This is a genomic window from Ruminococcoides sp. (assembly GCF_057037865.1).
This window is the reverse complement of record NZ_DBLZMS010000004.1, coordinates 57672-115342: the sequence shown is the minus strand read 5'-3', so window position 1 is coordinate 115342 and position 57671 is coordinate 57672. Positions and strand designations below refer to the sequence as shown.

General features: G+C 41.1%; 61 protein-coding genes and 2 pseudogenes (2 of these 63 cut by a window edge). 2 read left to right on the top strand and 61 right to left on the bottom strand.

Annotation, left to right across the window (positions count from 1 at the left end; genetic code table 11):
- The 49 genes and pseudogenes from AC2HW8_RS05075 to AC2HW8_RS04835 form a co-directional block, all read right to left on the bottom strand.
- Positions 1-1257, bottom strand: partial view of a DNA polymerase III subunit alpha gene (locus AC2HW8_RS05075; RefSeq protein WP_484327229.1) — the start only. The gene continues 2268 nt to the left of window position 1, outside the view; 1257 of the gene's 3525 nt are visible here — the first part of the coding sequence; it begins with the start codon at positions 1255-1257; its stop codon lies beyond the left edge, outside the window.
- Between the two features lies 1 nt (position 1258).
- The gene (xseA, locus tag AC2HW8_RS05070) at positions 1259-2473 is read right to left on the bottom strand and encodes an exodeoxyribonuclease VII large subunit (RefSeq protein WP_484327228.1); all 1215 of its coding nucleotides are present in this window, start codon (positions 2471-2473) and stop codon (positions 1259-1261) included.
- On the bottom strand, positions 2454-3404 hold the full coding sequence (locus tag AC2HW8_RS05065) for a tRNA (adenosine(37)-N6)-threonylcarbamoyltransferase complex transferase subunit TsaD (protein WP_118101988.1): 951 nt from the start codon (positions 3402-3404) through the stop codon (positions 2454-2456). Before AC2HW8_RS05065 ends, xseA begins: the two co-directional genes overlap by 20 nt.
- Position 3405: 1 nt before the next feature.
- A complete protein-coding gene (gene nusB / locus AC2HW8_RS05060) occupies positions 3406-3885 on the bottom strand; it encodes a transcription antitermination factor NusB (RefSeq protein WP_117967456.1) in 480 nt (159 codons plus the stop codon).
- A gap of 113 nt (positions 3886-3998) precedes the next feature.
- Complete coding sequence (locus AC2HW8_RS05055) at positions 3999-5306, bottom strand: cytidylate kinase family protein (protein WP_117519584.1); 1308 nt, start codon at positions 5304-5306, stop codon at positions 3999-4001.
- Positions 5306-5743, bottom strand: coding sequence for a MarR family winged helix-turn-helix transcriptional regulator (locus AC2HW8_RS05050; RefSeq protein ID WP_046432206.1), 438 nt, complete (start codon positions 5741-5743; stop codon positions 5306-5308). Before AC2HW8_RS05050 ends, AC2HW8_RS05055 begins: the two co-directional genes overlap by 1 nt.
- A 176-nt stretch (positions 5744-5919) precedes the next feature.
- Positions 5920-6462 (bottom strand): SpoIIIAH-like family protein, encoded by a 543-nt coding sequence (locus AC2HW8_RS05045; protein WP_046432207.1) that lies wholly within the window; start codon positions 6460-6462, stop codon positions 5920-5922.
- A gap of 14 nt (positions 6463-6476) precedes the next feature.
- A complete protein-coding gene (locus tag AC2HW8_RS05040; protein WP_484327227.1) occupies positions 6477-6926 on the bottom strand; it encodes a hypothetical protein in 450 nt (149 codons plus the stop codon).
- A 3-nt stretch (positions 6927-6929) separates the two neighbouring features.
- Positions 6930-7403: a stage III sporulation protein AF gene (locus tag AC2HW8_RS05035; protein ID WP_118101989.1), complete on the bottom strand. Its 474-nt coding sequence runs from the start codon at positions 7401-7403 to the stop codon at positions 6930-6932.
- Positions 7400-8518, bottom strand: coding sequence for a stage III sporulation protein AE (locus tag AC2HW8_RS05030; protein ID WP_303786449.1), 1119 nt, complete (start codon positions 8516-8518; stop codon positions 7400-7402). The genes AC2HW8_RS05035 and AC2HW8_RS05030 overlap by 4 nt, the downstream gene beginning before the upstream one ends.
- Positions 8519-8527: 9 nt before the next feature.
- A complete protein-coding gene (locus AC2HW8_RS05025) occupies positions 8528-8917 on the bottom strand; it encodes a SpoIIIAC/SpoIIIAD family protein (protein ID WP_484327226.1) in 390 nt (129 codons plus the stop codon).
- A 1-nt stretch (position 8918) separates the two neighbouring features.
- Positions 8919-9113, bottom strand: coding sequence for a stage III sporulation protein AC (gene spoIIIAC / locus AC2HW8_RS05020; protein ID WP_015524029.1), 195 nt, complete (start codon positions 9111-9113; stop codon positions 8919-8921).
- Between the two features lie 8 nt (positions 9114-9121).
- A complete protein-coding gene (locus AC2HW8_RS05015) occupies positions 9122-9616 on the bottom strand; it encodes a stage III sporulation protein AB (RefSeq protein WP_484327225.1) in 495 nt (164 codons plus the stop codon).
- Positions 9606-10556, bottom strand: coding sequence for a Flp pilus assembly complex ATPase component TadA (locus AC2HW8_RS05010; RefSeq protein WP_117847451.1), 951 nt, complete (start codon positions 10554-10556; stop codon positions 9606-9608). The genes AC2HW8_RS05015 and AC2HW8_RS05010 overlap by 11 nt, the downstream gene beginning before the upstream one ends.
- Positions 10557-10671: 115 nt before the next feature.
- On the bottom strand, positions 10672-11160 hold the full coding sequence (locus AC2HW8_RS05005; protein WP_302455997.1) for a SecDF P1 head subdomain-containing protein: 489 nt from the start codon (positions 11158-11160) through the stop codon (positions 10672-10674).
- 62 nt (positions 11161-11222) lie between these two features.
- Positions 11223-13208, bottom strand: coding sequence for an NAD-dependent DNA ligase LigA (gene ligA / locus AC2HW8_RS05000; RefSeq protein ID WP_484327224.1), 1986 nt, complete (start codon positions 13206-13208; stop codon positions 11223-11225).
- Between the two features lie 62 nt (positions 13209-13270).
- Entirely contained in the window at positions 13271-13849 is a 579-nt protein-coding gene (locus AC2HW8_RS04995; RefSeq protein ID WP_015524032.1) for a hypothetical protein, read from the bottom strand.
- Positions 13850-13932: 83 nt separating this feature from the next.
- Positions 13933-14880, bottom strand: coding sequence for a hypothetical protein (locus tag AC2HW8_RS04990; protein WP_484327223.1), 948 nt, complete (start codon positions 14878-14880; stop codon positions 13933-13935).
- Positions 14881-14976: 96 nt separating this feature from the next.
- Positions 14977-16092, bottom strand: coding sequence for a THUMP domain-containing class I SAM-dependent RNA methyltransferase (locus AC2HW8_RS04985; RefSeq protein ID WP_021884184.1), 1116 nt, complete (start codon positions 16090-16092; stop codon positions 14977-14979).
- A 96-nt stretch (positions 16093-16188) separates the two neighbouring features.
- Positions 16189-16725 (bottom strand): ribosome hibernation-promoting factor, HPF/YfiA family, encoded by a 537-nt coding sequence (gene hpf / locus AC2HW8_RS04980; RefSeq protein WP_015524034.1) that lies wholly within the window; start codon positions 16723-16725, stop codon positions 16189-16191.
- Positions 16726-16751: 26 nt separating this feature from the next.
- The gene (locus tag AC2HW8_RS04975; RefSeq protein ID WP_015524035.1) at positions 16752-17243 is read right to left on the bottom strand and encodes a S1 RNA-binding domain-containing protein; all 492 of its coding nucleotides are present in this window, start codon (positions 17241-17243) and stop codon (positions 16752-16754) included.
- 36 nt (positions 17244-17279) lie between these two features.
- Positions 17280-17654 (bottom strand): FtsB family cell division protein, encoded by a 375-nt coding sequence (locus tag AC2HW8_RS04970; RefSeq protein WP_015524036.1) that lies wholly within the window; start codon positions 17652-17654, stop codon positions 17280-17282.
- Positions 17655-17762: 108 nt separating this feature from the next.
- Positions 17763-18119 (bottom strand): spore cortex biosynthesis protein YabQ, encoded by a 357-nt coding sequence (gene yabQ, locus AC2HW8_RS04965; protein WP_484327222.1) that lies wholly within the window; start codon positions 18117-18119, stop codon positions 17763-17765.
- A gap of 8 nt (positions 18120-18127) precedes the next feature.
- Positions 18128-18400 (bottom strand): sporulation protein YabP, encoded by a 273-nt coding sequence (gene yabP, locus AC2HW8_RS04960; RefSeq protein ID WP_015524037.1) that lies wholly within the window; start codon positions 18398-18400, stop codon positions 18128-18130.
- Positions 18401-18462: 62 nt separating this feature from the next.
- A pseudogene (locus AC2HW8_RS04955) lies at positions 18463-18600 on the bottom strand (cysteine peptidase family C39 domain-containing protein); the annotation flags it as partial.
- 381 nt (positions 18601-18981) lie between these two features.
- Positions 18982-19224 carry an RNA-binding S4 domain-containing protein gene (locus AC2HW8_RS04950; RefSeq protein ID WP_015524038.1) on the bottom strand — a complete coding sequence of 81 codons (243 nt, stop codon included), beginning with the start codon at positions 19222-19224 and terminating at the stop codon, positions 18982-18984.
- A gap of 88 nt (positions 19225-19312) precedes the next feature.
- Positions 19313-19588, bottom strand: coding sequence for an HU family DNA-binding protein (locus AC2HW8_RS04945; protein ID WP_015524039.1), 276 nt, complete (start codon positions 19586-19588; stop codon positions 19313-19315).
- Positions 19589-19604: 16 nt separating this feature from the next.
- Complete coding sequence (gene mazG, locus AC2HW8_RS04940; protein WP_015524040.1) at positions 19605-20405, bottom strand: nucleoside triphosphate pyrophosphohydrolase; 801 nt, start codon at positions 20403-20405, stop codon at positions 19605-19607.
- 78 nt (positions 20406-20483) lie between these two features.
- The gene (locus AC2HW8_RS04935) at positions 20484-22340 is read right to left on the bottom strand and encodes a putative polysaccharide biosynthesis protein (RefSeq protein ID WP_101106091.1); all 1857 of its coding nucleotides are present in this window, start codon (positions 22338-22340) and stop codon (positions 20484-20486) included.
- A 24-nt stretch (positions 22341-22364) separates the two neighbouring features.
- Positions 22365-22760 carry a zinc ribbon domain-containing protein gene (locus tag AC2HW8_RS04930; RefSeq protein ID WP_015524041.1) on the bottom strand — a complete coding sequence of 132 codons (396 nt, stop codon included), beginning with the start codon at positions 22758-22760 and terminating at the stop codon, positions 22365-22367.
- A 146-nt stretch (positions 22761-22906) separates the two neighbouring features.
- Complete coding sequence (hemZ, locus tag AC2HW8_RS04925; protein ID WP_484327221.1) at positions 22907-24346, bottom strand: coproporphyrinogen dehydrogenase HemZ; 1440 nt, start codon at positions 24344-24346, stop codon at positions 22907-22909.
- A 1-nt stretch (position 24347) separates the two neighbouring features.
- A complete protein-coding gene (locus AC2HW8_RS04920) occupies positions 24348-24974 on the bottom strand; it encodes an MBL fold metallo-hydrolase (RefSeq protein WP_021884177.1) in 627 nt (208 codons plus the stop codon).
- Positions 24971-25426 carry a D-aminoacyl-tRNA deacylase gene (gene dtd / locus AC2HW8_RS04915; protein ID WP_119251628.1) on the bottom strand — a complete coding sequence of 152 codons (456 nt, stop codon included), beginning with the start codon at positions 25424-25426 and terminating at the stop codon, positions 24971-24973. The genes AC2HW8_RS04920 and dtd overlap by 4 nt, the downstream gene beginning before the upstream one ends.
- A 15-nt stretch (positions 25427-25441) precedes the next feature.
- Positions 25442-27640, bottom strand: coding sequence for a RelA/SpoT family protein (locus AC2HW8_RS04910; RefSeq protein ID WP_173018959.1), 2199 nt, complete (start codon positions 27638-27640; stop codon positions 25442-25444).
- Positions 27640-29682: a single-stranded-DNA-specific exonuclease RecJ gene (gene recJ / locus AC2HW8_RS04905; RefSeq protein ID WP_303666971.1), complete on the bottom strand. Its 2043-nt coding sequence runs from the start codon at positions 29680-29682 to the stop codon at positions 27640-27642. The genes AC2HW8_RS04910 and recJ overlap by 1 nt, the downstream gene beginning before the upstream one ends.
- Positions 29683-29718: 36 nt before the next feature.
- Positions 29719-31386 carry a DNA repair protein RecN gene (gene recN / locus AC2HW8_RS04900; RefSeq protein WP_295239678.1) on the bottom strand — a complete coding sequence of 556 codons (1668 nt, stop codon included), beginning with the start codon at positions 31384-31386 and terminating at the stop codon, positions 29719-29721.
- A gap of 14 nt (positions 31387-31400) precedes the next feature.
- A complete protein-coding gene (argR, locus tag AC2HW8_RS04895; RefSeq protein ID WP_015524046.1) occupies positions 31401-31847 on the bottom strand; it encodes an arginine repressor in 447 nt (148 codons plus the stop codon).
- Positions 31847-32704, bottom strand: a complete 858-nt coding sequence (locus AC2HW8_RS04890; RefSeq protein ID WP_021884170.1) for an NAD(+)/NADH kinase — start codon at positions 32702-32704, stop codon at positions 31847-31849. Before AC2HW8_RS04890 ends, argR begins: the two co-directional genes overlap by 1 nt.
- Positions 32705-32716: 12 nt before the next feature.
- Positions 32717-33523 (bottom strand): TlyA family RNA methyltransferase, encoded by an 807-nt coding sequence (locus tag AC2HW8_RS04885; protein WP_015524048.1) that lies wholly within the window; start codon positions 33521-33523, stop codon positions 32717-32719.
- A gap of 1 nt (position 33524) precedes the next feature.
- Entirely contained in the window at positions 33525-35396 is a 1872-nt protein-coding gene (dxs, locus tag AC2HW8_RS04880) for a 1-deoxy-D-xylulose-5-phosphate synthase (protein ID WP_021884169.1), read from the bottom strand.
- Positions 35397-35435: 39 nt separating this feature from the next.
- Positions 35436-36311 carry a polyprenyl synthetase family protein gene (locus AC2HW8_RS04875; RefSeq protein ID WP_303664017.1) on the bottom strand — a complete coding sequence of 292 codons (876 nt, stop codon included), beginning with the start codon at positions 36309-36311 and terminating at the stop codon, positions 35436-35438.
- The gene (gene xseB, locus AC2HW8_RS04870) at positions 36304-36528 is read right to left on the bottom strand and encodes an exodeoxyribonuclease VII small subunit (RefSeq protein ID WP_015524050.1); all 225 of its coding nucleotides are present in this window, start codon (positions 36526-36528) and stop codon (positions 36304-36306) included. The genes AC2HW8_RS04875 and xseB overlap by 8 nt, the downstream gene beginning before the upstream one ends.
- A complete protein-coding gene (gene whiA, locus AC2HW8_RS04865; RefSeq protein WP_117847434.1) occupies positions 36518-37453 on the bottom strand; it encodes a DNA-binding protein WhiA in 936 nt (311 codons plus the stop codon). The genes xseB and whiA overlap by 11 nt, the downstream gene beginning before the upstream one ends.
- 9 nt (positions 37454-37462) lie before the next feature.
- Complete coding sequence (gene rapZ, locus AC2HW8_RS04860) at positions 37463-38326, bottom strand: RNase adapter RapZ (protein WP_117519607.1); 864 nt, start codon at positions 38324-38326, stop codon at positions 37463-37465.
- A 19-nt stretch (positions 38327-38345) separates the two neighbouring features.
- Complete coding sequence (gene murB / locus AC2HW8_RS04855; RefSeq protein WP_117523570.1) at positions 38346-39251, bottom strand: UDP-N-acetylmuramate dehydrogenase; 906 nt, start codon at positions 39249-39251, stop codon at positions 38346-38348.
- Positions 39252-39319: 68 nt separating this feature from the next.
- The gene (hprK, locus tag AC2HW8_RS04850; protein ID WP_021884165.1) at positions 39320-40288 is read right to left on the bottom strand and encodes an HPr(Ser) kinase/phosphatase; all 969 of its coding nucleotides are present in this window, start codon (positions 40286-40288) and stop codon (positions 39320-39322) included.
- Between the two features lie 174 nt (positions 40289-40462).
- Entirely contained in the window at positions 40463-41053 is a 591-nt protein-coding gene (locus AC2HW8_RS04845; protein WP_117847431.1) for a hypothetical protein, read from the bottom strand.
- Complete coding sequence (locus AC2HW8_RS04840) at positions 41046-42113, bottom strand: hypothetical protein (RefSeq protein ID WP_484327220.1); 1068 nt, start codon at positions 42111-42113, stop codon at positions 41046-41048. Before AC2HW8_RS04840 ends, AC2HW8_RS04845 begins: the two co-directional genes overlap by 8 nt.
- Positions 42113-43567, bottom strand: a complete 1455-nt coding sequence (locus AC2HW8_RS04835; protein WP_484327219.1) for a spore germination protein — start codon at positions 43565-43567, stop codon at positions 42113-42115. Before AC2HW8_RS04835 ends, AC2HW8_RS04840 begins: the two co-directional genes overlap by 1 nt.
- An 81-nt stretch (positions 43568-43648) precedes the next feature.
- Between AC2HW8_RS04835 and AC2HW8_RS04830 the strand changes: the two genes are divergently transcribed.
- Complete coding sequence (locus AC2HW8_RS04830) at positions 43649-44317, top strand: DUF421 domain-containing protein (protein ID WP_015524058.1); 669 nt, start codon at positions 43649-43651, stop codon at positions 44315-44317.
- Between the two features lie 4 nt (positions 44318-44321).
- Positions 44322-44702 carry a DUF4363 family protein gene (locus tag AC2HW8_RS04825; protein ID WP_046432254.1) on the top strand — a complete coding sequence of 127 codons (381 nt, stop codon included), beginning with the start codon at positions 44322-44324 and terminating at the stop codon, positions 44700-44702.
- Between the two features lie 3 nt (positions 44703-44705).
- Here the strand turns inward: AC2HW8_RS04825 and AC2HW8_RS04820 are convergent, their stop codons facing one another.
- The 12 genes and pseudogenes from AC2HW8_RS04820 to AC2HW8_RS04765 all read right to left on the bottom strand — a co-directional run.
- Entirely contained in the window at positions 44706-45542 is an 837-nt protein-coding gene (locus AC2HW8_RS04820; RefSeq protein ID WP_021884159.1) for a metal ABC transporter permease, read from the bottom strand.
- On the bottom strand, positions 45535-46281 hold the full coding sequence (locus tag AC2HW8_RS04815; protein ID WP_021884158.1) for a metal ABC transporter ATP-binding protein: 747 nt from the start codon (positions 46279-46281) through the stop codon (positions 45535-45537). Before AC2HW8_RS04815 ends, AC2HW8_RS04820 begins: the two co-directional genes overlap by 8 nt.
- Complete coding sequence (locus AC2HW8_RS04810) at positions 46281-47267, bottom strand: metal ABC transporter substrate-binding protein (protein ID WP_295024266.1); 987 nt, start codon at positions 47265-47267, stop codon at positions 46281-46283. Before AC2HW8_RS04810 ends, AC2HW8_RS04815 begins: the two co-directional genes overlap by 1 nt.
- 118 nt (positions 47268-47385) lie before the next feature.
- Positions 47386-48411, bottom strand: a complete 1026-nt coding sequence (gene secF / locus AC2HW8_RS04805; protein ID WP_117967403.1) for a protein translocase subunit SecF — start codon at positions 48409-48411, stop codon at positions 47386-47388.
- Entirely contained in the window at positions 48404-49825 is a 1422-nt protein-coding gene (gene secD / locus AC2HW8_RS04800; protein ID WP_021884156.1) for a protein translocase subunit SecD, read from the bottom strand. The genes secF and secD overlap by 8 nt, the downstream gene beginning before the upstream one ends.
- A gap of 250 nt (positions 49826-50075) precedes the next feature.
- Positions 50076-51356, bottom strand: coding sequence for an aspartate aminotransferase type Ic (locus AC2HW8_RS04795; protein ID WP_021884155.1), 1281 nt, complete (start codon positions 51354-51356; stop codon positions 50076-50078).
- A gap of 225 nt (positions 51357-51581) precedes the next feature.
- Positions 51582-52097, bottom strand: a pseudogene (locus AC2HW8_RS04790) (CpsD/CapB family tyrosine-protein kinase); the annotation flags it as partial.
- Positions 52098-52312: 215 nt separating this feature from the next.
- Positions 52313-53044, bottom strand: coding sequence for a YveK family protein (locus AC2HW8_RS04785; RefSeq protein WP_021884152.1), 732 nt, complete (start codon positions 53042-53044; stop codon positions 52313-52315).
- Between the two features lie 254 nt (positions 53045-53298).
- Positions 53299-54537 carry a sodium ion-translocating decarboxylase subunit beta gene (locus tag AC2HW8_RS04780; RefSeq protein WP_046432262.1) on the bottom strand — a complete coding sequence of 413 codons (1239 nt, stop codon included), beginning with the start codon at positions 54535-54537 and terminating at the stop codon, positions 53299-53301.
- Between the two features lie 31 nt (positions 54538-54568).
- Complete coding sequence (locus tag AC2HW8_RS04775; protein ID WP_015524069.1) at positions 54569-54991, bottom strand: OadG family transporter subunit; 423 nt, start codon at positions 54989-54991, stop codon at positions 54569-54571.
- Between the two features lie 171 nt (positions 54992-55162).
- Positions 55163-56641, bottom strand: a complete 1479-nt coding sequence (gene spoIVA / locus AC2HW8_RS04770) for a stage IV sporulation protein A (RefSeq protein WP_296640625.1) — start codon at positions 56639-56641, stop codon at positions 55163-55165.
- A gap of 13 nt (positions 56642-56654) precedes the next feature.
- Positions 56655-57671, bottom strand: the 3' portion of a protein-coding gene (locus AC2HW8_RS04765; RefSeq protein ID WP_293639554.1) for a DUF3794 domain-containing protein. Its footprint extends 507 nt past the window's final position; the window shows 1017 of its 1524 coding nt (coding positions 508-1524); the start codon falls outside the window, past its right edge; the stop codon is at positions 56655-56657.

Genomic DNA, 57671 nt, shown 5'->3' with positions numbered 1-57671 from the left:
TTCGCCGTATTTACGCACAACATAGTCGATAACCTCTCCCCTGCGTTCCTTACAAAAATCGACATCAAAATCGGGCATACTGACTCTTTCGGGATTGAGAAATCTTTCAAAAAGAAGATTGTACTTTATCGGATCGATTGCGGTTATGCCTATGCAGTAGGCACAAAGTGAACCTGCACCCGAGCCTCTGCCGGGTCCGACAGGAATTTGGCATGATTTTGCGTAGCTTACAAAGTCATTTACAATGAGGTAGTAATCTACAAAACCCATTTGCGACACCGTGTTGATTTCATATTCAAGTCGGTCAATCAGAGCTTTGTCGGGATTCTCGCCATAGTGTTTATAAAGCCCCTCATAGCATTTTCTTCTGAAATAATGCAGATGATCTTCATTATTAGGAACATCAAATCTCGGAAGCTTGCGTACACCGAATTCAAAATCCACATTGCACATATCGGCAATTTTCTGTGTATTGTCGATTGCTTCGGGGTAACTTGCAAACACCTCACGCATTTCATCTTCTGTTTTAAGATAAAATTCCGAAGTTTTGAACTCCATTCTGTCGCTGTCATTGACTGTTCGGTTGGTCTGAATACAGAGAAGAATATTGTGAACCGTGCTGTCCTGTTTTTCGATATAGTGACAATCGTTTGTTGCAACAATGTCAACACCGATTTCACGGGCAATTTTTATAAGGCTTGGAATTATCCTTTTCTGTTCCTCAATTCCGTGGTCTTGAAGCTCTATAAAAAAGTTCTCACTCCCGAATATATCACGGTAAAATTCTGCCTTTGACTTTGCACCGGCATAATCACCGTCAAGGAGCTTTTGAGGAATTTCACCCGCCAGACAGGCAGAGAGGCAGACTAAGCCCTCATGATACTCGGCAAGGAGTTCATCATCAATTCTCGGCTTTGTATAGAATCCCTCCGTAAAACCCTTTGACACAAGCTTGATAAGATTCTGATAGCCTGTATGATTTTTGCAGAGCAGAACCATATGATAGTATTTTCCGTAGGATGTGGTCTTGTCAAAACGGCTTTGCGGTGCAACATACACTTCACAGCCGATTATCGGCTTTATACCCTGCTTTTTGCATTCCTTATAAAAATCGACTGCACCGTACATTACACCGTGGTCGGTGATTGCGAGTGCAGTCATTCCTTTTTCCTTTGCGGCTTTTGCAAGTCTGCTCAGACGGCAGGCACCGTCAAGCAGACTGTATTCTGTATGAAGATGTAAATGTGTAAATGCCATTTTACTCACCTGTTGCTTTTGCCTTTATTTCACCGTCTGAAAAACGGAGTGTAAATTCATCTCCGCTGTTCAGCATTTTTGCGGAATTTACCGCCTTACCGTCTTTTTCGGCAATCGAATAACCTCTTGAAAGAATTTTAACGGGGTTGAGTCCTTCAAGTTTAGCGGCTGTCTTTGTGATATCGGCTATTTTTTTATTTATTGTTTCCTGAACAAAATGCTGTATTTTCGTTTTGCAAAGTTCAAGAGATTTTTCATATTCAAAAATTCTCTGTTGTGGTGATACAACGGACAGTCTTGTTTTTAATTCTGTAAGAGCATTATATTCCTGCCTTAATTTCAATGTTGCCATTGACGAAACATACTGCTTTTGCGATTTATAGTAATCGACAAGCTCCGCAGTATCGGGAACTGCAAGCTCTGCCGCCGCAGACGGAGTCGGCGCTCTGAGATCGGATACAAAGTCACAGATTGTAAAATCGGTTTCATGACCGACAGCGGAAATTACGGGAATTTTACAGTTGTAGATTGCATAGGCAAGGTTTTCATCATTAAATGCCCACAAATCTTCAATTGAACCGCCGCCCCTGCCGATTATGATAACATCACAGGCGTTGTATTTATCAAGTTTCTGTACGGCGTCAATAAGTTGGGCTGAAGCATTCTCGCCCTGAACAAGTACGGGACACATAATTATGTCGGCAAACGGAAATCTTCTTGAAAGAATGTTGCGAATATCCTGAACTGCCGCACCTGTGGGAGAAGTAATTACACCGATTGAATTCGGAAACGGCGGAATTTTCTTCTTATGTTCGGGAGCAAAAAGTCCTTTTTCGGCAAGCGACTTTTTAAGTTGTTCATAAGCAAGCGAAAGCGCACCTATGCCGTCGGGCTGCATATCTTCAATATAAAGCTGATACTGACCTGTGGGTTCATAGACTGCAACTCTGCCACGGCAGATTACTTTCATTCCGTCGGTCGGTCTGAACTTTAAATTACGGGCATTGCCGGCAAACATTACGGCTCTTATAACGGATTTTTCGTCTTTGATTGAAAGGTAGATGTGTCCGCTTCTGTAGTGGTCGGTAAGGTTTGAAATTTCACCCGTAACAAAGACAAAATTCAGCCTTGCGTCATTTTCAATAATTGACTTTATATAGAAATTCAGTTGTGAAACACTTAAAACTCGTGGTTTGCTAAACTCGGGTGTGTACATCGTTATACTTCCTGTATCCTAAATATGCAATTCCTGCCGAGTTATCTGCCGAAAACTGCGGCGGTGCGAATATTGCATTGTATTTTTCTTCAAAAGAATTTTTTATTATTTGATTTGACATTACTCCGCCTGCAAAGAGCAATGGAAGTTCTCCGTATTTTTCAAGCAGTCGCTTGGTCATTTCGGACAAGGTCTGTTCAATATATTTAAGACAGAATGCCGAAACATATTCGGGAGATTTGCCTTCGACAATCAGCTTTTTAGAAAGATTTTCAACTCCGCTCAGGCAACAATCGCAACCTTTGAGAGTTGGTTTCACCTTGATTTTTTCTGTATTTTTAAGGGCAAGCTGTTCAAGCTGAGGACCGCACGGAAATTTTAAACCGAGCATAAGTCCTGTGCGGTCAATCGCCTGTCCTGCATTAAGGTCGAGTGTGTGTGCCGCAAGTTCAACGGAAAAGCCCGTGCCGAAGCCCTTGGCAAATACTGCCTCGGTTGTTCCTCCGCTGACATGGAAAGCGATAAACTGCTTATCAAACAGATCTGTCCTCTGCGAGCCAAACAGCGCCGCCGAGATGTGTCCCTCCTGATGCGAAAAGGTGTAGAGAGGGATTTTCATTGCGGAAGATAAAATTTTTGCCGTGTTCTCTCCAACGGTGAAACACGGCATATATGAGCCGTCAACAGGTCTTGGACGGCTTGACGCCGCAATTGCGGCTATTTTGCTTGTATCAACATCTTTCAAAAGTTCTTCAATAAGCGTGTGCAGCTGTGCTGTGTGGTGAAACACAGCGTCACTCTGACGAAGTCCGAGCTGACCTTCTTTTACGGGAAGAAGTTTTTTCTGCTGAACCATTTCGCCCGTTTTGCTGTCGTAAAGGGCGGTTGATGTTGTGTAATTTGAAGTGTCAATTCCGAGAAAAAGGCTCATATCACTTCTCCGACTTTCCCGAAAATTCACGGGAATATGTGCCGAGAATACCGTTTACAAATTTGCTCTCGTCAATTGTATATTTCTTGGCAAGTTCAACAGCCTCGTTGATTGAAACGCTCTGCGGAACATTGTCGAGATACTTCATCTCATAGATTGCAAGGCGAAGAATAGCAAGCGACGGCTTTGAAATTCTTGAAAGAGTCCAGCCCTTTTTCAGGTGGCTTGCAATGATTTCGTCAATCTCCTCATGCTTGTCCTCAATGCCGGAAACTACAGCCTGAGCATATGCGCAAACACCGCCTATAAACATTTCAGAATTATCATCTATTGTTTCTTCAAGAGGCTCATCGTCAAAAGACTTTGAGAACAAAAGCATAAAAGCCTGCTCTCTCGACTCACTTCTTGTAAGATTAACCTCTTCCTCAAAAATATCATTAACTTCAATATCATTAGTTACATTGTTCATTTCATTATCCATATTAAGCCCAACTTTTCGTTAAATTAATTTAATAAAGGTAGTTATTATCATCAAGATTATACCATAACTGAAATTGAATGTAAATAAGAATTGACAAAGATATCTGTGACAAATCATTTGAATTTCGGAAATTTCTTTCTGAATAACTCTTCAATAATTTTAGTGCTCTCATCACAGCCGAATGTATCGGACTTTATGCACAAATCGTAGTTATCTGCATTGCCCCATTCGGAAGATGTAAAGTATTTGCAATGGTCGGCTCTTTCACGGTTTACCTTTCTGACCTTTTTAAGAGCATCGTTTACGGAAAGATTATCCCTTTCGGAAATTCTCTCTGCCTCGGTATTTTCATCGGCTGATACAAATACATTGAATGTATGCTTTTTGTTTTTGAGAATCTCGTTTGCAAGTCTGCCGACTATTACGCAGGATTCATTCTGTGAAATGGTTTTTATTACATTTTTTTCACGGTTAAAAAGGCTTTCGACATTCGGCATATTTGCGGTATCAAGCGGTCCGCCGTACCACGCAAAGAAATCGTGAAGTAAAGGATTTTTAATTGTCTGTTCATTCTTTTCAATAAAATCAGGAGAATAGCCGCTCTTCTCAACAACAAGTTTTATCAGCTCGTTATCGTAATACTTAAACCCAAGACTTTCGGCAAGTGCCTTTGCAATCTGTCTGCCGCCGCTGCCGTATTCCCTTGACACGGTGATTACATATGTAGGATTCTGCTCATCATCAGTTTTTTCATCAACCTGAACGGACGGAGTCTTTTTAAGAAGTTTATCTCTGTATTTTCCGAAAGCTTTGTTGATAATGCCGAGAATAAATCCGACAAGAAATGCCGCAATTACTGTTCCTGCACCGACACTGCCAAGGCTGTGAATCATAATCAGACAAGCCGCTGCCGACACTACCACCATAGTGATATCAAAACCCATTTTTATCTTTGAAAATTCGATTTTTGTAACCTGTGAAACAGCAGACATTACACCCTCGCCTGCGAGCGGAATAACATCGGCAGGAAGATACAGAAAAATTCCGACTGCGACAATAACGGAGCTTGCAAGCACCATTAAGATTCTGACAATAAGATTATCGGGTGTCGGAAAGAATGATGCAAGGTAGTTGCAGAATGTTGTAAAATAGCCGAAGATAACGCCTACGGGAATCTGCAAAAGGGTTATTAATTTAAAGTTTTTGCGAAGTAACAAAAACTGAATGAACACAAGAACAATGTGGAATATGATTGTTGCCTTGCCCATTTCTATGCCCCATATGCAGGTCATTGTGTATGGGATTGAGCTTACGGGAGATACACCGAGATTTGATTTTACCGAAAGTGCAATTCCGATTGTCATTATAAAAAGACCGATAAAATACATCGGCAATCTGATTTTCATATTTTTTAAATTCATTACATAACTTCCTTTTCAAAATGCTTTGTCATATTTTCATACACTTTTGCAAGCAGACTTTGGAACACTTCCGTTTCTTCTTCTGAAAAGCCGTCTGTTGCAATACTTTCTACGCTGTCAAATTTTTCATTGAGATATCGGACATACTCTTTTCCCTTATCGGTGAGAAAAACATAGAGTGACCTTCTGTCGCCGCCAAGAGATTTCCTTGCGATATAGCCTTTGGTTTCCATACCACGCAAAATCACGGTTATGGACGCAGGCTCAATGTGACAGCCTGCCGCAATATCCTTTTGTACACAGCCGTTATGGTCTTTTAGGTAATCGAGTATTTTCGGCTGACCCAATGTAAGTCCCGATTCTTTGATACTGCCGAGAAGTGCCTTTTGCACAAGCATATGGTCAGACATCAGCAGATAGTGAATTGACTCTTTCATACACAACCCTCTCTTTAATAGTTTTAATTCTAATTGTTATAATTCTAATTATATATCCGTTTAAATCGATTGACAAGTTTCCGGAAAAATTTCAGCCTATTGCGCAGTATTCTTTGTGAACATAGGAATATTTTTATGCATAAAAAAAGCAGAGGACACTATGCCCTCTGCTAATTTCATGCCCCTATTACCGATATATCGTCATAATCAACCTCATAATGAGTAACCACGGCATCGTCAATAATCAGAACAGATGTATCGTCAAGCTGAGATTTCGGAACAATTACCGACACACCTTGATCGCTTATATAGCAAAGGCATTCTGAAAATCCTTTGGCTTTGACAATACTTTCAATGCTGTCCTGAATTGTAAAGGTTTTTAGAAGCTCTTCAACATTCTTTTCAGCCTCGCTTTTGTCGGCATCAGACGAGCTTTCAAGATTGAAAATTTCTTTTGCATCATCAATTATTTTATCCTGAGTTGCCTGCCGCTTTGTCCTTTCGGCTGAAAAATAGCTTTTGCTCTCGTTTGAAAGTGCCGCCGTCTGCTGTACCTCATCATCCGACGCCGAAGCGGTTGCACTGACATATGATGCCGCTCCGAGTTCTTTGGCACTTTTGGGAGTTTTTGCCCCCGAAAGCTGCCAGTTTATGTACACAGCCGCTGAAAGTGCAAGCACAAGTGATGCAAAAACGATATATTTTTTCTTAGATTTCATATTACTCCCGACCTTTATTCTGATAATTTTGTAATACATACTTTTGCTGTTGAAATATCAAGCGCTTTTGTGACTGCATCGGTGACACGCTCAACCACAACAGGATCATCACCGCCTTCACACACTACAAGCACTCCTCTTATCAAAGGTTCAATTTCCTTTGTTTTGGTGGTGCTGTTGTCAAGATAAACATATTCAACGGAATTTTCCATTGTGAGCAAAACTTCCGTCTTGCCTGCTCCCTGAATTTTTGAAATCACCGTCTGCAAATCATTTTCTATTTTTGTGCTGTATGTTTTTACGGAAAATGCTTCATCTCCTTTTCCTGATGTCAAAGAACCGAAATCAACCCAGTTTGAAAGAAATATTAAACCAATACCGATAAGACCGACAACGATTATGATATTTCTTATTTTTTTACTGTCGAGCATTGGTTTCAGCTTTGAACTTGTTTTGTCTTCCATAATTCACTCCGTCATAATGTTTGGTGTAATTCCGAAATTGTCATAAACAATTGACGATACAAGATTTGTGTACCGAACAAATTCTTTGTCTATATATATGCTGATTGACGCTATGATTATGCCGTTGTTTTCAACTCTGCTCAAAATTATGTCACACGATTTGATTGTTATATTATTCTGTAAAAGAAGATTTTTTAATGCAGTTTCAAGATTTATCTCCGTCTGCTTTATAACAGCATTGCTGTATGCCTCATCATCTGTCGATATTTCTTTAACAGAATTTTGCTTTTCCTCAATATCGGTATTAAATGACGATACGGCACTTTTTACGGGAACAACCATACAGCAGATAATAAAAGCTCCTAAAACAAGGCTGATGATTTTCTTTGTACTGCCATCTGTAACAAAGGTCTGAACAAGCGAGCATATTAACGCAGACGCACACATTACAACAACAACCGTAAAAAGTCCGCTCATGATGAACCTCCGCCAAGCATAATTACCGCCGCCGTTGAAAGAATGTAAATTGACATAATGCACAGCAAAACGGCTATGAGAGTTGAAAAGACAGACGATATGTTTTCAAGCAGTTTTGCCGGACCGTTTAGATTGAGAACCTCTGCCGTTGATTTGCCGATCCAAAGGGTTAACATCCACATTACTCCCTGCAAAATCACTGGCATAAACACAATTGTAACGGACAAAATCACTATTATTCCTATTCCCGATTTCAAAAGTCCGATACTGCCCTGAACTACCTTGTAGGCATCCGAAAGTGCCGAACCGACTATCGGGATAAATGAATTGAGGGTAAACCTTACAGCACGGGTTGAAACATTGTCAACCGAAACGCTTATAAGCTGTCTGAATGTCAGAACGGCTGTGAAGATTGTCATAGCAAAGCCCAAAAGCCACTTTACGCTCTTTGAAATCATTGACATAAAACCGCTGAGATTTACGGACGGCGACACGGATGATGTTATTGACAGACCGAGGAACATATTGAGCAGAGGAACGATTATTTTTGATGAAAGCTGTGACACACCCTCCCCTGCCCCTATCATAACGGCATAGTATGATGCCGAACCTGCCACAGAACCCGAGCTTGCCATAATTACAGCCATAACAGGAACATAGGCAAGCATTATATTTGATGCGGTGCAGATTACCGAACCCGTTGATGCGATGACTCCGACAGCGGGGACTACTGCGGCACAGGTTATACAGAGCGTTGCGGTTATATTCAACGAGTTTGAAATATCGCAGGAGAGCGAACCGTTGTAGGCGCTGATTACGGAACAGAGCAAAAGCAGGGCGGTTATATTGACAAGACCTTTGAGCGGTGAAGAAATGTTGCCGAGTGCAAGCGAGAGAATTTCGCCCATTACATTTTCAAAAGACAGGTTGGCAAGCTTTGAAAAATCCCCCAAATCAACGCCCATATTCTGAAGGCTTTGCTTTATATCGTCGGACAGCGAATCAAAAACATTTGACATATCATAAATCATTTCACCTTCTTCAGCGTTTGCACAAACGCATGAAAGGGCGATAAGCACAAACACGACAGTAATTATTACAACACTTTTTTTCACTTCTTCACCTCAATTGCCTGCAAGTGACAACACGGTTTTTAAAATATCCGAATAAAGCGGAAGTGCCGTTACCGTAACCATAATTTTTCCTGCAAGTGAAACATTTGACGCAAGCGACTGACTGCCCGAATCCTTGCAGGTATTCACGGCGAACTCGGTGACAAGGCATATTCCGATTGATTTCAGCAGAATTACTATGTAGTCAATGCTTATTCCCGATGAGGCTATGATTTGATTGATTGTTGTAACGATAGCCGAAATCTGAGTAAGCACGCCGATTAAAATAATAACGGAACAGCTTATACCGAGCATAACGGAAATTTCCGCATTTTTCGGTTTGAGCATTACGCAGATTATTACGGTCACAACGGCAAGCACGGAAATTGACAGAATATTCATATTAAAAACCGAAAAGCTGTTTTATTGTGTTGAACAGAGTGCTGATTTGCGTTATTATCAGCGTTAACACAACTATAAGTCCGGCAAGCGAGGTCAGCATTGCCTGCTCCTCTCGACCGCTTCGTATGAGAAGTTGGGTAAGAACCGCAACAATTATGCCGACAGCGGCAATTTTGAAAATAAGCTCAACATCCATTACTACCTCTAAATCATCATAAGGGCGATTGCACTTCCTGCAAAAAATCCCATTGTTTTATATAGCTTTGATTTTTTTGTTATGGCATCAAGGGCTGATGAAAGCTGTTTTGAAAATGACACCTCGTAGAGTTCAAGATGTTTTAACTGCCCCTCCGTATCGGTTTTTCCGAGCTGACCTCCGAAATCGTTCAGCATTGAAATGTCGGATTTTGAAAGCGGTATTTCAGAAGATAATTGTTTTACCCTTTCAAGCCACAATTCGTCAAAAGGTCTGTTACATTCTGAAAAAAGCAATAAATCAAGGCTTGAGTTTTCTGCACAGGAATTAACCAGAGTGAAGATATCATCACCGTTGTAGCGAAGATTTGTTGCAAGCAATGATATAAATTCCGTGAATGATTTCAGAAAATCTCTGCGTTTGTATAACCTACCCGACAAAACAAAACCTATCATTGTACCCGTGCAGACAACAAGCAAACATCCTATGAGTTTAAACGGCAAAGTTGTCACCTACCTGCGATATTTTCACAATTTCACCTGCGTGGGTTCGATTTGACAGAAACACAAGTGTTTGAAATGCACCCGTTTTCATGAGTGAAACCATGTTTGCTTTCTGTTTCAGTTCGTATTCATTTGCACAATGTGTTGATGAAATTATCCGAACTCCGCAGTTGACCGACTTTTCAACGGCATAGATATCTTCTTTTGAGCCTATTTCATCGCAGATAACAATTTCGGGTGCCATACTGCGGATTGCGTGAAGCATTGCCTCGCTCTTGTTGTATGAATCATAGACATCGCACATTCCGATATCATTCTGAAATTTACCCGATGCCGTACCTGCAAGCTCTCCTCTTTCATCAATCAGGGCAACATTCTTCTTACCCTTGGTTGACAGAAGTCTTGCAAGGTCACGAAGTACGGTTGTTTTTCCGCTGCAAGGTGCTCCGCATATGAGAACACCTCCCGAAACGGCAATTATCTTATTATAAAGAGAATCCGCACAACCCTTATGCTCCCTTGCTATGCGGACATTGATTGAGGTTATGTCACGGATATTCACAATTTTTCCGTTGTTTACGACCGCTGTTCCGCAGATTCCTGCCCTGTGACCGCCGTACATTGTGACAAAGCCGTTTACAATTTCGTTCTGTCTGTTATACACGGAGTAGTTGCAAATGTTGTTGAAGGTATCGACAATATCGGCTTTTGACACAACAAGCATTGCACCGTCAAGGATTGTATTGCTAAGTCCGCCGTTTTGCGTTAGGTAGTATGTATTGTCGGGACAGACAAGTGCAAGCGGTCGTGAAAGTCTCAATCTGATTTCCTGAACCGAATCGGCTAATTTAGGTGCAAGCGGTAAAAGTCTGCGTGAAATATTCTTGCAAAGGCAGTTGAGTGCCGCCGTAAATCTCTTTTCGTTTTGTTCAGCAAGCATATTTTAAATTCCTCCCAAAAGAGTTTGTACAATAAATACTATGCAGACAAGCACAGTCATATGTCAAAAGGGCAAAAAAAATCCCCCGACATAAATCGGAGGATTGAAAATTGTTTTATTTGCTTTTTATTTCACTAAAGATAGCAGCATATTCTTCGTTAGTGTAATCACCTGTAAAATTAATATTGCCGTCAGTAATTTCAACATTTATATACGGGTTTGAAACCGTCTTTCCGTTAATAACAAACCGAACAGCAGAACCGATATTATTTTTAGTGTAGTCTGCAAACTTATCAGTTCCGTCAGCTGTAAGCTTCATATTTAACACCATACCGTTAATATCATCAAGCAAACACACATACTCGATTTGAGAGGACTCAATAATAACTTTGTTTTCGTCTTCATTATCACGGATTTCTACATTGGTCGGATTATAAATTTTCGGCAATTCAGCATTTGATGTCTGAACTGTTTCATTAACCGAGGTTGAAACCTGAGTAGTTGTATTTTCAGCAGAAGTATCGTTACTTTTTACATTTCCGCTGCAAGCAGATAATGCAACAGCAAGTAAAGTTACAACAGCTAAAATCAAATATTTTTTCATTTTAAGTACCCCTTTCATTATAATTATATAACAACATAAACAGTGTCAAGTATTTATTGTAACTATTTCATTGACAGCATTTCTTTTAATTCTTCTTCGGAAATTATTGCAACGCCTAAGGTTTGGGCTTTGGTTAGTTTACTGCCGGCATCTTCGCCTGCCAAGACATATGAAGTCTTTTTTGAAACTGATGAGCTTGTTTTGCCGCCGTTCTGTTCAATGAGTTTTGATGCTTCACTTCTTGTCATTGTGGGAAGTGTGCCTGTGAGGACAAAGGTTTTGCCCTCAAAAAGACCGCCTGTATTTTTCGGCTGTGACGGTTTCATTTTTAATCCGAGCGATTTAAGGTCTGCAATAAGCTCCTTTGTGCCGTCAAGTGAAAAATAATTTTCAAGGCTTTCTGCCATAACAGCACCGAAACCGTCTATTTTTTCAAAATCCTCAGCCTTTGCGCTCATAATATCGTCAATTGTTGCAAAATTTTCGCAGATTATCTTTGCGGCTTTAAGACCTATGTTACGGATTCCGAGAGCAAAAACAAGTCTGAAAAGTTCGTTTTCTTTTGATTTTTCTATTGAAGAAATAAGATTCTGAGCAGACTTTTCAGCCTTGCGTTCAAGGCTTGAAATATCTTCTGCTTTAAGTCTGTAGAGGTCGGCAGGAGATTTTACAAGTCCTTCATCTGAAAGCTGTTCAAGAATTGCAGGACCGAGTCCGTCAATATCCATTGCGTCACGGCTTACAAAGTGAATAAGATGTCTTGTCAGCTGTGCGGGACAGTCTGTGTTTGTACAACGGATTGCCGCCTCGCCCTCATCGTGTGTAACAGGGTTACCGCAAGACGGGCATACGGACGGAAATTCAAACGGCACGGCATTTTCAGCGTGTTCCTTAACTGACAGAACTTCGGGAATAATCTCGCCTGCTTTTCTGATTATAACCGTATCTCCTACGCAAATACCTTTTTCATCTATAAAATCTTTATTGTGGAGTGTGGCACGGCTTACTGTTGTTCCTGCAAGAAGTATGGGTTCAAAGTTGCCTACAGGAGTAAGCACACCTGTTCTGCCGACATTGATTTCGATATTGAGGAGTTTAGTAGGCTTCTCCTCGGGAGGATATTTATATGCCTCCGCCCATTTGGGATATTTTGCGGTACTGCCGAGAAGTCGGCGGCTTGCAAAGCTGTCAACCTTGACAACAGCGCCGTCAATTGCATAATCAAGCTCTCCACGCATATTTCCTATGCGCTCAATTTCCTCAATCACCTCGTCAACATTATCGTAAACGCTGTAAAATGCAGTCGGAAAGCCGAGTTCCGTAAGATAGTCAAGCCCCTGAATATGGCTTTCAATCGTCATTCCTCTGATTTGCTGGATATTGAACACGAATATATCAAGACTTCTCTGAGCGGTTATTTTTGCATTTTTCTGACGAAGTGATCCTGCGGCGGCATTTCGTGGATTTTTAAAGGTTTTTTCCTCGTTTTCTTCCTGTCTGCGAGTGAGTGCATCAAACGAATTGAACGACATATACACCTCACCACGAACCTCGAGATATTCGGGTGCATTCGGAATACGCTTTGGCAGACTCTTAATTGTCATAAGATTTTCGGTTACATCTTCACCTACAGAGCCGTCGCCACGGGTTGAACCTCTTACAAAAACACCGTTTTCATATTCGCACGATACGGAAAGACCGTCAAATTTAGGTTCAACAACATAGCGTACATTCGGCACGGTTTCTCGCACTCTTGCGTCAAATTCACGAAGCTCTTCGTGTGAAAAACTATCGTGAAGGCTTTCCATTACAACCTCATGAGTAACGGGAGAAAACTTTTCTCCTGCATTACCTCCGACACGGTTTGTCGGTGACATAGGAGATTTGAGTGACGGAAATTCCTTTTCGATATTCTCAAGTTCACGCATGAGCATATCGTAATCGTAGTCGGAGATTTCCGGCTCATCCTGATTGTAGTAAAGGTTGTTGTGGTATTCAAGCTGTTTTGTAAGCTCTTGGGCACGATTCTGAGCTGTTATAAAATCCATTTTGGTTTCCCCATATCATAAATTTATCGGTAAAATAAGTATCTGCACCTGTGTTTAAAATATTACCTGTTATTAACCTGTGAAGTTCCTTTTTCACGGAGGAAGGTTGATTCAAGGTCTGCAAGGTGAAGCTTTACGGCAAGCGGATACTTGTCATATGCCTGACTGATTGTGTTGCTGTTTTTGTCACCGAATTCACCCATATGCCAACGAATTGCCATAGCCTCATCAATTTTAAGGTGCATTTTGCGTTCAATGAGAAAAACAGACTTTTCACCGTGACCGTAGGGAAACTGATCTTCAATTGCATAATACGGAACTTTTTCCCACTGACCAGTTTTTTCATTCTTAACATTTCTGCTTGAAACCTTGTAGAACTGAGCCTTGCACAAATCGTGAAGAAGTCCGCAGATTGCAAAACTTTCAATATTGTCGGTTTCTTCATCATAGTGCTTTTCCATCATTGTATTGAACACGCTGACGGAGTGCATTACAAGACCGTTTTCACAGGCACAATGATATTTTGAACTTGCAGGGGCGGTAAAAAAATCGGTTCTTTTGAGCCATTCCAAAAGCTCGTCAGCACCCTGTCTTGTGATATATTTGTTGTAGATTTCAATAAATTCTTCCTGCGGCGTCATATTAATCCTCCTCATATTATTGTATTTTTAAAAAGGCAACAGCAGATAATCTGCCGTTGCCCTGCATTAAAAGTTCAAAAGATTTACTTTGCTGAAGTTGTAGCTGTTTCCGTAGCCGCCTCGGTTACTGGTGCTGTAGTTTTTGCCGAATCGTCATCCTTTGTATAGAGAATGTCATTAAGCTTGAGTCCGTTGCTCTCTACGGAATAAGCAACATCCATTTCAACTTCATCTGTGTAATAGTACTTGATGATGATTGTGCCGTTCTTGATTAAGTAAGTACCGTCAACATTGAGTGCGTCTGACTGGTTGATTTCAACAGTACCATCATCATTGAACTTGTATGTCATCTTAGCGTAACCGTTATCATAAGTCCATGAACCTGTGATTTTCTTGTCAGCCTTGAAGTCCTTATCAACCTTCAATTCAGGCTTAACCTCTGAACCTGACTTGAGTTTCACCTTGTTGGCAGCAGTTGAAGTTGAAAGCTCAAGAGTTCTGCCGGAGAACATATTACCCGAAACAGCGTAGTTACAGCTTGTTTCATTGCCGTTAAGCGTCATGGCAAGTGTCTGATTACCCGAATCATCTGTTGAAACCGTGTATGTACCGTTCCAAACCATTGAACCGATTCTGTAATTGAGAGTATTGTCACCGTTAAATGTGTAGTAAACATCAACCTTTAACGCCTCGTCGGATGATGCTGAATTGCCTGTTACATCAACTGATTCAATCCATGTTCCTACAATGCTTGTATCAAAAAATCCTTTGATTACGAAAAGAGTAGCTGCTGCAACCGCAACAATTACGATACCTATAATGATAGGAAGCTGAATAATACTCTTTTTCTTTGGCTGCGGAGCAATCACGCCGTTTTCGTTTGCAGGTTCTGTTTCAGCAAAAGACATTTCTTCGCTTTCTGTGGGCTCATCTGCAACGAATGTTGTATTTTCTGTTGTTTCTGCTGTTGTATCTGTGTTGGTATTCTCTGCCTCATTTTCAGAAGTGAGGATTTCTTTATTCTCGTCCAACTGTGATACCTCCTTAAATTTAGTCATCGCTTTCTATCATACTATAAATATGAAAGAAAATCAACTGTTTTTTATGCCGTTAAAATGTAATGAAAATTATTTAAAATACATATAAAGTTCGCATTTAAGCGTTCCGTTATAAAGTTTGCGGCGTTTGTCAGCCTTTCTGCCGAAGATTTTTTCAAAATCGTCATCGGGACTTATAACGGTGTAGCTTTTACCCTTCATTCTTTTAAAATGTTCACCCATAACTGCATACAGCTTTTCAGCTGATTTTACATCAAGTAATCGTTCACCGTATGGCGGATTTGTGATGATTGTCTGAAAACCGTCCTCAAGTTCAAAATCTTTAATATCACGGTTTGCAAATGTTATTCTGTCGGCAACTCCTGCAATTTCTGCGTTTTTCTTTGCGATTGCAAGGGCTGAATCATCTATATCGTAACCTGTTGCCCTGAATGTTGCGTCGTGTCTTATTTTCTGTCTTGCATTTTCTCTTGCTGTTTCAAAAACATCTTTCGGAACACAATTCCAATGTTCACAGGCAAAATAACGGTTAAGTCCCGGAGCAATGTTAAGTGCTTTCATAGCCGCCTCAATAAGAATTGTACCGCTGCCGCACATAGGATCGGTTACAAAGTGGTTTGCCCTTACTCTTGAAAGGTCAACCATAGCGGCGGCAAGTGTTTCTTTTATAGGAGCATCATTTGAATCGGCACGATATCCACGCTTGTGAAGTCCTGCGCCCGAAGTGTCAAGCATAATACTTACCTTGTTGCGAAGAATGAGAAACTGAATCTGATGCGGAGCACCTGTTTCATCAAACCACGGGAGCATATATTTTTGTGAAAGGCGGTCTGCAACTGCCTTTTTAACGATTTTCTGACAATCGGGAACGCTCATAAGGTCGGAATCAAGACATCTTCCCTTTACGGGAAAAGCCTCGGAAATTCCGATATAATCCTCCCACGGGATTGCCTTTACACCCTCGAACAAATCGTCAAAGGTGTGAACCTCAAATTCTGCAAGAAGAATGAGTATTCGCTCCGCATAACGGGAATTTATATTTGCAAGTGCAAGTGTTGACCAATCGCCTGTAAAGGTAACTCTGCCGTTTTCGGCATTGACATTTTCAACACCGAGATATCTCAGCTCATTTGCACAAAGACCTTCAAGACCGAAAATGCATGGAGCGGAAAATTTCATAGTCATATTTATCTCCTGTTTTATTGATACACAAATTCTATTAAGACTGAAAGACAAAAAAACAGGGTATCGGAATAACCGATACCCCTTGCTTTTAAAAAATTAATCGGTTGTCGGCTCGAGCACACCATAGTTGCCGTCTGCACGCTTGTAAACAACATTGATTTCATCTGTCTCGGAATTGATAAACATAAAGAAGTTATGGTTTACCATATTCATTTCAAGAATAGCCTCATCAACCGAAATCGGTTTTACAAGAACATGTTTTTTACGAACTACGCTGTATTCATCGTCCTCCGGTTCATCAGTCTGAGCTGCTTCCGTGATTAAATCTTCAATACCGGCGGATTTAATTTTCTTTTCAAGCCTCGTTTTATTCTTACGAATCTGACGCATAAGAATGTCGCAAACCTTGTCAAGAGCGTCATTCATTTCGGGCATTGTGCTTTCGGCACGATAAATCATACCGTTGTCACGGATTGTAATTTCAACAGTCTGACGGTTCTTTTCGAGGGTGACAACTACATTGACAGAAGCATCCTCTGAGAAAATACGATTAAACTTTGAAAGCTTTTTCTCGCATCTTTCCTTAAAGTTATCTCTGAGGTTGACTTTTCTTGCTGTGTAGGTGATTTTCATAAAATCTGCCTCCCTTATATAATTTTTTATTTTCTGCCGTTGCCGTTGCCTCTGCGGCTGTAGCCACGGCTTTCTCCGCCACGCTTAAGATCGGACATCTTATCCTCGCTTGTCTGCTTGAACTTTGACATCATATCCTCAAACGAAGAGGGAGCATTTCTGCGTGAACTCTGCCACTCGTAATCACCCGGTGAAGTTACGGGCGGAGCAGGCTTGTATGGCTCTCTGCTTCTGTGATTCTGTCTTTGAGGTCTGTCAGAGCGTTTTCTCTGCTGTTGCTGTTCTTTCGGGAGAGCCTGTTTCATTGACAGACTGATTTTTCCGTCATTAAGAGCAAGCACCTTAACCTTTACTTCTTGTCCGACTTTTACATAATCACTGATTTCATTGATGAAGGTAGGTGCAACCTCCGAGATATGTACCATACCGGTTTTTGAATCCGGCAAATCAACAAATGCGCCGAATTTTGTAATACCTGATACTTTGCCTTCCAGAATCATTCCGACTTCAATAGCCATAAAAATTTATTACCCCTTAAAATTATTTCTACCCTTTTATTCTCCGGCAACATTAATGAAAATTCTTTCACCGTCACCGACATAGCCTAATTCATCCTTAGCTATTTTTTCAATATATTTTTTAAGATCGTCACCCTTGTAATTCTGAACTTTTTTCAGATACTGCGACTGAATCTCAACCACGCTGATTTGCTGTTGCAAATCCGTAAGCTCTGCCTTTTTCTCGGCAATCTGAACATTCTGATTGATAATTGTAATTACGGCATAAAAAACAAAACCGATAATTGCGAGATAAATCAGAATATATCTTCCTTTTTTACGCTTTTTCGGAGTTATCTCCTTTATTGCGCCGTCTTCTGTCTGCCGAGAAGCCGCAGTGCTTTCTTTTACTTTCTTTGTGCTTTTTTTCATCTTCAAAACTATCTGCTTTCTCTGCTGAATTATTATTATCGTTTCTAAATATACCTTTATTCTTACCCTCATTATACAATATGTTGTTGCTGTTTTTCAATAGCTTTTTTAGATTTTTTTAATTTTTTGCGAAATTTTCACACAGACACTCTCCGTGAAACGAATCATCGGACAATATACAAACGATAAAAGTCTGCCGAGGGTTAATCGACAAATAACAAAGCCGAGAAATGAACCGACCGTTACAAACACTCTGAAAAATCCCAGCATATATGCAACGGAAAAAATAAACAGATTAAGTGATACGATAAAAACATAAAGAAAGTCTGTAACAAAAACCGACGCTTTTCCTTTGCAAAGCGTCATTCTGATTATTTTAAATATATCATACAGCAATCCTGCCACCGCTCCGAATACAAGTGAACAGAGAAAGGCGGTTGACTGCTGTGCAAAAGTCAGCTCCAAGATTACACCTACTTAAAGAGTTTTGAAAGTTTGGATTTTGACGCACCGTTGCCGAGGTATTGCATTGCGTTAATTTTTCCGTCAATTGAAACATCTCCCGTTTCAAGGTTTAACTTGTCAATGTGCAGATTTTCCCCTTTGATTACAAGGCAACCGCAGGAAGTTTTTACCGACACCGTTTCCTCGTTGAAGCCCGACACATCCTCCGTGCCTGTCATAACAAGCTTCCCCCTGTTATCAAGCATAACCGTATGATTCTTAGCCTTTGGCATTTCCTGCATAAAAAAACCTCCGTATAAATTATTTGTCAGTAATTTATACGGAGAAAAAAATAAAATTATTCTTCTTTTTTTGAGATTTTATGTATAACAACATAGTGCATCAGATTGCCATCAACAATAACATGAGTAATAGCAAGAAGAGGGAATTCAGAGAAGAACGCCTCCTGATTGCCTTTTACACCCTTTGCCGTAAAACCAAGCACCACAATCAGTTATATCACATTGTTTAACACAACAATATTTCATAGTTTAATACCTCAACTTACGATTTATTTATATTTATTAAGTTGATAATTATTCCTACTAGTAAACCTGATGAATGTCGTGGTATACACATATTCTCCTCGTGTGTAGATTATTTTAACGAATTTAAAAATTGGCATACCGAAATAATGAACAATAAAGTCATTATTACGAAAGAGCCATTGGGTATATTTATCTGTGTGTAAAACTTCATTACAATAATCCCAATGTAAGTAATTACAGATAATATTGCCAATATTAAATTAATTGTCTTATTCATAATCTACTCACCTAATTTCATCCAAAGTAATATTTTGTGTTTTAATTTTGGTAAAAAATCAGACTGCCGCCTCATACATTGTTGCCGCATCTTCCTTGCGAACAACTTCTTTTACCTCTGTAACCTTAACCTTTACACTTTTTGAACCGAGTGTGATTTCGATTACATCACCGACTTTTACATCATAGGACGCACGGGCAACCTTGTCATTAACTGTGATTTTGCCTGCGTCACACGCCTCATTTGCAACTGTTCTGCGTTTGATGAGTCGGGATACTTTTAAATATTTATCAAGTCGCATATTATAAACCCTTCCGATTTTTAATAAAAAATTTTTAACAAAAAAGGGTAATGATACAGCGTACCATTACCCGAAATATAAAACAAGATTACTTGTTTACTACATCCTTAAAGCCCTTGCCTGCCTTGAATGCAGGAACCTTTGAAGCAGGAATTTCGATTGATTTACCTGTTCTTGGGTCACAACCTGTTCTTGCATTTCTCTGACGCTGTTCAAATGTGCCGAAACCTGCGATCTGAATCTTTTCGCCTTCAGCTACTGTATTGATGATTGTGTCAATTGTTGAAGAAACTGCCTTTTCTGCATCCTTCTTTGAAAGTCCGCTCTGCTCGGCAACTGCAGCAATAAGTTCTGTTTTGTTCATAATAATAAACCTCCAATTAATAATTCTTTGATAATTTAACTTCATCCCATAGGGAATCGAGTACAGATAACGGTGCCGTTTTCATATCTATTCCACGCTCGTTTGCAAGCTTTTCAACAGACGAAAAACGGTCGGTGAATTTGTCACAGGCATCGTAGAGTGCGTGTTCGCTGTCAATGTTCAAAAATCTTGCAACATTAACTGCTGAGAAAAGCACATCACCGAGTTCTTCACGCTGATTTTCAACATCATTGTTTTCAACAGCGGCTTTAAGCTCTTCACATTCTTCAAAAAGCTTATCAAGCGCACCGTTTACATTCTCCCAGTCAAAACCGACCTTAGCGGCCTTCTGCTGGATTTTTGTACTGCGCATGAGTGACGGAAGTGCCTTTGACACGCTGAGAATTGCCTGTGTCTGAGTTTTCTGGGATTTTGTTTTCATCTTAATGGCATCCCAGTTTTTGAGAACCTTTTCGGTAGTGTCAGCGTTGACATCACCGAAAACATGGGGATGACGGATAATGAGCTTTTTGCAGATTCCGTCACAAACATCGTTTATATCAAATGTTCCCTGTTCACTTTCAATTTCCGCATGCAGAGCAACCTGCAGAAGAACATCACCGAGTTCTTCTTTAAGCAAATCGAGGTCGTCGGTATCAATTGCCTCAACAGCCTCATAGGTTTCCTCAATAAAATTTGAGCGGATTGACTTGTGAGTCTGTTCTCTGTCCCACGGACAACCATCGGGTGCACGAAGGATTTTTACTATCTCAACAAGGTCATTAAAATTATAATTTTCTTTTTCTGTAAAGTTCATTCGTGACATCTCCGATAATCTTATTAGACAATGCAAATTTTATCTGAGAAGCGGAAACAACCGCAACAGATATATATTTTACCTAATTAATCCTAATTTTTCAAGTGTTTTTGCAATTTTCTCACCTTTCGGCAAAAATTTCAGTTCTGTTGCCGTAAAAGCACGCAATATCAACAACACAGCAATATAAACGATAACCGCAACAAAGATTGCAACTGCAAGCGAAACTGCAATTGACATTCTTGCAGAGCCGATAATGCTTTCCATAAGGTGATATGCGCCGAATGCCGAAGCGGCACTTGCAATCGCACCGATAAGCGGTTTTACTGTTGTACCGAATAAATCAGGCTTGATTTTTGAATACTTGATAAGCAGATACATACCTACGATTGTCATAATTGCATAGGTAATCATTGAACCAACAGTTGCACCCTGAACATTAATTTCCGGAACGCTTACAAACATCCATGTAATGCCGATCTTGACAGCCATACAAACTGTGTATAGCTTCATCGGGAGGTCAACTCTGCCGATGCCCTGGAGCATACTGCATACAGGAGTTGACGCCGCACCGAATATTGTTGTAACACCCATGATGAGGAGAATTCTTCCGCCGACATCTGTAATAAGCGGATCGTTATACACAAGTCCCATAATCGGGAACGAAAGTGCCATCATACCGAGAGCCATCGGGAATGTAAAAAGCATTGTAAGGCGGATAACAGTTTCGATTGACTTTTTGAGTTCGTCCTTGTTGCCCTTTGTCCATGCACTTGTTACATTCGGCATAGCACTTGAACCGAACACCTGTGTTACGGCTGTTACAAGCTGAAGAAAAGTGAGGGCGGCTGAGTAGCAGCCCCAAAGGCTGGTGTGGATTGTCTTTGTGTCGGCATAGAACATATCGGCTGTAAAATACTTACTGTACTGTGCCTGCAGAGCCTGCGGATTAGTTTCAATCATATTGAGGAGTACACGCTGAACAATTACCTGGTCAATAAGCGAGCCTACGCTCATAATGAGTGAACCCATTGCAACAGGAATGGCTGTTTTGAGAATCTTGTTAAAAGTTTCCCTTTTGGAACGAGCCTCTACGGAATTACGGTAGTATTCTTCCGGAATTCCATCACCCTGAATTTTAAATTTGAGAATATAGAACACAAATGATGCGGCGCTTCCGAGGGTGATACCCATAATTGCACCGGCAACCGAGAATGAAACGATTGTCTGATAAGCCTCGGTTTGATTTGCAATGTAAAGTCCGAAAACCGTGCCTGACTCAGCATAAGAATTCATACCGAGGTGCGCAATGATGTAAGCGAGGAATGCACCGATAAAGAGCTTGATTGTTGCCTCTATAATTTCCGAAACGGCAGTCGGGAACATGTTGCGCTGACCTTCATAGTATCCTCTGTAAATTGAAACGAGGCAACCGAATAATACCGTCGGAGAAAGGCAGAGCATACCGAGCAATGAATACGGTGACTCAATAATCTGAACATAGATAAAGCTTGCACCGACAAGAATTGCAAATGAAAGAATGCCGACAATAACGAAGAAAGGAATTGAAACCCTATGAATTTGTTTTACATCGTTAAATCGTTTTTGTGCCGTACTTTCAGATACAAGTCTTGAAATTGCTATCGGCAGACCGCCCGTTGCAACTGTGAAAATTACGACAAAAATTTCGTAGGCATTACTGTAAAGACCCAGACCGAAAGATGCAAAATTGACGGTTTCCGTTCCGCCTGCAACAGCCTGTTCAAAAGAAACACCGGAGAAAATACCTGTAAGAATAACCTTGTCAAGAAGTCCGAAAACCTTGACAATTACCATACTTAAAGTAAGAATTGCCGCACCTTTGACAAAGGTTTGAGAAGCGTCCTTCTCAGCGTTTGCAACGGCATTGTATTTTTTAGTTTTTAATTTAGACAAAAATAATCACCCATTAATAAAAAATCAAAGTTCAAAATCCTCATCAGTATCGTCAATCTTGATACCGCAGATGTTGCAGAATACAGAATTTTTAGGAATAACAGCATTGCATCCGGGACATCTTCTCTGATCTTTTGCCACGGCAATATGTTCGTTTACAACATCAAGATTATCTTTCAAATCGGAAATTTCCGAAACGATAAGCTTAATCTGCTGTGAATTGTCTGTTCCGTGAACCTCAGATTTGTATGTAAGAGCACCGAGTTCACGAAGCTTTTTGTTGATATCGCCTCTGATTTCAGCGGCAGTAATCTTGTGCTTTGAAACATCATAAACTGTTGACGCTTTCTGCGAAACAGCAGACGCACAGGCTTTTGCATTGACAACTACATCGTCAAAAATTTCATCAAATTTTCCCATATTAATCCGACCTTTCTTAAAATTATCTCATCAGAAAAACAAATTATGAACAAGAATTCTGTTTTGTTCAATATATGACAATTTCACTTCTGTATGCAATCACATATGTCGTATTATAACACCGTTGACAGCATTAATCAACTGTGTTATTGACCATAAAACTGCATTATCCCGGACTTTCTTTGAATAAGTTCATCAAAACGGTCAATGTATTCGTACGGATATTTAAAATTGAATATTCTTTCGAGATAATCGGGATTGTTGCGTTTCAGTTTTGTAACACCGCCCGAACCGCAGGCAAGGATTGTGTGGGTTTCGTCCATAACATAAACATTGTATAGGCTTTCAAAGCCTTTTTTTGACCAGCCGACATTTTCAAGATTACCGACCATTCTGCTCTGGCGATACATATAGTACGGAATGTACTCGTTTTGTCCGAGAATATTCTGCGTGTATGCAAGCATTTCTCTTGTATCTCTCGCCTGTTGCAAATCAAGCGTTACTCCCTCGGTTGTAAGGCGTGACGCTCTTTTCATGCACAGCGTGTGAACCGTGATACATTCCGCATTCAGCCTGACGATTGAATCAAGTGAATTTTTAAAGCTTTCGGGGGTATCTGTCGGCAAGCCTGCAATGAGGTCTGTGTTGATATTATCAAAGCCGCATTTTCTTGCAAGCTCAAAAGCGTCAAAAAACTGCTGAGCAGTATGCTTTCTTCCGATAGTTTTCAGCACCTCATCGTTTACAGTCTGCGGATTTATGCTGATTCGGTCAACTTTATTTTCTTTTAAAGCAAAAAGTTTTGCAATGTCAATTGTATCGGGGCGACCTGCCTCGACAGTAAATTCACGACAGGTTGACATATCAAAGCTTTTGTTTACTGTTCTAAGCACCGTATCAAGCTGTTCGGCACTCAGAGTAGTGGGAGTGCCGCCGCCGAAATATACGGTTTCAAGCCTTAAACCAAGCTTGTTTGCAATTTCGGCTGTCCGTTTAATTTCTTCGCATAATAGCTTTGTGTACGGTTCAATCAGCTTTTCAGCCCTTTCGATTGACGCCATTACAAATGAGCAATAACTGCACCTTGACGGACAAAAAGGGATTCCGACATAAAGACTGAACGATTCGGGTTTTGAAAGTTCAAGAATTTTTCGTTCGTTATGCTCGGTTTCCCTTGACAATGCTATTTTTTCGTTGCTGACAAAAAAATCGTTTTCAAACTTTTTTACAGCCTGTTCTTCATTTGATTCTTCGGCAAGTCGTCTTAAAAGCTTTACGGGGCGAACTCCCGTAAGTATTCCCCACGGCTGTGTAAGTCCCGTAAAATCACAAAGGAGTTTGTACAAAAGTTGTGCCGAAACAAGCTCGTTGTCATCATCCGTAAGCTTTTTCACAGCTGTTTCGGACTTATTAAAAGAGCCGATATTCACCGAAATTGTGATTTTATCCGAAACCTCCGTATAGATACACGGAGGCTGTGGTTCTGAAAAATCTCTTATTACCGTTATTTTTTCATTTGGAAAGAAAAGCCTTGTAAGATTTTCAAGTTCAAAATGAAAATTGTGATTTTTTACATATAAATTCATATTAAAGAATCCTCATCAGCGGATTGTATTTTCTCTCGTGGTCAAGGGTTGTTGTCGGTCCGTGACCGGGAATTACACGATAATCACCCTCAAGATTTTTAAGCTTTCTGATTGACTTTGCCATTTCGGCATCGTCACCTGTGGGAAAGTCTGTTCTGCCGTATGATTCGCAGAAAAGAGTATCTCCCGAAATAATCGTGTCATCAAAAATATATGAACCGCAACCGCTTGTATGTCCCGGCGTGGTGATATATTTGATTTCAGTGTTGCCGAGCATGAAATTGTCACCGTCTTTAAGCAGAATATCGGCTGAGAACGGTTTGAGTGAAAGTCTGTGCTTTTCGGTAAGATTGAGTGTAGGATTGCTGAGAAATTCGTTATTCTTCTCGCCCGTAACAATTTTTGCGTCAAACTTTTCCGCAAGCTGTTTTGCATAGCTTATGTGATCGTAGTGACCGTGTGTAAGAATTACATATTCAAGCTTTCCGCCGTTTTTCTCAATTTCAGAATTGAGTTCTTCATTCGGTGCGCCCGGATCGGTTACAGCCATTTTGCCTGTTTTTCTGTCTGTAAGCAAACAACAGTTTGTCATAAGAACCGTAACATTAAAAATTTTTACATCTATCATATTTTCAAATCCTTTGTGTTGATTTCAATAGTAACGGGACCGTCATTCACAAGAGAAACCTTCATATCGGCACCGAAAATTCCCTTTTCAACACGCTCAATTCCGTTATCGTGCATTTTTTTGCAGAAATATTCGTAGAGCGGATCGGCTGTGTCAGGTCTTGCGGCAGCCATAAAGTTAGGGCGTCTGCCGTGTGAGCAGTCGGCGCAGAGGGTAAAGTTTGAAATTACAAGCACCGAACCGTTTACATCGGCAAGAGCAAGATTCATTTTATCATTTTCATCCGTAAAAATTCTCAGACCTGCAATTTTTGCGGCAAGTGCGTCCGCCTCTTTTTCGGTGTCACCGTTTTCAACTCCGAGAAGAATAAGAAAACCCGTACCGATTTCGCCCACGGTTTTTGAATCAACTTCAACCTTGGCCATGGTAACTCTTTGTAAAATTGCTTTCATAAATTATAACCTCAATTACAGTCTTTTTACTTCGATTGTTCCGTTGATGTCGGAAAGCTTTGAAATTACACCACGGAGGTGATTTCTGCCCATTACATCAATTGTTGCGGTAACTACGGCAGTGCCGTTGCCGGCCTCTCTTGAATTAAGCGAATGTATAAAAATGTGCATATCCGAAAGCTTGATTGTAACATCTGCAAGAAGTCCTGTTCTGTCGGTTGCGGTGATCTGGAGCGTACTTCTGAACGCCTCTCCTACCTCGTCCTCCCAGTAACAGCTTACCCATCTTTCGGGTTCTTCACTTTTACTGATATCTTTCGGCACATTCGTGCAATGCCTTTTATGAATTGAAACGCCGTAGCCCCTTGTAATATAGCCGATAATATCGTCACCCGGCAGAGGATTGCAGCACTTTGAGAATTTTACAAGAACATCGTCTGCACCCTCAATTACAACGCCTGCGGATGCCTTCGGTCGCTTTACGGGTGCTTGCGGAACATCAATTTCTTCAATATCTGACGCATATGCTTTCTGATATTCTTCTTTGAGCCTTGGCATTATCTTCCAAAGCTGAATACCGCCGTAGCCTACTGCGGCATAGAAATCATCCATGGAATTATACTGCTTTTTAATCATCAGTTTCTGGAGAAACTCGGGATATTCTTCTTCGGAAAGATTGATGCCGTGGCGCTTGAACTCCTTGTCAAGCATCTGCCTGCCTTCGGCAATATTTTCATCACGCTTTTCATGCTTATACCATGAGCGGATTTTTGATTTTGCCGATGCGGTTTTACAGATATCAACCCATCCCCTGTTTGGGTGTTCCTCTTTTTGGGTGATAATTTCGCAGATATCGCCTGTTTTAAGCTTATAGTCAATCGGAACGATCTTTCCGTTGATTTTAGCACCGACCATTCTGTGACCTACCTGTGTGTGAATAAGATAAGCCATATCAATCGGAGTTGACCCCTGCGGAAGATTGAACACATCGCCTCTCGGGCTGAACACATAAACATCGTTTTCCGTAAAATCGTTTCTGATATTCTTTGCAATGTCGGTAACATCTTCTGCCTCAAGCTGATCAAGAATCATATCCTTGACCTTTTTGATGTTCTCCTCCATTTTGTCATTATTTTTGCCGCCTGCGCCCATTCCAAGCTTATACTTCCAATGGGCGGCGATTCCGTATTCGGCGGTGTAATGCATTTCCCATGTTCTTATCTGAATTTCAAAAGGAATTGCGTTTTTGTCGAGTACGGTTGTATGGAGCGACTGGTACATATTCGGCTTAGGCATTGATATATAGTCCTTGAAGCGGTTAGGAATAGGCTTGAATATATCATGCACTACACCGAGAACATTGTAGCAATCGGATACTGTATCAACGATTACACGCACGGCAAAAATATCAAAAATCTGATCCATTGTTTTGCCCTGCATATATGTTTTGCGGTAAATACTGTTAATACTCTTTACTCGACCGCTGATATACACACCGGGGATTGTACCCTCGGTTTTTGCGAGAATCTGGTTCTTAATGGATTCAATAAACTTGTCACGACCCTCTTCGGTCATAAGAAGATCGTCTTCGATTTCCTTATAGCCGATTGGATCAAGGTACTGAAGAGAACGATCCTCAAGTTCGTCTTTTATGGTTTTAATACCGAGCCGATGAGCAATCGGAGCAAACACCTGCATATTTTCAAGTGATTTATCTCTTCTTTTTTGTTCCGGCATACAATTCATTGTACGCATATTATGAAGCCTGTCGGCAAGCTTGATGATAATTACACGGATATCATCAGCCATTGCGATAAGCATTTTTCTTATATTTTCAGCCTGTTGCTGTTCACGGGTTGAGTACGGAATTTTTGAAATTTTTGTAACGCCGTCAATCAGCTTGGCAACATCCGCACCGAAAAGCTTTGTAACCTCTTCAAGTGTGACTCCTGTGTCCTCTACTGTGTCATGAAGCAATGCACCGCAGACGGAATCGGTATCCATACCGAGCTCTGCAACAATACAGGCTACCGAAACGGGATGAAGAATGTACGGAATTCCCGATACTCTGCGCTGGTCACCGTGAGCTTTTTCGGCAAATTTATATGCCTTTTCGATTTTATCCATATCGTAAGTGTTGGCAGCAGATGCGGAAAGAATCTTTTTCAGTTCCGTAAAATCCTGATAGTGTGCAACATTTGAAAATTTACCCATCAGAATACCTCCCTTAATTTCTTGATAATCGGGGCTGATTCGAGGTCAACCCTGCCGTTTACGGGCAGGACTGAAATTTTTGAGGTTTTCATTCCCTCTGAAATTTCGATAAGCCTGAGCTCTCTCATGGCCTCAAGTATCACTTTAATTTTACCAAAAGACAGCCTGTTGTCAAGCATGTGAACCAAAGTTGCGGTTTCAAAAGCGTAACCGCCGTTGCTTTTCAGATATCTGTAAAGCAATGCAAAATCGTTTCTGTCGGGCATTAAATCCGAAAGCTGTGAGCGGTCAAGCTGTTTTCCTCTGCAAAAATCCTCATAGTTTGTACGGCTGTCAAGGAGCTTTTCGGTATCGCAGTCCGAAGATTTTATATCTTTGACAATTACGGAAACAGACACATTTCCGTTGTACTCATTGCGGTCAAGATTTACTGCAAGATCAAGTGTTTCACCGATTTTATACGGAAATTCTTCGGTTGATGTAAAGAATTTCATTGCAGTAATCTGTATGTTATTGCGGGACAGAGTGAGTCTTAAATGCCTGTTTGCCGAAAGCGGAGTAATGTTCTTCAATGTCATATTGTACAAACCGAAAACAGGCGTCGGATTGCCGGCACCGTAGGGTTGCATAAGCGACAGAGAATCAATCAAATCAAGGTTTATGTATGCCGGATTGAGCTTGCACTCAATGTTGATTTTATCATACGGCATCTTGCCGAAATTGTCGGCAAATTCGTTTATTTTCCTGCGAAAAGCAGGGATATTCTCGGAATCAAGAGAAAGCCCGACAGCCATAGGATGACCGCCTCTGTGTGTGAGAAGATCCGAACAGGCAAAAACAGCGTCACAAAGAGGAAACCCCTCAACACTTCTGCCCGAGCCCTTTGCAATATCACCGAGCTTTGAAATGACGATTGCCGGCTTGCCGTAAGCCTCTTTGACTTTGGCGGCAATAAGTCCGATTACGCCCTGATGCCAGTTTTCACCGTCAATTACTATGATTTTATCATTGACAAGCGATGGTTTTCTGCGGATTATTCCGTCAATTTTTTCAAGAATATCACGCTCAATCTCTTGCCTTTCGGAGTTGTCAACGCAGAGCTGCGATGAAATTTCAGCCGCCTCATCATAATCTTCCGTAAGAAGAAGCGACACCGATTTTTCGGACAAACCGAGTCGTCCTACTGCATTTATTCTCGGAACAATTGTAAATGACACATTTGTTGAAGATACGGTTTTTCCCGTAAGACCGGAATTTTTGATAAGCGCCTGCAGTCCGGGACGGTCGGTATTTGTAATGCTTTCAAGTCCGTGTTTGACAAATACTCGGTTTTCATCCTTCAACTCAACAACATCACCGATTGTGCCGATGCTCAAAAGGTCGGAATAGTTGTCAAGCAAGGTGGTTGTGTCGCAGTATTCGCCTTCAAGCGCCATAATCAGCTTGAAGGCAACACCCACCCCCGAAAGATTTTTGAATCTGCTTTTACAATCCTCTCTGTGCAAGTCAACTACGGCACAAGCCTTTGGCAACTCACCTGAGGGCATATGGTGGTCTGTGACCACGGTATCAATTCCGAGTGAGCTTGCGTATGCAACCTCCTGTGCTGCCGCAATTCCGTTATCAACCGTAATTATGAGTTTTATTCCACGCTCATTGAGTTTGTCAACAGCGTTTTTGTTCATTCCGTAGCCCTCGGTTTCACGGGACGGAATATAGTACATTGCGTTTGCGTCAATTGTTTCAAGGTAAGAATATAAAAGTGCTGTTGAGGTGACACCATCGGCATCATAATCACCGTAAACACAAATCGGTTCACCGCAATCAAGCGCCTTGTTAATGCGTTCAACAGCCTTATCCATATCTTTTATTTCAAACGGATCGGCAATGAAAGAATCGTTGTAAAGAAAGCCTTCAATTTCATCTTTCGTTGTAATATTCCGTATCTGAAGCAGCATTGCAACAATTGCAGGCAGCTCATAGCGGGACTGAATCTCCCCCGCCTTAGTTTTATCAAGTTTTGCAACCGACCACAGCTTCAAAATGCCGCTCCCTTTCGTTTATATAGTTGATTTATATTAGTTATTATACTTTTCAAGCATTGATTCTGCGTGTTTAAGTGCGGCGTCGGTTATATCAACACCGCCGATTATTCGTGCAAGTTCGCCTGCTCTGCCGTTATGGTCAAGGAGGGTTACATTTGTAAATGTTCTTCCTTTTTCAACCTGTTTGCGGATAAGATAGTGATAATCCGCAAGAGCTGCGATTTGTGCCTGATGTGTCACGCAGAGAACCTGACTGCTTTTGCTGACTTCACGCAGTTTTAAGCCGACCTTTTCTGCCGCTGAACCCGAAATACCTGTGTCAACCTCATCAAAAATGAGGGTATCAACCGTATCCGTGCTTGCAAGAACTGTTTTGATTGCAAGCATCATTCTTGAAAGCTCACCGCCCGATGCGATTTTTGCAACAGGGCGAGGTGTTTCACCCGGGTTTGCGGAGATGAGCAGTTCCATTTTATCCGTACCATTTGAATTTGGTTCGCACTTTTCAAAGTACGGAACAAGCTCAACATTCGGCATATTCAAAAATGCCATTTCGGATTTTACTTTTGTTGCAAAGGTTTTTGCGGCTTTTCTGCGGAGAGTACCGAGTTTTTCGGCAGCCGCAAGCATTTTTTCTTCGCTTTCTCTGCATTTTTCCGCAAGCTCGTCACGGTTGCGGTCATAGTTCATAAGTTCGTCAAGTCTTGCCTGATATTTTTCGGCAAGATCCGAAAGCTCGTCTGACGGACAATTATATTTTCTTGTAAGACGATTGATAAGGTCAAGCCTTTCTTCAACTTCTTCAAGCCTTTGCGGATCGGATTCAAGTGAATCAATGGCGTCGGAAATGCTGTCGCAACAATCCTTTAAATTGTAATATGCATCTGTAAGCGTATTTGCAATTTCTTCATATTCAGCATTATATGATGACGCTTTTTGAAGGGCAGTTGATGCAGAATCGACCGATTCAAGACCGCCGCCATAGTTTTCGTCACCGTCAAGAGCCATTTTAGCATCATTGAGCAGAGAAAAGATTTTCTCAAAGCTCATAAGCGCTGTTCTTTCGCTCTCAAGCTCCTGTTCTTCTCCCTGCTTAACATCGGATTCTGTGAGTTCATTCACCTGATATGAAAGCAAATCAATTTCTTTCAATCTTTCACTTTCGTCCGAATCGGCTGAATTTAATTTCTTTTTGAGAATTTTATATTCATCATAACATTTTTTATAATCAGTCAAAAGCTTTTCGCAACCGCCGAAACGGTCAATATAATCAATATGAGTTTCGGGAGAGAAAAGTTCGTAGCTTTCGTGCTGACCGTGAATGTTTATAAGGTGCTTTGAAAGTTCTTTGAGCATTGAAACCGTTGCAGGCTTGCCGTTGATTTTACAACTGCTCTTGCCGTTTCTGTTGAGAGTTCTCTGCAAAATGAGTGTTCCCTCGTCATCGGAAAAGCCGAGTTCATCAAGCTTTTCAACAATGCTTTGGTTAATATCGTCAAATTGGGCGCTTACAAAGGCTGAATCAGCCTCGGTGCGAATAATTTCCTTTGATGTCCGCTGTCCCATAATTGCATTGATTGCGTCAATTATTATACTTTTACCTGCACCTGTTTCACCTGTGAGGACATTAAGACCGTTTTCAAAATCTATTGAAGTTTTTTCAATCACGGCAATGTTTTCTATATATAAAGTTCTGAGCATTTCAATCAGTCCTGTCAAATAAGCTTTTTGAGTTCTTCGGTAAGCGACACCGCAAGGTCGGCTGTTCGGCAGGCAATGAAGATTGTATCGTCACCTGCAATTGTTCCGACAACAGACGGATAGTCGGCAGAATCGAGTGCGGCACAAACTGCCTGTGCCATACCGCTGAGGGTTTTTATTACAACAAGATTCTGTGCTACATCTATTGAATTTACCGAAGTGCTGAAAAGATTTGAAAAATTGGTACGGATATCGGTCGAACTGCGAGATGCAGAAACATAGCGATATTTTCCGTCACTTCCGAGAGTTTTAACAAGGCGTAAATCCTTGATATCTCTTGAAATTGTAGCCTGCGTCGCCTTGAAACCTTCTTCACGAAGTCGGGTAAGCAACTCATCCTGTGTTTCAATGGGATGTTCGGCTATAATATCAAGAATTCGTGCGTGTCGCCCTGTTTTCATCAAAAATCCCTCTCTTTCAGTTTTTCATTGAGCAGTTTATAAAAATTGCGGTTGTGGAGTAACGCAAGTTTAAGCTTTAAATCGGATTTGCGGATTACAACCCTGTCGGTTGCAAGAACAGGAACATTTTTTTCACCGTCAATTGTCAGCACGCAACAGCATTCTTCGGGGATTTTCACATGAACCGAAAGCTCCGATTCTCCGCTGAAAAGTACGGAACGGGAAAATAATGAATGGGGACAAACGGGAGTCATAAGAATACATTCCATTTTAGGTGCGAGGATAGGTCCGCCTGCCGACAATGAATAAGCGGTTGAGCCTGTCGGAGTTGCAAAAAGCAGACCGTCCGCTCTGTATTTTGAAATTTCGTCACCGTCAAGCGTCAGGTGCAAATCAATTGTTTTTGAGAGCTGACCTCTTGCGACAACGGCATCGTTCACTGCAAGATAGTGCTTTGAGCCGTCCTCTTTTATGACCTCAACATCAAGCAAAATTCTCTCCTCTGTTGTGTAATCGCCCGTAATAAGCCGTTCAAGCTGTTCATATTCGTGCGGTTCAACATCTGCGGCAAAGCCAAGTCTGCCGACATTCACACCGATAAGCTGTTTATCGGCTTTTGCGGCATATTTTGCGGCATGGATAATCGTTCCGTCACCGCCTACTGTAATTGCCATATCGCAGTATTCAAAAAGCTCCGTAATATTTTTTGAATAATGAATGTGAATTCCCTTAAAATACTGACTGCATTCCTCAATCATAGCAATTTCTGCATTTTTATCAAGAAGAAAAAGAGAAATCTTTTTTGCATATTTAATTGCCCGTTCTTTTGAAAGATTGACCACTAATGCAAATTTCATAAAAGCACCTGCTCATTTTTTGTCAAGAGCGGCATGTGAATTTTCAACAAGCTGCTCGGGTGTTACATCTGTGTATGACTTTGGATCATCACTTTTGCGAAGATGGATAAGGTATTCTATATTGCCTTCGGGACCTTTGATTGGCGAATAGTCGAGATTAAGCACATCAAAGCCGTTTTCAAGGCAAAAATCAAATATTTTTCTGACAACCTCAACATGGACGGCAGGATCACGAACTACGCCCTTTTTGCCCACCTTTTCCCTGCCTGCCTCAAACTGCGGTTTGATTAGGCAGACAGCCTGTGCGTTTTCGCTCATAAGCTGTCTTGCAACAGGCAGAATCAGCTTTAATGAAATGAACGAAACATCAACCGAGAAAAAATCAATTTCATCGGGAACCTGCTCCCTTGTAACCTTTCTCATATTGGTGCGTTCAAGATTGACAACACGGGGATCGTTGCGAAGCTTCCAAGCAAGCTGACCGTAACCGACATCAATTGAATACACCTTTTTTGCACCGTTTTGGAGCATACAGTCGGTAAAGCCGCCCGTTGACGCACCGATATCCATTGTTATCTTATCTTTTAAATCAAAGTCAAAATTGTCTATGGCCTTTTCAAGCTTTAAACCGCCACGGCTGACATATTTCTGTGTGTTGCCCCTTACTTCAATTTTAACATTTTCATCATAAGAAGTTCCGCACTTGTCGGCTTTCTGATTGTCAACATAAACCTGTCCCGACATTATAATCGCCTTAGCCTTTTCACGGCTGTCGGTAAAGCCCTTTTCATATACAAGAATATCAAGTCTTTTTTTCATTCTAATTCTTTTCCTTTAAATTTTTGGTAATGGTGTTCACCATTCCGTCATCATCGAGTTTCAGTTCATGAAGAGCCTCGCTGACAGACATCTGCTTGACAAATTTGTCATCAATAGCCTTTATATGATAATCTCCGCAGAACTGTGTGCAACAGAGTAAATCGGAGAAATTTCTCGCAATACCGCCGTTTTTGATGCCCTCTTCAAAAAACCACACATTATCGAAATCTGCCGCAAAATCAACGGCATTTTCGTCAATCGGTTTAATTCTGCAAAGTTTTAATATGCAAATCTCAACGCCCTGTTTTGCAAGGGTTTCCTTGGCTTTGCAGGCATAAGAGAAAAGTCTGCCGTAGGTTATGAGAAGATTTTTACAATTCGGATTTCCGTAAACATCGTATGAAAGATCTTCTTCACCGAAATCATCGGGTTTGTAAAGCTCTCCGCCACGGGGATAACGCACAACAGCGAGGCTGTCGCAAATGTAAATTGCGGTTGAAAGAGATTTTCTCATACCGTCAAAATATGCCGGAGAAAAAATTGTTGTGTTCGGAATGGTGTTGAGTATCGAAACATCAAACACACCCTGATGAGTTTCACCGTCATCACCAACAATTCCTGCACGGTCAACCCCAATTACGAGGTGAAGCTTTCCGAGAGCCGCATCATGCAAAAGCTGGTCATAGGCTCTCTGGAGAAATGTTGAATACACGGCAAAAACAGGTCGCATACCCTTTGCGGCAAGTCCGCATCCAAAAGTTACTGCGTGTTCTTCAGCAATACCGACATCAAAAAATCTTTCCTTAAAAAGCCTTGAAAATTCGGTAAGTCCCGTTCCTCCCGACATTGCGGCTGTAATTGCGCAAATCTTTTTATCATTCTCGGCAAATTCGCACATAGTCTTTCCGAACTCAGCCGAAAATCCCTTGTGACTTGAAAGCGGTTCGCCCGAATCAATATCAAACCTGCCTATTCCGTGAAATCCGCCCGGATTGTCCTCGGCAGGCTGATAGCCTTTGCCTTTTTTGGTAACAACATGAACAAGAACGGGAGAATTCACCTTTTTTGCACACTCAAACGCATTTTCAAGCTCATCAATGTTGTGTCCGTCAATAGGTCCGAGATAGGTAAAACCGAAGCAGTCAAAAAGAGTGTTTTTGTACACAAGATTTTTAAGTTTAGACTTTCCTCCCTGAAGAAATCTTTTCAGAGGTTTTCCGATAAGCGGAATGTGTAAAAGAATTTTTTCCGTAATTTTCTTGACTCGCATATACCACGGCTGAATTCTTACCGTTGTAAGGTAGCGTGACAATGCGCCTACATTCGGTGAAATGGACATTTTGTTATCATTGAGAACAACAATAAAGTTCTTGTTGAATCTGCCTGAGTTGTTCATTCCCTCAAAAGCAAGTCCACCCGTAAATGAACCGTCACCAATCACGGCAACGGTGTAGCTTTGGTCGCCCATAAGGTGTTTTGCTCTTGCAATTCCGTATGCGGCTGATATTGATGTACTGCTGTGACCTGTGTTAAAATCGTCGTATTTGCTCTCGGCACGCTTCGGAAAGCCTGAAATTCCGCCTTTTTTGCGGATTGTGTCAAACTGCTCGTAGCGTCCCGTCAGCAGCTTGTGGGTATATGCCTGATGTCCGACATCCCATACAATGCTGTCTTTCGGCAGATTAAAGCTACGCTCAAGAGCAACGGTAAGTTCAACAACACCGAGGTTCGGTGAAAGATGTCCGCCGTTTACAGACACGGTTTCAACGAGCTTTTCCCTTATTTCGGTACACAGCTTTTCAAGCTGTTCGTCATTAAGCTTTTTGACATCATGCGGTGATTTAATTTTAGAAAGCAGTTCATACTCACCCATAATTTATTTCCTATCCGTATAATTAATATTTGCAAAAAATTATTTATTTCTCTTTGCAAGCTTGTAAGCAAATTCTTCAAGTTCTTTTGTATCACCGTCAAAGCCATGAAGTGCGTTGACAGCTTTTTCGGTAAGTTCATCAACAAGCTCACGGCACTTTTCAATTCCGAGAAGTGAAACATAGGTTGATTTGCTGTTTTCTGCGTCACTGCCTACAGGCTTGCCGAGTTCCTCATCGGAGGAGGTTACATCGAGAATATCGTCCTGAATTTGAAACGCAATACCGATGCATTCGCCGAATTCAGAGGCGGCTTTAATTTGCTTATCGTTTGCACCTGCGCTTATACAGCCCAGTTCACAAGCCGCTTTGATAAGACAGGCTGTTTTTTTGTAGTCCATTTCACGAAGGACTTCAATCGGAGCGTTTGTGTTTTCGCTCATAAGGTCAATCACCTGACCGCCTATCATTCCTGTCGCACCTGCGTATTTTGAAAGTACGGAAACACCTCTGCAACACGCAGAAGTTCCGCAGATTTTTACTGTCTTTTCGTTTGTAAGGGTTTCGAAGGCAAGCGTCAGAAGGGCGTCGCCTGCAAGCAATGCGATATCTTCGCCGAATACCTTGTGGTTTGACGGCTTGCCTCTTCTGAGGTCATCGTTGTCCATACACGGCAAATCATCGTGAATGAGAGAATATGTGTGAATCATTTCAATTGCACAGGCAAATGCCGTTGCAGACTCTTCACTTCCGCCGCAAAGGCTGTTAAACGAGAACACAAGATACGGACGGACACGCTTTCCGCCTGCCTCAAGGCTGTAAGCCATTGCGTCAATCAGCTTTTTTTCACGGCAATCCGTACTCGGCAGACAGCTCTTTAAAGCGTTTTCAATATTATTTGCATAATCTTTAGTCATTGTCATCACCCTTTGAAAGCTTTGAAATTCTCTCGTTTATATCAATAATTTTACCCTTGCATTGTTCAAGCTGTTTCATACAATAAGCAAGGAGTTCACACGCTTTTGCGTACTCCTCCATTGTCTGTTCGAGAGTAAGTTCACCGCTCTCCATTTTTGAAACCGTTTTTTCAAGCAGTTCGTTTGCCTGCTCAAAAGTCAAATTTTTATTTTCCATTGGTTTTTACCTCTGTACCTGCATATTCAAGCAGTCTTTGCATACGGTGATTTGCACCGCTTCGGCTGATTGGGGTTGAAAGATTCTGTCCCAAATCACGAAGTGACATATCGGGATTTTCAAGCCTTAAATATGCGATTTCACGCAAGTCCTCGGGCAAAGAATCGATTCCGACTGTCTTTTTTATATGTTCGATTGCACTGAGCTGTTTTGCAGACGCTGTTGCGATTTTTCCGATATTCGCAACCTCGCCGTTAATTCTGCGGTTCACATTGTTGCGAACCTGCTTTATTGCCTTTGTACCCATAATTTCCATTGATCTTATCGGTGAGCCTATGTAGGTAAGCAAGTCACAAATCTGCTCGCTCTCCTTAAAATAGACAATGTAACTGCCGCTGCGGACAACCGTTTTTGGAATAAGGGTACATTCGGTTATTTCGGAAAGAATCTTGCACAAATCCTGAGAAAGATTTTTGTGCGGAACACAGAATTCAAGATGATAGCTTTTCATGGGATCGGATACCGAACCGCAGCTAAGAAAAACTCCGCGCAAAAACGCTTGCGAAAGTTCTTCGCTTGAAAGATTTGCCCTGTTGACACGCAAAGTAATCTGACCGTCCGTATGACCGAAATCTTCAAAAATACGCTTGCAATCGTTTCCGTCAACCACAATTATTTTGTAAAGATGACTATCGCTTGATTTTGTTCGCAAAGCCGATTGTTTTTCAATTATCGGCATATATAAATTCTGCAAAAGAAATATAAGACGATTTCCCGCATAATTGCTTTCTGTTGTGAAGGTTATTTTGTTCGGAGAAAAATTTCTGCTGAATAAAAGCATTCCGTAAAGCTCCGCTTTGAGAGCCTCACGGTCAAACTGTTCAACCGAACAAATTTCTTTTTTTACATCCGAGGAAAATGACATCTCTGCACCTTACCTGTCAATATCTCTGTGCTGAATAACACACCTATAGCCTTTTTCACGAAAGTGGTCGTTCAGCTGCATTGCGATTGTAACACTTCTGTGCTTGCCGCCCGTACAACCTATGCCGACAACAAGCTCGCTTTTGCCCTCTTTGAGATAGAGCGGTACGGAAAAATCGAGCATACTCAAAAGTCGCTTTAAAAATTCGGTTGTTTCTTCACTTTCAAGAACATAGTCACGCACATCTTTGTCAAGTCCTGTAAGATGTTTGAGTTCGGGAATGTAAAAAGGATTAGGCAGACAACGCACATCCATAATGAGATCTGCCTCAAGCGGAATTCCGTATTTGAAACCGAATGACATAAATGTCAGCGTAATGCTTTGTGAAGTGTCTTCCATGAACATTGACATAATTCGCTCTCGGAGCTGTTTGTTTGACATATATGTAGTGTCAATGTTATAATCGGCTGTTCTTTTAATAGGCAAAAGAAGCTCCCTTTCAAGCTCAACGGCAGACAGTACCGAACCGTCCTTGAGTTTATCCGAAAGAGGATGTCTTCTTCTTGTTTCCTTATAACGAACAACGAGCCTGTCCGTCATTGCGTCAAAGAACAATACCTTTACATTTTCGTAATGCATTTTGAAGTGTTCAATCTGGGAACACATTTCCTCAAATTTTTCATTTCCTCTTACATCGACAACAACCGCAACCCTCTTCATTGAATCATCTTCAGATTTGAGGCAAAGTCGGTAGAGTGTTGACAACAGACTTGACGGAAGATTGTCAACACAATAATAACCGATGTCTTCAAGCACATGAAGAGCGCCTGTTTTGCCTGCACCCGACATTCCCGTAATGATTACAAATTCCATAAAATTACACCTTTTTGCTTTATAGAAAAATAAGTTCACATTCAAGCTTGTAGCCTGTTTCATTTTCAACAGTTTTCTGAATTTCCGACACAAGCTGTTTTACATCGTCAGCCGTAGCCTTTGATTTGTTGATGATAAATCCTGCGTGCTTTTCGCTGACCTGAGCACCGCCGACTGTTTTGCCCTTGAGTCCGCATTGCTCAATGAGCGCACCTGCAAACGCACCCTCCGGTCTTTTGAACACACTGCCTGCGCTCGGATATTCAAGCGGCTGTTTTGTTGAACGGCGATTCATATAATCGTTCATTCTGTTCTGAATTTCTTCGGGATCATCTTTTTTAAGTTTGAATACCGCACCTGTGATTATGCAACCGTTTTTGCGGTAAACGCTTGTTCTGTAGCCAAACTCAAGATTCTCCGCCTCTGTTCTGCCGATATCGCCGTTCTGTGTGATGTGAGAAACGCTGTATACAACATCTTTCATTTCACCGCCGTATGCACCTGCGTTCATAAACAAAGCACCGCCGACTGTTCCCGGAATTCCCCATGCAAATTCAAGTCCCGAAAGTCCGCATTTTTGGGCAAACTTACACAGACTTCCCAAAGCCGCACCTGCGCCGCAATAGATTGTTGTATCGTCAATTAATGAAATATTCCTGAAATCACCGTCAAGACGGAGAACCGTGCCGTGGATTCCCTCATCCGGAACCAGAACATTACTGCCATTGCCGAGAAGAATATACTTCTCCTTGCAGGCATCGCATTCCTTTAAAATTTTCATCAGCTGAGAAAGATTTGTCACCTTTATGTAAACATCTGCTTTTCCGCCGATTTTAAATGAAGTGTGTCTGCTCATCGGTTCAAATCGTCTTGCATCACAATCAAGCTTTTGAGCACAATTATATATAATATCGGTAGTGTCCATTCAATTACCCTCCGTTGTTAGTTTAGAATATGAAATTTCTGTTCCCTGTATTCCGTTACAAAGCGGAATTATTCCCATGTATCAACAATAACCTTTGGTGACGGCGGAAGATCCTCAACAGCCATTCCGAGATTTTTGAGAAGTTCTCTTGCTGCATTGTAGCCCATTTTCTTCTGTCTGTTATTCATGGCGGCAACCTCTATGATTACGGCAAGGTTACGGCCGGGCTTTACGGGAATTGTAAGAGTAGGCACTTCGACACCGAGAATCTTCATGTATTCGTTGTCAAGTCCCATTCTGTCATAAACCTTTGCGCTGTCCCATTGCTCAAGGTTGATTACCATATCAATCTTTTCCTGCAGCTTGATAGCGCCCATACCGAAAAGTTTTCTGGCATTGATAATTCCGATACCTCGAAGCTCAATGAAGTGACGGATATTTTCGGGCGACTGGCCATAGAGTGTAGTCTGGGCAGTTCTTCTGATTTCTACGGCATCATCGGCAACAAGACGGTGACCACGCTTAATAAGCTCAATTGCGGTTTCGCTCTTACCGACACCGCTGTCGCCCGTAAGCAGACAGCCTTCGCCGTACACTTCAACAAGAACGCCGTGACGGGTGATTCTCGGAGCAAGCTCTTTGTTAAGATATTGTACAAGTGACGCAGTAAGATCCGATGTACTCTGCGGGGTGCTGAAAATAGACACCTTGTGCAGCTTTGCACTTTCGAGAATTGCGTTTGACGGTTCAATATCACGGCAGATTATTACAGCCGGAGGACCAAAGCTGAAAATGGAGTCAATAACCATTTTCTGAGCCTCCGGACCGTATCTGCCGAGATATGAGAACTCTGTATTACCGAGAACCTGAATTCGCTTGTTGTCAAAGAATTCAAGATAACCCGTAAGCTCAAGTCCCGGTCTGTTGATTTCAACAGTCGATATGTTAGTTTCCTTGTAATTTTCAGCAACATAAACTTCGGTGAGGTTCAATGCTTCTGCAATTTGCGACAGCGGAACAGAAAATTCAACAGACATAAATCATCGTCCTATCTTAAATATTTATTACCTTTCACAAATCAGAGCAACCGCTCTGCCGCCTAACGGGCAGATGTATGCTCTCAGGCTATATACTTATTGCTATTATACACCATAACGCAGTTTTGATAAAGTCTTTTTGTGAATTATTTTTCAATTTTTAATAAAATTTTCTCATTTTTCTGTTACTGTTTTAACAATGTCTGCTTTTAATTCTTTATCGGAACTAATATAACAAATACTCAAATAGCCGTTGTTTTTACCCTTAAAATTATTGAATATGGATAAAGATGTCACGGAAAGGTTGTTATTATTATTCTTCAACAGAACAATGTGTTCTTTAACTTTTTTCAGTGCGTTTTTATCTTTTGAAAAAAGTTGCAAAGTTTTTGTATCCGAAAGGGCAGTATAGGTCAAAGGTGAAATTGCGGTTTCTTTTGAAATATAGTCAATATCGGTTTTGAGAGTTTTTTCTCCGAGATTTGAGTCGATAAGATACAATTCAAGCTTTGAAAGTGTCAGCGCAGGGATATAGGCTTTCTTTGCCGATATTACGGCTTTTTCAAGGCTGTCAGCCTCAACCGAAACACCTTGCACATCCTCGCTGTTCTCAAGCAGATAGAAATTATACACGGCTTTGCCCGATTTGTTTTCTGCAGTAATCGTCTGAACAAGCGAAGAAGTATCGATGCGGTTTGAATTTGAGCAGCCGCCTAAAATCAGAACAATTGCCATAATCGGCAGTAAAAATAATTTTTTATTCATAAAGCTTTCTCCGATATACAAAAAGATAGATTATGGGAATCAGAAGTGCGGAAATAAAATTGAGTACAGTCAGAAAAATATTGTTCAGCAATAATTCTTTTACAGCATTATAACTATCTGCACAAACAAACAAAACAAACATTATAAGCGCAATTATCGAAACAAAAACAAGCGTTCTTTTTGAAGATGTATTTACAATGCAGTTTGAAACGCTGATGAGGACAGCCGTTACAAAAACAAAAATACAGGCAGTTACTGCGGCAAGGTAAAAGCTGTCAAAGCCTTTCATATCACCAAAATATGCGGTTTTTGACAATAGCTGAACAGAAAACGGTTGCTGTGCAGAATATGCACCGATAACAAAATCGGCAAAAAACAAAGTCAACATTAATGTGCCGAATATAATAAGAGTTGTAATTACAGGTTGTTTTATCGACAGATTTTTGGTGCTTGTGGAATTGAATCCAAATATAACAGGCAGAAACGCAAAGATTAAACAGTCTGCAACATTGCTCCGAATATTTGAAAAATCGGGTGTAACAAAGGTGCTGTTCGGTGCAAATTCAAAAGATTTTATATTTCCGAAAAATATCACGGCAAAAGCAATTATGAGAAACGCAAACACAAAAATGCTGACTCTTGAAAGCGGATTTATCCCCTTTGACGCACCGTAAACACAAATGCAAAGTATCAAAAAGGCAATCACCTTTGTGTCAACATCGGGATTAACTCCCGAAACAAACATATCGCAGAATCTAATCAGAAAAGAAACGGTTATCACGGTGAAATACATACAATAATATGAAGAAACAAAGAAAAAGCCCGTTTGCGATGTGTTTTTTGCAAAGGCTGAGAAATCAAGTCTTGTTCTGTGCTTTATCGAATAAAAAGGAACAAAACACAACAGCGTGAAAAATATTCCGAATCCGATTGACGCAAGGCTTGAAAAAATATTGTCGCTCTGCAAAAAGCTCCGCCCCATTAACAATATCGGAAGTACAGAACATACAAACAGCGAAAGCATAAGTCTTTTTGACGGAAAAGTTACATTCGATTGCATTACATCTCCTCCGTTTCGGGGAATTTCTGAACCTTGATTGTGTGCTTTGAAAGCCTTTTCCAATCTGCTCTGACAAAGACATCACGCATACTCCGCCACGAGAACGGTGCAAGCGATGACATATACGGCACGCCGACTGATGTTTTGGAACACATATTGACAAGCACTCCGCAGGTGAGCAGAACTATTCCCCACAAGCCGAACATTCCGCCTGCGATAACGCAGAAAAATCTCAACACCATAATAGGCGGATAGAGTGCGAATGTGACATAACTGCAAATTGCCGCAGTTGCAACAACCATAAGAGTTGACGAGCTGATTATGCCTGCGCTGACGGCACTTTCACCGATTACAAGCGCTCCGACAATGCTGACAGCGTGTCCGAGCGGCTTCGGAATACGCAGTCCGGCCTCTCTCATAACTTCATAGATAAAGGTTATGAGAATAACTTCAAGTGTTACGGGTAAAGGTGTTTGCGACAAAGAATCAGATGTTTTCACGAGCAATCCGGTCGGAAAATATTCGGGATGAAACTGTGCAAAAGCCGTGTATATTCCCGGCAAAAATACGGCTATGAGGAACGAAATATACTTTAAAATCCGTATAAATGCCGCATAATACGGGCGGTTTGAATAATCATCAACGCTTTGAAATTCTTCTGCAAAAAGGTGCGGAATGATTATCACCGACGGTGTTCCGTCAATCAGAATTGCCACTCTGCCCTCCGACAGCTTTCCGCAGACCGTATCCGGTCTTTCGGAAATCCCGACACTCGAAAAAAGTGATTTTGAATTGTTGTCTTCAAGATAACTGCTTAAATATCCCGACGCAAGAATCATTTTCAGATTGCAGTTTTCAAGCCGTTCTCTGATTGCTTTAAGAATTTGCTTTGACACGCTGTTTTGAAGATAACAAATCATCATCTGCGTGTTTGAACTGTATCCGCTTGTTATGGTTTCAAAAACAAGGTCGGGACTTTTGATTCTTCGTCTTATTAAAGTCATATTGATTCTCAGCGGTTCTGTAAAACCTTCTCTGCAGCCTCTCTGCACTACCTCACTTTCGGGTTCCGAAACACTTCTGAATGAAAAGCCCTGTGCTCCGATTGCAAGCATACGACTGCAACCGTCAACAACAAGCAGGGCAAAACCTGATGTTGAAAAGCTGATTGCCTCGTCAATTGTCGTGAACTCGACAATTTCACTTGATGTCAGCACGGTATTTTTTATAAGGTCAAAAACCTTATCGGGGGATTGGCAGTCAAAATAATAATCGAGCAGAGGATTGATTACCGACAATGCAAGCGTGTCCTTTCCGCACATTCCCTCAATTGTGATTATTGCGGATTTTATACTGCATTGTCCCTTTAGATTCATTTCACGAACCGTAAAGTCTGCCGAATTTTTGAACATTTTCTTCAGAGTTGAAATATTTTCTTTTAATGAATTATACATTTAATCACCGTCTTAATATATCTGCTTTTTATTTTGCGGTATATCGGCTCAAATTATGCAAATATTAGTAACGGTGATGTTATGTTAATTTCAATAATCAGAACAATTTTGCTCTATGCCTTTGTCATTCTGGCAGTCAGGTTAATGGGAAAGCGACAGATGAGCGATATGCAGCCGAGCGAGCTTGTAATCACAATGATAGTGTCGGATATCGCATCAATTCCTATGCAGAACACATCTCAACCGCTGTTGAGCGGAGTTATTCCCGTTGCAATTCTCGTTGCACTTGAAATTACCGCAAGCATTATTATGATGAAATGGAGCGGTTTCAGAAGTCTTGTGTGCGGAAAACCCGTTATAGTAATTAAAGACGGAAGGATTCTGCAATCGGCTATGAAAAAGCTGCGGCTTACTACAGAAGATTTGAGTGTCAGATTAAGACAACAGGGTATTTTTTCAATCGAAGATGTTCAATACTGCATTGTTGAAACAAATGGTGAGGTGAGCGTTCTTGAAAAGCCTGAGAAGAGAAAGCCTTCTGCCGAGGATTTCGGGTTAAAAATTAAGGACAATAAAATTGAAACCGTAGTTGTCAGCAACGGAAAAATTCTTGAAAATTCGCTTAATTTATGTGAAAAAGAAAAAGGTTATGTTAAAAATATTCTGCAAAAGAAAAATATTAAGCAGAGCAATGTTTTTCTGATGACTCTTGACGCACTCGGAAATTACAACATTATAAAGAAGGAATAACAATATGAAAAGAATTTACATTGCACTTTCACTTGTTCTGGCGGCACTATGCTTTGCTTCTGTTGAAACAGGATTTATTTCGGGCAAAACGGATTCATTCATTGCAAAAATTGAATGTGCCGACAGACTGATGAGCAGACTTGAATTTGAAGACGCACTCAAAATATGTGAAGAAACCGAGAAAGAATGGTATGACAACGCAAAATTGATTGACACCATGCTCATTCACGATTATGTTGACAATATCGGATTAAGCATTTCGAGAATGACCGTATTTGCACAAAAACAGAACCGTGATATGTACTTTGCCGAAAGCGTTCAGGCAAAAAAAGAACTCGCCTCCATTAAAGAAAGCGAGTTTCCGTTAGTTGAAAATATTTTGTAATTCTTATACAGAATTATTCTTTTTAATTTTGGAATTGATAAATTCGACCAGTCGGAATATGAGGAAAACGGCGGCATTGACTATTACAACGCTTGCACCTGTCGGGGTGTCGCATGAATATGACACGCACATACCGACAAAGAAACAACAAAGTGAAAGCACACCAGAACAGAGAATTACCGACTTGAATTTTTTGCAAACTCTCATGGAAGAAAGCGCAGGAAAAATTATAAGTGCGGAAATTAGCAGAGTACCCATAATTCTCATACCGATTACAATTGTGAGAGCCGTAAGGAGTGCAATTACCGTGTTATAAACGCCTGTTTTAAGACCGGTTGCCCTTGAAAATGTTTCGTCAAAGGTTACGGCAAAAATCTTGTTGTAGAACAAGATGAATATTACGATTACGACAAGTGCAAGGATTCCGCACATAATTGCGTCGGCTGTTGTAGTGGCAAGAATACTGCCGAAAAGGTATGAGTTGAGGTCGGTATTTACGCCCGATACACTGACAAATACAACACCTATTGCAAGTGCCGTACTTGAAATTATTGCGATTGCCGCATCACCGTTGATTTTACTGTTCTCGGAAAGTCTTAACAGCAGGAATGCCGCAATAATGATTACAGGAACAGCAACTTCAAGCGGTGCAAGATTTAGTGCCGCCGCAACTGCAAGCGCACCGAAACCCACATGAGATAATCCGTCACCGATCATTGAATACCGTTTGAGAACGAGCGTAACACCAAGCAGTGCCGCACACAAGGAAACAAGCGTGCCGACAATGAATGCTCTGACTATAAAATTGTATGAAAACATTTCAAAAATCATATCAAACATTTTTAGCACCTCCGTGAACTCTGTGCTGACATTCATCGCACGGGCAATCGCTGAGAATAAAGCGTTTGCCGGCATCCGAATGCAGATACTGATGTGCCGTACCGTAGAAATACCAATTCTTTGCAAGGTGCAGAATTTTTGAGGCATTGCTCACGGCTGAATTCACATCGTGAGAAACCATAATAATCGTGATTCCGCTTTCATTCAACTTTTTGATGAGAGCGTACATATCAGCCATTGCCATCGGATCAAGTCCCGTTACAGGCTCATCAAGAATAATCAGTTTGTGAGTTGCACACAATGCACGGGCGAGCATGACACGCTGCCGCTGACCGCCCGAAAGCTCTCTGAAACATTTTTTGCGTAAATCATAAATGCCCGTGAGCTTCATATTCTCGGCGGCAGTTTTTTTCTGCTCCTTTGAATAGAAAAAGGTGTGTTTTTTATTAAGACAGCCCGAAAGCACCACCTCTTGCACCGACGCAGGAAAGTCACGCTGAATATCGCTTGACTGCGGAAGGTAGCCGATTTCATTCTGTTTTAGTCCGTCACTATAGGTAATCGAACCGCTCAATGGCTTTAAAAGTCCGAGAAGTGCTTTCATGAGAGTAGTTTTGCCCGAACCGTTTTCACCAACTATGCAGATATAATCCTTTTCTTTTATATCAACCGAAATATCATTGACAACGGTTTTGCCTTCATAACCGAGCGAGGCATTTTCAATTTTAATAAGCGACATCAGTATAACGCCTCCTTTAGTGCTTCAAGATTTTGTTCCATAACAGAAATATAAGTTGCGCCGTTTTCAAAATCATCCTTTGTGACATTGTGACATGAAGAAAACTGCATCGTCTTTGCAGAAGAATCTTCAGAGATAATCCGAGCAATTTTGCCGCTTGAAAGCTCAAGATAGAATACAACGGGTATATTGTGTTCTCTTGTAAAATCAATCAGATGAGAAACAACGGCTGTACTCGGCTCGGTTTCGTGACTGCAACCCGGGAATGCACATTCATATCCAAGGTTGTAGTCGCTTACAAAATACAGAAACGGAAATCTGTCGCCGAAAACAAGCGTATCACGCTTTTTGTTATTTGCAACTTCGGTAAATTTCTTATCAAGGCTGTCAAGCTGTGAAATGTAATTTGTTTTTCTGTCATTGTAATATTTAGAATTTTTACTGTCAACTGACATCAACTCATCTGCAATTGAGGCAGACATACGCTCTGCATTTCTGATTGAAGTCCAGACATGCTCGTCATACTCCTCCCCTTCTTCGTGATCGTGACCTTCGTCATCATCATCCATATCTTCATGACTGTCGTGTTCATGGTCATGATCCATAGACTGTTCATGTCTGAGAGGAACATACTCCATCATCTTCATCACTTTTACATCTTTGTTTTCAATTGACGAAAGAACTCCATCAACCCATTCGTCGCTTTCACCGCCGTTGCAGATAAAAATATCGCAATTTTCAATTGCTGTAATATCTGACGGTTTGGGTTCATAACTGTGCGGATCGCTTCCGGGCGAAAGCAACAGGCGAATATCAACTTTATCGCCTGCAAGCTGTCTTACAAAATCATAGTAAGGAAAAATCGTTGTTACAACGCTGATTTTACCGTCAGATTTCCCGACATCTTCAGTTCTGTCACAAGCGGAAATTAATAACAAGCCGCAAATTATCACGGCAGAAAGAAAAATTGAAACAAGTTTTTTCATATATCACTCCAAATAACGCTTAAAAAGTCTTAATACACAAAAGGGATTGCATAAAACATCTTTATGCAACCCCTTTATAATTATTTGCAGAATCGGATAAATTTATCCGAAAGCTGTTTTATGCAGCTTTAGCGGCAAGCTTCTTTGCCTTTTTATGACGCTGCCACATAACCCAAAGCGGACCTGCGATACAGATTGAAGAATAACAACCTGATATGATACCGATAATCATCGGAAGAGCAAAGCCCTGAACAGATGTGATATTGAACGCACAGGCAACAACATAAACAACAAGAATAGCCGAAAGTGTTGTTACAGAAGTCATAATTGTTCTCTTAATACACTTTGTACAGCTGAGGTTGAATATCTTGCCAACATCTGTTTTGCTTCCGACAAGCTTCTTTTCCTCACGAACACGGTCATAGATAACAATTGTATCGTTAAGCGAATAACCGAGAATCATAAGAACAACTGCGATGAAGCTTGCGTCAATCGGCATCTGGAAGATTACATACATAAAGTAAATCATTGCAACATCGTGGAAGAGGGCTACGAGAGCCATAACACCTGCCGAAAGACCGCCGATTTTCTTAAATCTGATTGTTACATAAAGAACCATAAGCACGGCTGCAATTGCAACAGCAGTAAGACACTTGAGAAGGAAGCTGAAACCCATTGAAGCATCAACCGAATTTGATTCAAGACATTTGAAGTTATTGTCCGGATACTTCTTCTGAAGGTCTGATTCAAGGTTCTTCTGAATATCGGTTTTGATTGAATCGTTACCCGAGAACTGAACTGTTACCGTTGTGCCGCTGTCACCCATAAGATCCTGAGCATATGTAGTAGTGATTCTGTCCTCTGTTGTTTCAACCTGAATAAAATCAGTAAGTTCAGACTGATTGATTTCACCGCTGTAGCTGAATTTAAGTGTGGCACCGCCAGAGAACTGAATGTCAAGCTGTGTACCGAAAATAAAGTTACATACGATACCGATAATAATAATTGCAAGAGAAATTCCGAAGAAAATCTTTTTGTGACCTACAAAGTCAATAATCTTGTGGCCTCTGTTATACTTTTCGGCAAATTCCCCATCTGTAAGGGGGGCATTTGAAACTGCCTTTGTCTGAGTTTTATCAGTCATTCTTAGCACCTCCAAACAACCATTTTTTACGCAGGAACTTAAAGCCTGCAACACTTCTGAGCATAATTCTTGTACAGAATACACCCATGATAAAGTTAGCGATTACGCCTACAAGAAGTGTGTAACCGAATGAGTAGATAGTACCTGTTGTAGACTCACCGAAGATGATTGAGAGAATATTTGCAGGACCAAATACAAGCATAAGGATAATTGATACGATAATAACGGTCATATTACCGTCAACGATAGCGGAAAGTGAATTCTTTGTACCCCTTTCAAGAGCACCGTCAAGAGTTCTGCCCGCTTTAAGTTCTTCTTTGATACGCTCGGCAGTAATAACATTACAGTCAACGCCCATACCGATTGAAAGGATAAGACCCGCAATACCTGGGAGCGTCATTGTGAATGAAGAGAATACAGGGAAGTAACCTGATACAGCCGCAATGGCAAGACCCATCTGACCGAGAAGTGAGATAACTGCAACAAAACCGGGCAAGCGGTAGAAGAGAATCATAATGATTGCAATAATGATAAATGCGATAACACCCGCATATGCCATTGCAACAAGTGAGTTCTCACCGAGGGTTGCGCTGATTGTGCCGTAGTTTGATGTTTCAAGCTGGAACGGAAGAGCACCTGCATTAATTTTTGATGCAAGGTCCTGAGCCTCTTTAGCTGTAAAGTCACCTGAAATAACAGCGTTGCCGTCTGTAATCTCTGCATTTACGGTCGGATACGAAAGCATAATATCGTCCATCCAGATTGATACTGTCTGGTTGAGATATTCTTTGGTGATGTTACCGAAAAGCTCTTTACCGTTCTTGTCACCGTCACTCTTGAGCTTGAGCTGTACAACATATGAATTCTTACCGGTTGACTGATCTGTTGTCATACCTGCTGTTGCACTTTCAACATAAGAACCGTCCATAAGGATTGTCTTAGCTGTGTCGCCCGTAGGAGTTTTGTAAACATACTCGCCGTTTGAATCAACATCTGTTGTTGAATATTCCTTTCCGGGACGGAAAGTAAGCTGTGCTGTTGAAGAAATCTCTTCGATTGCCTCAATTGCGTTCTGGTTGGAATCTTCCTTCCATGGGAAACGAACAATGATTCTGTCGCTTTTTGCATCCGCATAAAGCTCATAATCTGTGATACCCTGAGATACCATTCTTAATTCAATGATTGACTTTGCAGACTCAAGCTGCTCGTCAGTTGCGTCAACATCTCCTGCCGGTTTGAATGTTGCTTCAACACCGCCACGGATGTCAATTCCCCATCGTATATCGCTGATGCCCTTTAATACTGTTGTTTTGTTATCGCCGGTGTAGTAGGAAATACCAAAAATCGCAGTAAACGAAAAGGCAAGTATCAGCAAAGCTACGACAAAGAATACAGGCTTTGGAACTCTTTTCATGCCTTTGAAACCTCCGTTAAATAATTGTCTGTGATTTTATTTTGCTCAAAAGTCAAAATAACTCTGTCACGAACATCCAATCACAGACCGTAACAGAGTTATTATAGAATTTTTTTAGGAAAATGTCAATGGATACGGAAATATTTAATAAAAAAAGAATTGAATTTATCAAAAAATACATTCTAATGTCATAAACTGCATACAAAATTCTTCCAAAATCCAACTGACAAACCAAATTTTCAAATGATGATTACTTGTTCAGAATCTTTTCGCAAGCTGCAAGCCTTGCACAGATACAAAAAACATCCATAGCAACTTCAAGCTCGTGGTTCGGAGGGAAGGTCGGTGCAATTCTGATGTTGGAATCCTTTGGATCAATTCCGAGCGGATATGTTGCACCTGCACCTGTAAGAACAACTCCTGCCTCCTTACAGAGAGCGACGGTTCTCTTTGCCGTGCCTTCAAAAACATCAACGCTTACAAAGTAACCGCCGTGCGGCTTTTTCCATGATGCGATATCAGCAGGCGCAAGTTCTTTGTCGAGAGTATCAAGAACAATCTCGAATTTTGGTTTAAGGACAGACTTGTGCTTTTCCATATGTTTAAGCACGCCGTCATAGTTCTTGAAGAATCTTACATGACGGAGCATATTAAGCTTATCATAGCTAATGATTTCGTAGTTATATTTTTCACGGAGAACCTTGAGGTTGTTCTCAGATGCAGCCATTGCGGCTACGCCTGCACCGGGGAAAGTAATCTTTGATGTTGAGCAGAAAAGAATCGGGAGGTCTTCATTACCTGTCTTTTTGCATTCATCCATAATGTTGAGCAAAACATCAGGTGTGTCGCTGATTTCATGGATGCAGTAAGCATTATCCCACATAATTCTGAAATCCTTAGCGGCAGGCTTTAAAGCGGCAAAACGCTTAACAACCTCATCGCTGTATGTGGTGCCGGCAGGGTTTGAATATTTCGGAACGCACCAAATACCCTTGATTGAGTCATCCTCAGAAACGAGTCTTTCAACCATATCCATATCGGGACCGTTGTCGTCCATCGGAATCGGAATAAGCTCAAAGCCGTAATACTGAGTAATGCCGAAATGACGGTCATAACCCGGTACCGGACAGAGGAATTTTCTGTTCTTTACTTCATACCATGGTTTGCAGCCCTCAACAGCGGGAGCTGTCATAAAGCATGAAATTGTATCAAACATCATATTAAGGCTTGAAGAACCGCCTACAATAACATTCTCTGCATCTACACCGAGAATATCCGCAAAAAGCTTTCTGCACTCTGTAATACCGTTGAGAAGTCCGTAGTTGCGGCAATCCATCTTATCCTCACCGATAAAATCGGATTTGCTGTTGATTGTATCGAGCATAGGCAATGAAAGATCAAGCTGTTCTTTGCTGGGCTTACCTCTTGCCATATTGAGGTTAAGTCCCATACCTTTAATCTCCTCAAATCTCTTTACGAGATTGCCATACTCTTTTTCAAGTTCCTGCTTACTCAAGTCAAGATAACCCATTTTGAATAACTCCTTAAAATATTATTGCAAATGCAATTTAAATTTCTAATATATTTTACTCTATTCGCCCAAGAAATGCAAGATGTTTTTTGCAATCTTGCATTTTTATTTTCACAAAAAAGAACAGACCTGCAACAGTCATTTTTGGTGAAAGTTTGCAAGTCTGTGATTTTGTGTTATTTTTATCGAGAATGTGTAGTTTTGTGCCAAAGCACAAAATTGGGATTAATAATACTGGTAGTAGTAATAACCTTTCTTTCTTCTCTTTGAATCATAAGTACAACCTACCTCAATCAGACCGAGTACGGTTGAATCGGCAAGCTTTACGCTGTCAAGAAGGTGCTGAAGGTCACCGTGAGTTGTTGAGCGTTCACGAACAACTACAACAAAGCCGGCAATCATATCCTTGAGAAGCAGAGCGTCGGCAACCACACCGATAGGAGGCGTATCAAAAATTACATAATCATAATCTCTGACAAACTGCTCATAAAGTTCCTGAAATCTGGTACTGCACATAAGCTCAGAGGGGTTTGGCGCAACCGTACCTGCCGGAAGAATGTCAAGATTCGGAAGAACATCATGCTTAACAGCCTCGTCAATTTCAATCATTTTACCGATTACATTGGTAAGTCCCTTTTTATTGTCAAGCTTAAAAATGTTGTGAACATTAGGACGGCGAAGGTCGCAGTCGATAAGGAGAACTCTTTTTTCCATTTTTGAAAAGGAAATTGCAAGATTTGCGGAAACGGTGCTCTTGCCCTCACCCTTTGAGTAACTGGGTACGGCAAAGCATTTTTTTCTTTTGCGGAAAGCGAGAACATAATGTTAGTTCTTGCGGCCTTATACGACTCAACAATTGCAAACTTGCTCTTATCGGAAAGAGAAAAATTCTGTCCGTTATTTTTTTTATCGTCTTTCTTTTTAAATAATTTAAAATCAGAAGCCATAGTTCCTCCTTAACCCTGGTTCTCAAAGTCGGGAATTTCGGCAAATATAGGAATACCGTAGATATCCTGAATATCGTCCTCAGACTTGATTGTTGTGTCGATAAGTTCAATAAGAATAGAAATAAGGCAGGAAGCAATTAATCCGATTGCGGCGCCTATAAGCATATTCTTTGTGTTACTCGGTGCATACGGAGCCGAAGGAACCTTCGCCTGACGAAGTGTTCCAATCTGACCGTAGCTGAATTTTGAATTATAAACCTCAGCCGCCTTTTCGGCAAGCTGATTGGCAACATTGGCACACTTCTGTGCGTCTGTACCGTCCACTGTAATTGTGATAAAGAAAGTACCGTCGGTTACATCAACATTAACCGTGCAGCCGTCATAGAGTGCTGTCATCTCATCGGAATTTTTAAAGAGTGTAACGCAGATTTCAGCAAGATTTGCAGAGGCGGAAATATCAGCAGGATATATCTTCTGGTTTTCCTCATTGGTTGTCTTTTTAGTTGTATCATCGGCAGCCTTTGAAGGTGTCGTACTCTTGGTGTTAGCATTGGCATTTGCTCGCTGTGACGAACTGTAGTTCTGTACATAAATCATGGTAGATGTGCTGTACATCGGCGCAATTACAAAGCGTGAATACATAAAGAACAGCAGTCCCATTACAACAGTAGCAAGAATAATAAACTTGATTCTGTGCAAAAGGACGCCGACAATTCGCTGAATGGTTACATTCTTTGCCATTTATATAGCCCCTTTAATTCGTATTAAGTATTAAGAAAACATACCGTAAAGCAAAAAAGGTGTTTTTACGGCACTGATTTACATATTCATATTTCATTATATCTTATGTATTCTCAGCAATAATTCTATCATAAAATATTGATTGAAATAATTTATTTAATATTATACAAATTTTTCATTGTCGGATTCTTTAACAGCAAAAATAAAGGAAGCCGTAAAGACTTCCTTTATCATAGTTTATTAAGTTACGGTTATCAGCCTACAACATTAAGAAGTACGCCGGCTGCAACTGCTGAACCGATTACACCTGCAACATTCGGGCCCATAGCGTGCATGAGGAGGAAGTTGCCGGGATTTTCAGCCTGACCAACCTTCTGGGATACACGGGCAGCCATCGGAACGGCGGATACGCCTGCTGAACCGATGAGCGGGTTAACCTTACCGCCTGTTGCCTTGTACATAATCTTACCGAAAAGTACACCGAATGCAGTACCCATACAGAACGCAAGAAGACCGAGAACGATAATCTTGATTGTGTCAAAAGTAAGGAAGTTCTGACCGGATGCGGTTGCACCTACAGTTGTACCAAGGAAGATTGTGATAATATTCATAAGCTCGTTCTGAGCTGTTTTGCTGAGTCTTTCAACAACGCCGGACTCCTTAAAGAGGTTACCGAGCATAAGCATACCAACGAGCGGAGCTGCGTCGGGAAGGAAGATTGCGATGATAATAACAACAATTACCGGGAACATAATCTTCTCAAGCTTTGAAACGGGACGAAGCTGTTCCATAACTACCGAACGCTCTTTTTTGGTTGTGAGCGCCTTCATAATAGGCGGCTGAATAATCGGCACAAGAGCCATATATGAATATGCGGCAATTGCGATTGAACCGAGAAGATGCGGAGCAAGTTTTGTTGTTACATAAATAGCCGTAGGACCGTCGGCACCGCCGATAATACCGATAGCACCTGCCTCTGCCTCTGTAAATCCGAGGAAAATAGCACCTGTAAATGTTAAAAAGATACCAATCTGTGCGGCAGCACCGAGGATAAGGCTCTTCGGGTTAGAGATGAGCGGACCAAAGTCGGTCATGCAACCGATGCCGAGGAAGATAAGAGGCGGATAAATGCCGAGCTTAACACCCTGATAGAGGTAATAAAGAAGTCCGCCGTATGTCGGATTCTCAATATAAGTTACTCCGTCAATCACCGTTTTGGCGTGTCCCGACACCGCAATATTCTGTGCGGTACATTGAGCCTCTGTCAAAAGCTGTGTTGTAGGCGGAGCCATAATGCTCGGATAAAGATTAACAAGCAGCATACCGAATGCGATAGGAAGGAGCAAAAGCGGCTCATACTGCTTTTTGATTGCAAGGTAAAGCAAAACGATTGAAATACCAATCATTACATAGTTCTGCCAGTTAAGAGTTAACAGACCCGAGTCTTCAAAGATACCGACAACGGCATCTACAAAGCCTTGTAAAATTTCCATTAGATAACATCCTTTCCCTTAAAACTTTGCCTTAAAACGGGCGGGTATTATCAAGTACACCGGCTTTTGCCCATGCGGAACGACCGCCGTCTGATGACTTTTTAATACTCTTGATTCTTGCTTTTTCGGAAGAGCCGTACATTGTGGCAACCGCTGCGGAAATTACGGCAACAACCTCATCGGAAACACCGTCTGTCTGAGCAGGAGCAACAGGAGCGGCAACAACGGGAGCAGGAGTTTCTGCTACGGTTTCAGCCTTTTTCTCTTTGCTCTTTTTGCCGGCATTTTGAGCTTTCTGAATGATTGCGCCGTAAATCTTGATTATGAAAATCAAGAGAATCAGCATTGCGAATACAACAACAAAACCTGTAAGAACAACTTTTGCAGAGGCAATACCTTTTTCGGCAAGGGAAAGCTCCTCTTTAGCCAATAAAGCTACATCGGAAAGATTCATAAAACAACCCCCATATTTGTCATTTGCATATAGGAATATTATACTTTATTCCCGAAACATTTTCAATAACAAATATGGGGCGAATAATTTTTTGGCGATATTACCAATTTATTTATTTGTGAACCTGTTTATTTGTGAATTAAAGCTTTGCGATTTTATCGTTATTTGTCGTTACAGAATTATACATATTAATCCGTTACAGCCGTCATTGATAATTTTTTCAACTGTCTCCCCTATCCGCCTTCTGGCATCGGCAGGCATTCTGTACAGTTTGTTGTGAAGTCCCTCGTTAACGAGTTCGTGAACTGATTTTCCGAATATGTTACTCTCCCAGATTTTTTCCGGATTTTCGTCAAATTCTCTGAGAAGGTAAGACACAAGCTCTTCGGACTGCTGTTCCGAACCGACAATCGGAGTTACCTCCGTCTGCGTAAAAATCTTCATCATATGAATTGACGGTGCGCTTGCTCTCAGCTTGATACCGTATTTTCCGCTCTGCTTAATAATCTGCGGTTCATCAAGGGTAAGTTCGTCAATTGTCGGCATAACAATTCCGTAGCCCGTTTCCTGAACCTGTTCATAAGCCTGTGCAATCTTGTCGAATTCTTTTTGTTTTTGCGAAAGAGTTTTTATGCAGTTCAGAAGTTCGTACTCCTCGGTTATATCAAGCCCTGTTTCTTCCGAGATAACCTTGTAGAAAAGTTCGCTTTCGATAGATACGGCCATCTCCGCATATCCTTTTCCGAGGTCAAGACTCGTAACCTTTGCAGATGTGATGTACTCGCATTGCTCAATATCAGAGATTATCTGCTGAATTTGCCTGATTTTCTCAATTTTTGCGGCATTTTTCTTTATTGAATCAAATACAACCGATTTCAGCCAATGGTCTTTATCGAGCTTTACAACCCATTTCGGAATGTCAACCTTGATTTCACGAATTGGAAATTCAAACAAAAGCTGTGCAAGTATCCTTTTGATTTCGGTTTCGTCAAGCTCCATACAGCTAACGGGAATTACGGGGACCTTGTATTCGGCGGTCATTTCGTTTGACAGGCGAATTGTTTCATCTGCCGTAGGTGCAACTGAATTGAGAAGTATAATGAACGGTTTATTGATTGCTTTCAGCTCATTAATTACTCTTTTTTCACTTTCAATATAATCTTCTCTCGGAATATCGCTGATTGTTCCGTCAGTAGTGATAACAAGACCGATTGTTGAATGGTCGGTAATTACCTTTTTAGTGCCTATTTCTGCGGCGTCATCAAAAGGAATCGCCTCGTTTGACCACGGAGTTTTTACCATTCTCGGTTCGTCCTCTTCGCTGTAACCGATTGCGCTGTTTACAATATAGCCTACGCAGTCAATCATTCTCACATTGAAGGTTGTGTTGCCACCGAGATTGATTTCAACGGATTCCTCGGGAATAAATTTGGGTTCTGTGGTCATTATGGTTCTTCCTGCCGCAGATTGAGGAAGCTCGTCAACGGTACGCCTGTAAACTGCCTCGTCACGAATATTGGGTAGGACAAGCGAATCCATAAACCTTTTTATAAATGTAGATTTTCCCGTTCTGACGGGACCGACTACTCCGATATAGACATCGCCGTCGGTTCTTCGGGAAATATCCTGATAAACATTTCTCTCTTCCATTTTTTATACCTCCCTATATTCTCGGAATCAACAGCATTTTAGGTGCGTCGAGCACCTGATTTTCAGCCGAATTTTCCGAAAGCAACAAATCAAGCTTTGTGTTGTGGGATTTAGCAATATCCCAGAGCTTTTCTCCCTTGTCGGCAAAGTATAATGTCAGCGCACAATTTTCGGGAGGTATAGGTTTATCCTCAAAAACATTTACATTTTTTACGGTGTTTACTCTGTTTTCCGAAAAAACAGCACCGCAAATTTTCAGCTCACAACGAATTTCTATGACATCATCCTCGGCAAGTCTGTAGCTTATACTTGCTGTCCTTGTACCGAAAATTTTGGCACAGGTGCAGTCTGTCTGCGGAATAATATGCTCATAATCGGCTGAACGCTCAATAAATACAGGCATATCTTCCCCGTTAAGCGCCAATATGCATATGTTGATTTTTCCGCTTATAACCATACCTCTGTCATCGTGTGAAGCCTCGGCAGTTATTTGTTCTGTGAAAATATCGAGAATTCGTGAGATTTTTCCGTCATCAATCTTAACGGACATTTTTTCCATATGAGGTTCATTAATCGGAACAACCTCGCCCGTAATTTTTAATTGTTCAAACTCCGGCAATGAGGAAAATTCTGTTGAGTAGGCGTCACATACAATTTCCTCCTCACGGGTTATATAGCCCTCCTCCGTAACGCAGAGCTTAACTTCAAGTATCACAGACGGCTTTTCGGAAAGCATATCATTTTTCAGTCTGATGTCATACGACATAACATCGCAGGAAACACAGTTGATTGTGTTTTCGTCAATTCCGTCACAATCTAAAATTTTGTTAAACGGCAACAGATAGTCAAGCTTTTCAACTTCTCCGCTCTCTGCGTTTGAAAGGTACAAAAGCTTGAGATTAAGTTCACCGTTTAGCATAAGCTTTCCCGTTACAGCCTTAGCGTCAATTACTCCGACGCTTACATCGCTACGGAGAACGGATTCAATCTGCGGTTTTTCGCCTACCGAAATTTCTTCGCAAACAGAAAA

Excerpts from the sequence above, each read along its gene's own strand:
- xseA (WP_484327228.1), bottom strand. The coding sequence starts at position 2,473 with ATGTACACACCCGAGTTTAGCAAACCACGAGTTTTAAGTGTTTCACAA.
- AC2HW8_RS05065 (WP_118101988.1), bottom strand. The coding sequence starts at position 3,404 with ATGAGCCTTTTTCTCGGAATTGACACTTCAAATTACACAACATCAACC.
- nusB (WP_117967456.1), bottom strand. The coding sequence starts at position 3,885 with ATGGATAATGAAATGAACAATGTAACTAATGATATTGAAGTTAATGAT.
- AC2HW8_RS05055 (WP_117519584.1), bottom strand. The coding sequence starts at position 5,306 with ATGAATTTAAAAAATATGAAAATCAGATTGCCGATGTATTTTATCGGT.
- AC2HW8_RS05050 (WP_046432206.1), bottom strand. The coding sequence starts at position 5,743 with ATGAAAGAGTCAATTCACTATCTGCTGATGTCTGACCATATGCTTGTG.
- AC2HW8_RS05045 (WP_046432207.1), bottom strand. The coding sequence starts at position 6,462 with ATGAAATCTAAGAAAAAATATATCGTTTTTGCATCACTTGTGCTTGCA.
- AC2HW8_RS05040 (WP_484327227.1), bottom strand. The coding sequence starts at position 6,926 with ATGGAAGACAAAACAAGTTCAAAGCTGAAACCAATGCTCGACAGTAAA.
- AC2HW8_RS05035 (WP_118101989.1), bottom strand. The coding sequence starts at position 7,403 with ATGAGCGGACTTTTTACGGTTGTTGTTGTAATGTGTGCGTCTGCGTTA.
- AC2HW8_RS05025 (WP_484327226.1), bottom strand. The coding sequence starts at position 8,917 with ATGAATATTCTGTCAATTTCCGTGCTTGCCGTTGTGACCGTAATAATC.
- spoIIIAC (WP_015524029.1), bottom strand. The coding sequence starts at position 9,113 with ATGGATGTTGAGCTTATTTTCAAAATTGCCGCTGTCGGCATAATTGTT.
- AC2HW8_RS05010 (WP_117847451.1), bottom strand. The coding sequence starts at position 10,556 with ATGCTTGCTGAACAAAACGAAAAGAGATTTACGGCGGCACTCAACTGC.
- AC2HW8_RS05005 (WP_302455997.1), bottom strand. The coding sequence starts at position 11,160 with ATGAAAAAATATTTGATTTTAGCTGTTGTAACTTTACTTGCTGTTGCA.
- ligA (WP_484327224.1), bottom strand. The coding sequence starts at position 13,208 with ATGGATTTTATAACAGCTCAGAATCGTGCCCAAGAGCTTACAAAACAG.
- AC2HW8_RS04995 (WP_015524032.1), bottom strand. The coding sequence starts at position 13,849 with ATGACGCCGCAGGAAGAATTTATTGAAATCTACAACAAATATATCACA.
- AC2HW8_RS04985 (WP_021884184.1), bottom strand. The coding sequence starts at position 16,092 with ATGACTATGAAATTTTCCGCTCCATGCATTTTCGGTCTTGAAGGTCTT.
- hpf (WP_015524034.1), bottom strand. The coding sequence starts at position 16,725 with ATGAAAATCACCTACACAGCAAGAAAAGTCAACCTCAGAGATAACTTT.
- AC2HW8_RS04975 (WP_015524035.1), bottom strand. The coding sequence starts at position 17,243 with ATGGCTATTGAAGTCGGAATGATTCTGGAAGGCAAAGTATCAGGTATT.
- AC2HW8_RS04970 (WP_015524036.1), bottom strand. The coding sequence starts at position 17,654 with ATGAAAAAAAGCACAAAGAAAGTAAAAGAAAGCACTGCGGCTTCTCGG.
- yabP (WP_015524037.1), bottom strand. The coding sequence starts at position 18,400 with ATGCAGGAAATGCCAAAGGCTAAGAATCATACGGTTATGCTTGATAAC.
- AC2HW8_RS04950 (WP_015524038.1), bottom strand. The coding sequence starts at position 19,224 with ATGCGACTTGATAAATATTTAAAAGTATCCCGACTCATCAAACGCAGA.
- AC2HW8_RS04945 (WP_015524039.1), bottom strand. The coding sequence starts at position 19,588 with ATGAACAAAACAGAACTTATTGCTGCAGTTGCCGAGCAGAGCGGACTT.
- mazG (WP_015524040.1), bottom strand. The coding sequence starts at position 20,405 with ATGAACTTTACAGAAAAAGAAAATTATAATTTTAATGACCTTGTTGAG.
- AC2HW8_RS04930 (WP_015524041.1), bottom strand. The coding sequence starts at position 22,760 with ATGGGAAAATTTGATGAAATTTTTGACGATGTAGTTGTCAATGCAAAA.
- hemZ (WP_484327221.1), bottom strand. The coding sequence starts at position 24,346 with ATGAATTTATATGTAAAAAATCACAATTTTCATTTTGAACTTGAAAAT.
- AC2HW8_RS04920 (WP_021884177.1), bottom strand. The coding sequence starts at position 24,974 with ATGATAGATGTAAAAATTTTTAATGTTACGGTTCTTATGACAAACTGT.
- dtd (WP_119251628.1), bottom strand. The coding sequence starts at position 25,426 with ATGAAAGCAATTTTACAAAGAGTTACCATGGCCAAGGTTGAAGTTGAT.
- AC2HW8_RS04910 (WP_173018959.1), bottom strand. The coding sequence starts at position 27,640 with ATGGGTAAATTTTCAAATGTTGCACACTATCAGGATTTTACGGAACTG.
- recN (WP_295239678.1), bottom strand. The coding sequence starts at position 31,386 with ATGCTCAGAACTTTATATATAGAAAACATTGCCGTGATTGAAAAAACT.
- argR (WP_015524046.1), bottom strand. The coding sequence starts at position 31,847 with ATGAAAACAGGGCGACACGCACGAATTCTTGATATTATAGCCGAACAT.
- AC2HW8_RS04890 (WP_021884170.1), bottom strand. The coding sequence starts at position 32,704 with ATGAAATTTGCATTAGTGGTCAATCTTTCAAAAGAACGGGCAATTAAA.
- AC2HW8_RS04885 (WP_015524048.1), bottom strand. The coding sequence starts at position 33,523 with ATGAAAAAAAGACTTGATATTCTTGTATATGAAAAGGGCTTTACCGAC.
- dxs (WP_021884169.1), bottom strand. The coding sequence starts at position 35,396 with ATGGGTGAGTATGAACTGCTTTCTAAAATTAAATCACCGCATGATGTC.
- AC2HW8_RS04875 (WP_303664017.1), bottom strand. The coding sequence starts at position 36,311 with ATGACTAAAGATTATGCAAATAATATTGAAAACGCTTTAAAGAGCTGT.
- xseB (WP_015524050.1), bottom strand. The coding sequence starts at position 36,528 with ATGGAAAATAAAAATTTGACTTTTGAGCAGGCAAACGAACTGCTTGAA.
- whiA (WP_117847434.1), bottom strand. The coding sequence starts at position 37,453 with ATGTCATTTTCCTCGGATGTAAAAAAAGAAATTTGTTCGGTTGAACAG.
- rapZ (WP_117519607.1), bottom strand. The coding sequence starts at position 38,326 with ATGGAATTTGTAATCATTACGGGAATGTCGGGTGCAGGCAAAACAGGC.
- murB (WP_117523570.1), bottom strand. The coding sequence starts at position 39,251 with ATGGACACTACCGATATTATATATAATTGTGCTCAAAAGCTTGATTGT.
- hprK (WP_021884165.1), bottom strand. The coding sequence starts at position 40,288 with ATGTCTGTTGAATTTTCTGTTCCGCTGTCGCAAATTGCAGAAGCATTG.
- AC2HW8_RS04845 (WP_117847431.1), bottom strand. The coding sequence starts at position 41,053 with ATGAATAAAAAATTATTTTTACTGCCGATTATGGCAATTGTTCTGATT.
- AC2HW8_RS04840 (WP_484327220.1), bottom strand. The coding sequence starts at position 42,113 with ATGCAATCGAATGTAACTTTTCCGTCAAAAAGACTTATGCTTTCGCTG.
- AC2HW8_RS04835 (WP_484327219.1), bottom strand. The coding sequence starts at position 43,567 with ATGTATAATTCATTAAAAGAAAATATTTCAACTCTGAAGAAAATGTTC.
- AC2HW8_RS04830 (WP_015524058.1), top strand. The coding sequence starts at position 43,649 with ATGTTAATTTCAATAATCAGAACAATTTTGCTCTATGCCTTTGTCATT.
- AC2HW8_RS04825 (WP_046432254.1), top strand. The coding sequence starts at position 44,322 with ATGAAAAGAATTTACATTGCACTTTCACTTGTTCTGGCGGCACTATGC.
- AC2HW8_RS04820 (WP_021884159.1), bottom strand. The coding sequence starts at position 45,542 with ATGTTTGATATGATTTTTGAAATGTTTTCATACAATTTTATAGTCAGA.
- AC2HW8_RS04815 (WP_021884158.1), bottom strand. The coding sequence starts at position 46,281 with ATGTCGCTTATTAAAATTGAAAATGCCTCGCTCGGTTATGAAGGCAAA.
- AC2HW8_RS04810 (WP_295024266.1), bottom strand. The coding sequence starts at position 47,267 with ATGAAAAAACTTGTTTCAATTTTTCTTTCTGCCGTGATAATTTGCGGC.
- secF (WP_117967403.1), bottom strand. The coding sequence starts at position 48,411 with ATGACTGATAAAACTCAGACAAAGGCAGTTTCAAATGCCCCCCTTACA.
- secD (WP_021884156.1), bottom strand. The coding sequence starts at position 49,825 with ATGAAAAGAGTTCCAAAGCCTGTATTCTTTGTCGTAGCTTTGCTGATA.
- AC2HW8_RS04795 (WP_021884155.1), bottom strand. The coding sequence starts at position 51,356 with ATGGGTTATCTTGACTTGAGTAAGCAGGAACTTGAAAAAGAGTATGGC.
- AC2HW8_RS04785 (WP_021884152.1), bottom strand. The coding sequence starts at position 53,044 with ATGGCAAAGAATGTAACCATTCAGCGAATTGTCGGCGTCCTTTTGCAC.
- AC2HW8_RS04780 (WP_046432262.1), bottom strand. The coding sequence starts at position 54,537 with ATGGAAATTTTACAAGGCTTTGTAGATGCCGTTGTCGGTATCTTTGAA.
- AC2HW8_RS04775 (WP_015524069.1), bottom strand. The coding sequence starts at position 54,991 with ATGAATCTTTCCGATGTAGCTTTATTGGCTAAAGAGGAGCTTTCCCTT.
- spoIVA (WP_296640625.1), bottom strand. The coding sequence starts at position 56,641 with ATGGAAGAGAGAAATGTTTATCAGGATATTTCCCGAAGAACCGACGGC.